Annotated in this window: 53 protein-coding genes (2 of these 53 running past the window's edge); 23 read left to right on the forward strand and 30 right to left on the reverse strand. The window is 67.8% G+C overall.

From position 1 onward, the window contains the following. On the reverse strand, window positions 1–328 hold the 5' portion of the coding sequence (locus M1K48_RS09475; RefSeq protein ID WP_249454738.1) for a CBS domain-containing protein. Its footprint begins 107 nt before the window's first position; only the first 328 of its 435 coding nucleotides appear in the window; its start codon is at window positions 326–328; its stop codon lies off the left edge, out of view. An 81-nt stretch (window positions 329–409) separates the two neighbouring features. On the opposite strand from M1K48_RS09475, the gene M1K48_RS09480 reads away from it, so the two are divergent. Both M1K48_RS09480 and M1K48_RS09485 read left to right on the forward strand, forming a co-directional pair. Further along, a complete protein-coding gene (locus M1K48_RS09480; protein ID WP_249454739.1) occupies window positions 410–709 on the forward strand; it encodes a hypothetical protein in 300 nt (99 codons plus the stop codon). Continuing rightward, window positions 706–1,092, forward strand: coding sequence for an acyl-CoA thioesterase (locus M1K48_RS09485; RefSeq protein ID WP_249454740.1), 387 nt, complete (start codon window positions 706–708; stop codon window positions 1,090–1,092). The genes M1K48_RS09480 and M1K48_RS09485 overlap by 4 nt, the downstream gene beginning before the upstream one ends. Here M1K48_RS09485 and M1K48_RS09490 read toward each other — a convergent pair. From M1K48_RS09490 to hisS, 6 genes are all read right to left on the reverse strand, one after another. Next, window positions 1,089–2,612 (reverse strand): DUF4139 domain-containing protein, encoded by a 1,524-nt coding sequence (locus tag M1K48_RS09490; protein ID WP_249454741.1) that lies wholly within the window; start codon window positions 2,610–2,612, stop codon window positions 1,089–1,091. The genes M1K48_RS09485 and M1K48_RS09490 overlap by 4 nt on opposite strands. A gap of 9 nt (window positions 2,613–2,621) precedes the next feature. Next, a complete protein-coding gene (locus M1K48_RS09495; RefSeq protein ID WP_249454743.1) occupies window positions 2,622–4,055 on the reverse strand; it encodes a DUF4139 domain-containing protein in 1,434 nt (477 codons plus the stop codon). Between the two features lie 100 nt (window positions 4,056–4,155). After that, window positions 4,156–4,938, reverse strand: a complete 783-nt coding sequence (locus M1K48_RS09500) for a DUF4167 domain-containing protein (RefSeq protein ID WP_249454745.1) — start codon at window positions 4,936–4,938, stop codon at window positions 4,156–4,158. Between the two features lie 228 nt (window positions 4,939–5,166). Next, complete coding sequence (gene prmC, locus M1K48_RS09505) at window positions 5,167–6,000, reverse strand: peptide chain release factor N(5)-glutamine methyltransferase (protein ID WP_249454746.1); 834 nt, start codon at window positions 5,998–6,000, stop codon at window positions 5,167–5,169. Between the two features lie 12 nt (window positions 6,001–6,012). Continuing rightward, window positions 6,013–7,092, reverse strand: coding sequence for a peptide chain release factor 1 (gene prfA / locus M1K48_RS09510; RefSeq protein WP_249454747.1), 1,080 nt, complete (start codon window positions 7,090–7,092; stop codon window positions 6,013–6,015). After that, the gene (hisS, locus tag M1K48_RS09515; RefSeq protein ID WP_249454749.1) at window positions 7,089–8,336 is read right to left on the reverse strand and encodes a histidine--tRNA ligase; all 1,248 of its coding nucleotides are present in this window, start codon (window positions 8,334–8,336) and stop codon (window positions 7,089–7,091) included. Before hisS ends, prfA begins: the two co-directional genes overlap by 4 nt. Window positions 8,337–8,390: 54 nt before the next feature. Here hisS and M1K48_RS09520 point away from each other — a divergent pair, with 54 nt between their 5' ends. After that, the gene (locus M1K48_RS09520) at window positions 8,391–10,307 is read left to right on the forward strand and encodes a M61 family metallopeptidase (protein ID WP_249454751.1); all 1,917 of its coding nucleotides are present in this window, start codon (window positions 8,391–8,393) and stop codon (window positions 10,305–10,307) included. Then, window positions 10,304–10,840, forward strand: a complete 537-nt coding sequence (ppa, locus tag M1K48_RS09525; RefSeq protein WP_249454752.1) for an inorganic diphosphatase — start codon at window positions 10,304–10,306, stop codon at window positions 10,838–10,840. The genes M1K48_RS09520 and ppa overlap by 4 nt, the downstream gene beginning before the upstream one ends. A gap of 16 nt (window positions 10,841–10,856) precedes the next feature. On the opposite strand, the gene M1K48_RS09530 is transcribed toward ppa, so the two are convergent. Continuing rightward, window positions 10,857–13,436 carry a TonB-dependent receptor gene (locus M1K48_RS09530; protein WP_249454754.1) on the reverse strand — a complete coding sequence of 860 codons (2,580 nt, stop codon included), beginning with the start codon at window positions 13,434–13,436 and terminating at the stop codon, window positions 10,857–10,859. Window positions 13,437–13,542: 106 nt separating this feature from the next. Here M1K48_RS09530 and M1K48_RS09535 point away from each other — a divergent pair, with 106 nt between their 5' ends. Next, window positions 13,543–15,099: an amidase gene (locus M1K48_RS09535; protein ID WP_249454756.1), complete on the forward strand. Its 1,557-nt coding sequence runs from the start codon at window positions 13,543–13,545 to the stop codon at window positions 15,097–15,099. Here M1K48_RS09535 and M1K48_RS09540 read toward each other — a convergent pair. From M1K48_RS09540 to ispG, 3 genes are read right to left on the reverse strand one after another with little or no spacing between them, the layout of a single operon-like run. Further along, window positions 15,096–15,410 carry a DMT family transporter gene (locus tag M1K48_RS09540; protein WP_249454758.1) on the reverse strand — a complete coding sequence of 105 codons (315 nt, stop codon included), beginning with the start codon at window positions 15,408–15,410 and terminating at the stop codon, window positions 15,096–15,098. The genes M1K48_RS09535 and M1K48_RS09540 overlap by 4 nt on opposite strands. 11 nt (window positions 15,411–15,421) lie before the next feature. Then, window positions 15,422–16,324 (reverse strand): DMT family transporter, encoded by a 903-nt coding sequence (locus M1K48_RS09545; protein ID WP_249454759.1) that lies wholly within the window; start codon window positions 16,322–16,324, stop codon window positions 15,422–15,424. Between the two features lie 54 nt (window positions 16,325–16,378). Further along, window positions 16,379–17,509, reverse strand: a complete 1,131-nt coding sequence (gene ispG / locus M1K48_RS09550; protein ID WP_249454760.1) for a flavodoxin-dependent (E)-4-hydroxy-3-methylbut-2-enyl-diphosphate synthase — start codon at window positions 17,507–17,509, stop codon at window positions 16,379–16,381. A 77-nt stretch (window positions 17,510–17,586) separates the two neighbouring features. Between ispG and M1K48_RS09555 the strand changes: the two genes are divergently transcribed. Next, on the forward strand, window positions 17,587–18,480 hold the full coding sequence (locus M1K48_RS09555) for a S1/P1 nuclease (protein ID WP_249454761.1): 894 nt from the start codon (window positions 17,587–17,589) through the stop codon (window positions 18,478–18,480). Between the two features lies 1 nt (window position 18,481). Here M1K48_RS09555 and M1K48_RS09560 read toward each other — a convergent pair whose 3' ends face one another. The 3 genes from M1K48_RS09560 to M1K48_RS09575 all read right to left on the reverse strand — a co-directional run bounded on the left by M1K48_RS09560 (window position 18,482) and on the right by M1K48_RS09575 (window position 20,825). Then, window positions 18,482–18,781, reverse strand: coding sequence for a hypothetical protein (locus tag M1K48_RS09560; RefSeq protein ID WP_249454762.1), 300 nt, complete (start codon window positions 18,779–18,781; stop codon window positions 18,482–18,484). Further along, window positions 18,781–19,716, reverse strand: a complete 936-nt coding sequence (locus M1K48_RS09565; RefSeq protein ID WP_249454763.1) for an alpha/beta hydrolase — start codon at window positions 19,714–19,716, stop codon at window positions 18,781–18,783. The genes M1K48_RS09560 and M1K48_RS09565 overlap by 1 nt, the downstream gene beginning before the upstream one ends. Before the next feature lie 200 nt (window positions 19,717–19,916). Next, the gene (locus tag M1K48_RS09575) at window positions 19,917–20,825 is read right to left on the reverse strand and encodes an SPFH domain-containing protein (RefSeq protein ID WP_406697350.1); all 909 of its coding nucleotides are present in this window, start codon (window positions 20,823–20,825) and stop codon (window positions 19,917–19,919) included. Between the two features lie 137 nt (window positions 20,826–20,962). Between M1K48_RS09575 and M1K48_RS09580 the strand changes: the two genes are divergently transcribed. Both M1K48_RS09580 and M1K48_RS09585 read left to right on the forward strand, forming a co-directional pair. Further along, complete coding sequence (locus M1K48_RS09580) at window positions 20,963–21,907, forward strand: isoaspartyl peptidase/L-asparaginase family protein (protein WP_249454764.1); 945 nt, start codon at window positions 20,963–20,965, stop codon at window positions 21,905–21,907. A gap of 3 nt (window positions 21,908–21,910) precedes the next feature. Further along, window positions 21,911–22,426, forward strand: coding sequence for a GNAT family N-acetyltransferase (locus tag M1K48_RS09585; protein ID WP_249454765.1), 516 nt, complete (start codon window positions 21,911–21,913; stop codon window positions 22,424–22,426). Here M1K48_RS09585 and M1K48_RS09590 read toward each other — a convergent pair. After that, entirely contained in the window at window positions 22,423–24,012 is a 1,590-nt protein-coding gene (locus M1K48_RS09590; protein ID WP_249454767.1) for a cisplatin damage response ATP-dependent DNA ligase, read from the reverse strand. The two genes, M1K48_RS09585 and M1K48_RS09590, sit on opposite strands and share 4 nt — an antisense overlap. Window positions 24,013–24,207: 195 nt before the next feature. Between M1K48_RS09590 and M1K48_RS09595 the strand changes: the two genes are divergently transcribed. After that, window positions 24,208–24,456, forward strand: a complete 249-nt coding sequence (locus M1K48_RS09595) for a DUF6894 family protein (protein ID WP_249454769.1) — start codon at window positions 24,208–24,210, stop codon at window positions 24,454–24,456. A 7-nt stretch (window positions 24,457–24,463) separates the two neighbouring features. On the opposite strand, the gene M1K48_RS09600 is transcribed toward M1K48_RS09595, so the two are convergent. Then, window positions 24,464–24,769, reverse strand: a complete 306-nt coding sequence (locus tag M1K48_RS09600) for a hypothetical protein (protein ID WP_249454771.1) — start codon at window positions 24,767–24,769, stop codon at window positions 24,464–24,466. Window positions 24,770–24,950: 181 nt separating this feature from the next. On the opposite strand from M1K48_RS09600, the gene rpmG reads away from it, so the two are divergent. After that, window positions 24,951–25,118, forward strand: coding sequence for a 50S ribosomal protein L33 (gene rpmG, locus M1K48_RS09605; protein WP_160736254.1), 168 nt, complete (start codon window positions 24,951–24,953; stop codon window positions 25,116–25,118). Between the two features lie 122 nt (window positions 25,119–25,240). Here the strand turns inward: rpmG and M1K48_RS09610 are convergent, their stop codons facing one another. After that, window positions 25,241–25,621 carry a response regulator gene (locus tag M1K48_RS09610; RefSeq protein WP_249454772.1) on the reverse strand — a complete coding sequence of 127 codons (381 nt, stop codon included), beginning with the start codon at window positions 25,619–25,621 and terminating at the stop codon, window positions 25,241–25,243. A 78-nt stretch (window positions 25,622–25,699) separates the two neighbouring features. Here M1K48_RS09610 and M1K48_RS09615 point away from each other — a divergent pair, with 78 nt between their 5' ends. From M1K48_RS09615 to M1K48_RS09640, 6 genes are read left to right on the forward strand one after another with little or no spacing between them, the layout of a single operon-like run. Beyond that, window positions 25,700–25,927 (forward strand): DUF3572 family protein, encoded by a 228-nt coding sequence (locus tag M1K48_RS09615; protein WP_319941169.1) that lies wholly within the window; start codon window positions 25,700–25,702, stop codon window positions 25,925–25,927. Continuing rightward, window positions 25,924–26,544, forward strand: coding sequence for an HAD family hydrolase (locus M1K48_RS09620; RefSeq protein WP_249454776.1), 621 nt, complete (start codon window positions 25,924–25,926; stop codon window positions 26,542–26,544). The genes M1K48_RS09615 and M1K48_RS09620 overlap by 4 nt, the downstream gene beginning before the upstream one ends. Further along, the gene (locus M1K48_RS09625) at window positions 26,541–27,284 is read left to right on the forward strand and encodes an SDR family NAD(P)-dependent oxidoreductase (RefSeq protein WP_249454778.1); all 744 of its coding nucleotides are present in this window, start codon (window positions 26,541–26,543) and stop codon (window positions 27,282–27,284) included. Before M1K48_RS09620 ends, M1K48_RS09625 begins: the two co-directional genes overlap by 4 nt. Before the next feature lie 31 nt (window positions 27,285–27,315). After that, complete coding sequence (locus M1K48_RS09630; protein ID WP_249454780.1) at window positions 27,316–27,780, forward strand: RidA family protein; 465 nt, start codon at window positions 27,316–27,318, stop codon at window positions 27,778–27,780. Next, entirely contained in the window at window positions 27,761–28,483 is a 723-nt protein-coding gene (locus M1K48_RS09635) for a glycerophosphodiester phosphodiesterase family protein (protein WP_249454782.1), read from the forward strand. The genes M1K48_RS09630 and M1K48_RS09635 overlap by 20 nt, the downstream gene beginning before the upstream one ends. Beyond that, a complete protein-coding gene (locus M1K48_RS09640; protein WP_249454784.1) occupies window positions 28,470–29,597 on the forward strand; it encodes a GNAT family N-acetyltransferase in 1,128 nt (375 codons plus the stop codon). Before M1K48_RS09635 ends, M1K48_RS09640 begins: the two co-directional genes overlap by 14 nt. A 77-nt stretch (window positions 29,598–29,674) precedes the next feature. Here the strand turns inward: M1K48_RS09640 and M1K48_RS14350 are convergent, their stop codons facing one another. Next, window positions 29,675–30,541, reverse strand: coding sequence for a cold-shock protein (locus tag M1K48_RS14350; protein ID WP_319941170.1), 867 nt, complete (start codon window positions 30,539–30,541; stop codon window positions 29,675–29,677). A gap of 199 nt (window positions 30,542–30,740) precedes the next feature. Here M1K48_RS14350 and M1K48_RS09655 point away from each other — a divergent pair, with 199 nt between their 5' ends. Genes M1K48_RS09655 through rpoN form a run of 5 tightly spaced genes read left to right on the forward strand, consistent with a single transcriptional unit; the run spans window position 30,741 to window position 34,856 of the window. Further along, window positions 30,741–31,361, forward strand: a complete 621-nt coding sequence (locus tag M1K48_RS09655) for a ribonuclease D (protein WP_249454785.1) — start codon at window positions 30,741–30,743, stop codon at window positions 31,359–31,361. Next, complete coding sequence (lptC, locus tag M1K48_RS09660) at window positions 31,361–32,086, forward strand: LPS export ABC transporter periplasmic protein LptC (protein WP_249454786.1); 726 nt, start codon at window positions 31,361–31,363, stop codon at window positions 32,084–32,086. The genes M1K48_RS09655 and lptC overlap by 1 nt, the downstream gene beginning before the upstream one ends. Window positions 32,087–32,091: 5 nt before the next feature. After that, window positions 32,092–32,634 carry an LptA/OstA family protein gene (locus tag M1K48_RS09665; RefSeq protein WP_319941171.1) on the forward strand — a complete coding sequence of 181 codons (543 nt, stop codon included), beginning with the start codon at window positions 32,092–32,094 and terminating at the stop codon, window positions 32,632–32,634. 6 nt (window positions 32,635–32,640) lie between these two features. Then, window positions 32,641–33,414 (forward strand): LPS export ABC transporter ATP-binding protein, encoded by a 774-nt coding sequence (gene lptB, locus M1K48_RS09670; protein WP_249454788.1) that lies wholly within the window; start codon window positions 32,641–32,643, stop codon window positions 33,412–33,414. Between the two features lie 17 nt (window positions 33,415–33,431). After that, on the forward strand, window positions 33,432–34,856 hold the full coding sequence (rpoN, locus tag M1K48_RS09675; protein WP_249454790.1) for an RNA polymerase factor sigma-54: 1,425 nt from the start codon (window positions 33,432–33,434) through the stop codon (window positions 34,854–34,856). Window positions 34,857–34,862: 6 nt separating this feature from the next. On the opposite strand, the gene M1K48_RS09680 is transcribed toward rpoN, so the two are convergent. Next, window positions 34,863–35,636 (reverse strand): endonuclease/exonuclease/phosphatase family protein, encoded by a 774-nt coding sequence (locus M1K48_RS09680; RefSeq protein WP_249454792.1) that lies wholly within the window; start codon window positions 35,634–35,636, stop codon window positions 34,863–34,865. A 97-nt stretch (window positions 35,637–35,733) separates the two neighbouring features. Between M1K48_RS09680 and M1K48_RS09685 the strand changes: the two genes are divergently transcribed. Next, window positions 35,734–36,708, forward strand: coding sequence for an MBL fold metallo-hydrolase (locus M1K48_RS09685; RefSeq protein WP_249454793.1), 975 nt, complete (start codon window positions 35,734–35,736; stop codon window positions 36,706–36,708). A gap of 36 nt (window positions 36,709–36,744) precedes the next feature. Here M1K48_RS09685 and M1K48_RS09690 read toward each other — a convergent pair whose 3' ends face one another. From M1K48_RS09690 to M1K48_RS09720, 7 genes are all read right to left on the reverse strand, one after another. Then, a complete protein-coding gene (locus M1K48_RS09690) occupies window positions 36,745–38,721 on the reverse strand; it encodes a hybrid sensor histidine kinase/response regulator (RefSeq protein ID WP_249454794.1) in 1,977 nt (658 codons plus the stop codon). A gap of 56 nt (window positions 38,722–38,777) precedes the next feature. Beyond that, entirely contained in the window at window positions 38,778–40,232 is a 1,455-nt protein-coding gene (locus M1K48_RS09695; RefSeq protein ID WP_406697352.1) for an ATPase domain-containing protein, read from the reverse strand. 183 nt (window positions 40,233–40,415) lie between these two features. Then, window positions 40,416–42,923, reverse strand: coding sequence for a DNA topoisomerase (ATP-hydrolyzing) subunit B (gene gyrB / locus M1K48_RS09700; RefSeq protein WP_249454795.1), 2,508 nt, complete (start codon window positions 42,921–42,923; stop codon window positions 40,416–40,418). A gap of 132 nt (window positions 42,924–43,055) precedes the next feature. Continuing rightward, entirely contained in the window at window positions 43,056–43,580 is a 525-nt protein-coding gene (locus M1K48_RS09705; RefSeq protein ID WP_249454796.1) for a DUF2141 domain-containing protein, read from the reverse strand. Between the two features lie 95 nt (window positions 43,581–43,675). Next, window positions 43,676–45,229 carry a DEAD/DEAH box helicase gene (locus tag M1K48_RS09710; RefSeq protein WP_249454798.1) on the reverse strand — a complete coding sequence of 518 codons (1,554 nt, stop codon included), beginning with the start codon at window positions 45,227–45,229 and terminating at the stop codon, window positions 43,676–43,678. Window positions 45,230–45,428: 199 nt separating this feature from the next. Next, window positions 45,429–46,472 carry a DNA replication/repair protein RecF gene (gene recF, locus M1K48_RS09715; protein ID WP_249454799.1) on the reverse strand — a complete coding sequence of 348 codons (1,044 nt, stop codon included), beginning with the start codon at window positions 46,470–46,472 and terminating at the stop codon, window positions 45,429–45,431. Further along, window positions 46,472–47,452, reverse strand: a complete 981-nt coding sequence (locus M1K48_RS09720) for a septation protein IspZ (RefSeq protein ID WP_249454800.1) — start codon at window positions 47,450–47,452, stop codon at window positions 46,472–46,474. Before M1K48_RS09720 ends, recF begins: the two co-directional genes overlap by 1 nt. Before the next feature lie 155 nt (window positions 47,453–47,607). Here M1K48_RS09720 and M1K48_RS09725 point away from each other — a divergent pair, with 155 nt between their 5' ends. Further along, entirely contained in the window at window positions 47,608–48,951 is a 1,344-nt protein-coding gene (locus M1K48_RS09725; protein ID WP_249454801.1) for an HD-GYP domain-containing protein, read from the forward strand. Window positions 48,952–48,960: 9 nt separating this feature from the next. Here M1K48_RS09725 and dnaN read toward each other — a convergent pair whose 3' ends face one another. The 4 genes from dnaN to M1K48_RS09745 all read right to left on the reverse strand — a co-directional run. Continuing rightward, the gene (dnaN, locus tag M1K48_RS09730) at window positions 48,961–50,064 is read right to left on the reverse strand and encodes a DNA polymerase III subunit beta (RefSeq protein WP_249454802.1); all 1,104 of its coding nucleotides are present in this window, start codon (window positions 50,062–50,064) and stop codon (window positions 48,961–48,963) included. A 235-nt stretch (window positions 50,065–50,299) separates the two neighbouring features. Beyond that, window positions 50,300–53,524, reverse strand: coding sequence for an ATP-binding protein (locus M1K48_RS09735; protein ID WP_249454803.1), 3,225 nt, complete (start codon window positions 53,522–53,524; stop codon window positions 50,300–50,302). A 218-nt stretch (window positions 53,525–53,742) separates the two neighbouring features. Continuing rightward, window positions 53,743–54,309: a fasciclin domain-containing protein gene (locus M1K48_RS09740; protein ID WP_249454805.1), complete on the reverse strand. Its 567-nt coding sequence runs from the start codon at window positions 54,307–54,309 to the stop codon at window positions 53,743–53,745. Then, window positions 54,309–55,410, reverse strand: partial view of a hypothetical protein gene (locus tag M1K48_RS09745; RefSeq protein WP_249454807.1) — the 3' portion only. Its footprint extends 104 nt past the window's final position; 1,102 of the gene's 1,206 nt are visible here — the last part of the coding sequence; its start codon lies off the right edge, out of view; the stop codon is at window positions 54,309–54,311. The genes M1K48_RS09740 and M1K48_RS09745 overlap by 1 nt, the downstream gene beginning before the upstream one ends.

The following is a 55,410-nucleotide window of genomic DNA, read 5'->3' on the forward strand; positions in this document are numbered from 1 at the left end:
TCGTCACCACGGGCAGGTGGCGAATCCGCCGTGCGGTCATCAGCGCCAGCGCCGTCAGTACCGGCGTCGCGGGGTCGACGGTGATCGCCGGCGCCGTCATCGCGTCCTCGACCCTGCGCCGGCCGAGCTCCTCGTCGCCGTGCGCCGATAGGCAGGCGACGATGTCCCGTTCCGACAGGACCCCAGCGACTGCGCCCGAGCCCTCGACCACCACCAGTGCGCCGATCTTGTTGCGGGTCAGCACGGTCGCAGCCTCTCCCAGCGTCGCGGCACTGGTGATGGTGGCAACCTCGGGTCCCTTGCTCGAGAGGACGGCGGCGATGGTCATGCATTAGGCTCCTTCGCAAGTCGCGTGGGTGTTAAGGCCGGGGTTGAAGGTCTCACCTTCGGCGCACAAAGGGAAGCTTGCATGCCCCAGCCCGATCCCATCCCCTCGCTCCGGCGTTCGCAATGGCAGCGCTTCCGCCGCATCATGCGGTGGATGAGCGTCGCCTCGATCCTGGCCGCCGCCACCGCGGTCTACTTCGTCACTCAGGGCGAATCGGAAACCAAGATCCACATGCTGATCGCGACCGCGCTCGGCGCCGGTTTCAGCGTCCTGCTCGGCGCCGCGCTGATGACGCTGACCTTTCTCAGTTCGGGCTCCGGCCACGACGAGGAAGCCCATCGCACCCCCGAGGACTCACTCAACGACAAGGACCTGCCTTGACCACCAACGACCCCCGCCAGCCGACCCTGCGCATCACGCCGGGCCCGAGCGACATCAACTCGAACGGCCACATCTTCGGCGGCTGGGTGCTGAGTCAGATGGACATCGCCGCCGGCATCGTCGCCTCGCGCCGGGCGAAAGGCGCCGTCGCCACCGTCGCGATCGAGCGCATGGAGTTCATCGCCCCGATCGAGCTGCGCGACCTGATCAGCGTCTACGCCGAGGTGGAGCGGGTCGGTAGGACGAGCATGGCGATCCGGATCGAGGTCGTCGCCGACCGCGATCGCGGCGATCGCCGGATCAAGGTCACCGAGGGCCTGTTCACCTTCGTCGCGCTGGACGAGCAGCATCGTCCCCGCGCGGTCGACCAGCCCTCCGCCTAGGAGCGGCGGATCCGGTAGGAGATCGTTGCGCTGCCATTGGCCGGGACGGTCGCCAGCCACAGCAACTTGCCGTCGCGGCGCATTAGCTTCGCCCCGTCGATCCGGTCGCCGTCGTCGTGCAGCAGTTCGACCTCGGCCTGGACCGCGACCGGGCGATCGTTGGTCACCACTAGAGTGCGACGATCCCCCTCGCCGCTCGACAGCCGCACCCGGACGCCGCTCGTCTCGGCAACCTTGATCTCGACCTTCTCGCCCACGGCCGTGTCGCGCATGTGCCCCTCACCGATCAGCAGCGGCCGACCCGCTCCTTCGCGAAACAGGACGAGGTTGCCGGACGGAAGCGGCAGGCCGAGGCCCTGTTCCTCCCGGTTACGACTTCGCAGCAGCAGTTCGCCCTGCTCTTCGGCCTCCTCGTCGGCGCTGACGACGGCCATCCGGTAAACGGCCTCGACCTTGACCGCCGGGCGGTCGAGCAGACCGACCTGCTTCTGGGCATTGGCGCCCACGGTCACCGGCTCCGGGATCCGGTAGAGCTGAAGATCGCCCAGTCGCTCCCGGACCGCGGTGATCCGGCTGCCGGTGACTACTATTTCTTCGCTCCGGAAAGCTACGACGGGTGGGGGTGGAGGTGGAGGAGCTGGCGGCGCTGGAGGGGTATCACCGTTCGCATAACTGCTCCCATCGGGCTGGCTCACTGTCGAGGTCGTCGCGGCGGGCCAGCATTGCAGCCGCAGCGGGGGCGATTCGACCGGCGCAACCTCGACGCCCTCGCGATTGACCTGCCCCGCCACCGCCTGCGTCGTCGCCCCGGGAAAACTGGTGTCGTCGGTGCTCGCCAGGGTCAGCCAGGCCCGCAACTGCAGCTTGCGCTCGTCGCGCGACAGGGTGGCGACATAATCGGCCTGCCAGTCGAAGCCGGTCGCCAGATAGGAAAGGGTCACGCTCGCCCGTAGCGCCTGCCGCGCGCGCACCCGGACCGATAGCGTCGGGCGCGCCGACAGGCCTGCCGGGACGCGGTCGTAGACCAGGGTCTCGGCGAGCCCCGTGCAACGCAGCGCCTCGACCCCCGCGGCGGTCTGCAACACCACCCCGCCGTCGCCGCCGCTGCGAACGATCGCCTCCCCTTCGACCACCGTGCCGGTCGCGCGGTCGGTGCGGCGCAGCGTCACGCGGTTGCCCAGCGCGCGGCCGACCAGGCTTCCGGCGGATAGGAGCAGCGCGTCGCGATTGCGCTCGAGCAGGCCTTCGGGCACCCCGCCGACGATAGCGCTTTGTGGAATGATCCCGCTCGCCACGCCTTCGAAGCGAAGCTCGGATTCGCCGGCCGGAATGTCGATCGAGCGGGTCTCGCTGATCAGCGCATAGCCGTTGAGCCAATTCAGGGCGGGCCGCCGACGGCCGCGATCCGGATCGCGATAGACCGTCACCCCGACCCGCTCCGGCCCTGCCGAGGTAACGACCTGCTGCGCGCCGGCGGGTGCGGCGACGACTGCCAGGATAAGCAGCGCGGTGAGGCGCATCGGCCGCGCCTAGAAGCGCGTGTCGAAGGTAGCGTTGACGCTGGCCTCGCCATTGGCCGGCACCGCCACCCGCCAGATCGCCGCGTCGGCCGAACTGCGCTCGCTCTTCAGCGTCTCGGCGGTGATCCGCGTATCGCCCCACAGCCCGTCCTGGAACAGCACCACGGTGACCGGCCGCGGCGAAGCGTTGGTCAGCTTGTAGCGCATGACGGTCCGCCACCGGCTGCCGTCCGAGGCCAGCCGTGTCCGCTGCTCGACTACCGGCTGGACCTTGATATCGAAGGCCTGGCCGGTGGTGAGGCCGATATCGCTGCCCATCGGCGTGTGCCCAATCCGCGATTCGCCGACGAACTGCGGCGTGCCGCGGCTGTCACGCTGATAGACCCGCACCGTCCCGGCGGGCAGAGCATCGCCAAGGCCTTGCGCCCGTCCGGTCGAGAAGCGCAGCACCGTGTTCACGCTGTTCGGCTGGTCGGCTGTCCCCAGCCAGGGATTGCGATATTCGTAGGCGCGCTCGGCGGGGGTGCCCGACACGTCGAGGAAGCTGACCTGCTTCTGCTGGGCCTGCGCGATCGTGGTCCGCTGCGACAGCGGATAGAGGTAGAAGTCGCCGACCCGCTCGCGCGCCGCGCTCTCGGTCCCGGCCCCGCGTAGGGGCGGCGGCGGAGACGGGTTGTAGCGGCCGACCGAACTTCGTGCCGACCCCGAGCCGACCGCGCCGGCGACCAGCACCACGTCGGCGTTGCGGTAGGCGGTACCGCTGCGATTGTTGAGCGTGATCCAGCCCTGCACGTCCATCCGCCCGGCGGGCTCGTCGAACAGTGCAACATAGTCGGCGTTCCAGCCCAGGCCCGGGGTCAGGTAGGTGAGGGTCACCGGCTGGCGCCCGGCGCGCGGCGCGGTCAGCGTTACCGACAGGGTCGGGCGCGGGCGCAGGCCGTCCGGCACCTTGTCGAAAATCACCCGCACCGGCAGGCCATCGTCGCGCAACACCTCGATCCGCTCCCCGATCTGCAGCACCACCCCGCCATTGGTCGCCAGGACGCGGGCCCGCTCGCGGGTCTCGGCGCCGGTCGCGGGATTGACCCGAACCAAGGTGATGGTCTCCCCCACCGCCTTGCGCATCAGCGCGGCCGGGCTGAGCAAATCGTAATCGAAATTCTGTTCGATGATGCCGATGCCGGCCCCGGTCAGGGTCACCGTTTCCGCGCGGATCTGCGCCGACACGTCGGGAAATTCCTGGCGCGAACGGCCGGCGGGAAGCGCCAGCTCGCGCCGGTCCTGAACCAGAGCTAGGTCGTTGTTGTAGATGGTGACGGCGACGTCGCCCTGTGCGCTCGCGTCAGGCGCGGGGATCGCCTGGGCGAAGGCCGGCGAAGGTGGGAGAAGCGGAGTGCCAAGGGGCGCCAACGCCGCCGCCAGAAGACCCACGACCAGACGCATGAACAGGCTCCTTCCCCGATGCAGGGAAGGAGCCTGTAACATTGTTACATTGTCGTCAATCGATTATCCGACCGCGCGGCCTCAACCGCGCGAGACAGGATCAGGCCGCCGGAGCCACGCCCTCGTCATTGTCCTCGACGCGGGGGCGACGAACGCGGCGGCGGGGACGGGGCGCTTCGGCCTCGACCTCTTCGTGGGTCACATCGGCGATCGGACCGATGGCGGGTGGAAGGAAGTCGGCGATCCCGCCGCCCACGGTCTCCGCGGCGACCGGCTCGGCCTGCTCTTCCTCACGCGGACGCCGCTCGGCGCGCTCACGGCGGGGACGCTCCTCGCGCGGACGCTCGTCACGCGGACGATCTTCGCGGGGCCGATCCTCACGGGGCCGATCCTCCCGGGGCCGATCCTCCCGGGGACGATCTTCCCGTGGACGGTCGTCACGGGGAGCCCGGTCGCGGCGCTCGAAGCGCTCGGCGCGCGGCTGACGGTCCTGGCGTTCGGGTCGCTCCTGCCGATCCTGCCGCTCGGGGCGATCCTGGCGGGCCTGCGGCTGGTCGTACGAATCCTCGTCGCCCTCGCCGTCGAAGCCCTCGTCGTCACCCTCGTCGTCATCGTCCTGGTTGGAACGCTGATCCTCGAAGCGCGAGCGGGTTTCGCTGAGCACTCGGAAATAGTGATCCGCGAACTGCAGGTAATATTCGGTCTGCACCCGGTCGCCCGCAAGCTGCGAATCGCGGGCCATGTTCTTGTACTTCTCGAGCAATTGCGCGGCATTGCCCCGGCTGCGCTGCTCGCGGCCACCACCGCTTCCGCCGCCTCCGCCGAGACCCTGCGGACGCTGTCCCCCACGACCGCGACGGCGGCCGTTCTGGCGATTGTTCATCAAGCGTGACGTTCCTTGAACACTGGCGCCGAACAAATCCTCAAAGCGCGTGAACTGCGGTGCCGGGACACGAACCGCTCGTTGCCCGGAGCCCCTTTTGCGTTCTGGTTGCCGCGCCTGTTGGCTGCGGAAACGAAAGCGTAAATCGGGGATAGCTTCAGTCGGCTCCACGAAGCGGACCTATGCTGGACATTAGATGTAGCAACCGAACCGGCCTTTTCCAAGCCTTTATTGCGGGCCCTGCTGGATCAGCAGCGCCCGCGGTCGTCCGCCAAGGTCGCGAGCGAGTGCAGGCTTGAGTCCTTGCGCGGTAAACAGGGCAGCTGCGCTGTCGGCCTGGTCATAACCGATCTCGATCGCCGCCAGGCCGCCGCGCGCAAGCAGGCGTCCGATCTCGGGCGCGAGCAGGCGGTAGTCGTCGAGCCCGTCGGCGCCGCCGAAGAGGGCTTCGGGAGGCTCATGCTCGGCAACGCCCGGCCCTAGGGCCGCGCCTTGGGCGACATAAGGCGGGTTGCACAGCAAGAGGTCGAAGCGCTCGGTCACCCTCTTCGCCCAGTCGCCGCGCCGGAAATGCGCGCGGGGTGCAAGCCCCAGCCGGTCGGCGTTGCGCCTGGCATAGGCCAGCGCCGCCTCGCTTGAATCGACGCCGAGGCCGGTCGCCCGCGGCCACTGATCGAGCGCGGCCAAGAGCAGCGTTCCCGGCCCGGTGCCCAGGTCAAGGATACGCTCGGGTCCGTCGCCGCCGGCGAAATGCTCAATCGCCGCCGAGATCAGGGTCTCGCTGTCGGGACGCGGGATGAGGGCCCCGGGACCGACCTCCAGCTCGATGTTCCAAAATGCCCGACGGCCGATGATATAGGCGACCGGTTCCCCCTCGCAGCGCCGCTGCAGCAGCCCGGCGAAAGTGTCGGGCACGTGACCGGTTGGCGGTCGCAGCAGCAATTGGTCGCGCTCGATCCCGAAGGCGTGGGCGAGCAGCAGCTCGGCATCGAGCCGCGGGGTGTCGGTGCAGTCGGGCAGGCGCCGCACAGCCTCGTGCAGCGCGCGGTCGACCGGGTTCATGCGGGCGTGCCCTCAGGCATCTTCGAGCCCGGCCAGCCGCTGCGCCTCGTCCTCAGCGATCAGCGCTTCGGTCAATTCCTTCAGCCCCGGCCCCTCGAGGATCTCGGGCAGCTTGTGCAGCGTCAGGTTGATGCGGTGGTCGGTCACCCGCCCCTGCGGGAAGTTGTAGGTGCGGATCCGCTCAGACCGGTCGCCCGACCCGACCATCGACTTGCGTGCGCCCGCTCGCTTGCTCGCCAGCCGCTCGCGCTCCAGTTCGAACAGGCGGGTGCGCAAGACCTTCAGCGCCTTGGCCTTGTTCTTGTGCTGGCTCTTCTCATCCTGCTGGATCACCACCACGCCCGACGGCAGGTGGGTGATCCGGACCGCGGAATCGGTGGTGTTGACCGATTGTCCCCCCGGTCCCGACGAGCGATAGACATCGATGCGGAGGTCCTTGTCGTCGATATGGACGTCGACATCCTCGGCCTCGGGCAGCACCGCCACCGTCGCGGCCGAGGTGTGGATCCGCCCGCCGCTTTCGGTCGCCGGCACGCGCTGGACGCGGTGGACGCCGCTTTCGAACTTCAGCCGGGCGAACACGCCGCTCCCGTTGATCGAGGCCACGGCTTCCTTGTAGCCGCCGACCTCGGACTGGGAGGCGCTGATCAGCTCGAACTTCCAGCCATATTCGTCGGCGAAGCGCTGGTACATGCGCAGCAGGTCGCCGGCGAACAGCGCGGCCTCGTCCCCGCCGGTACCGGCGCGCACTTCCAGCATCGCCGCGCGCTCGTCGGCGCTGTCCTTGGGCAGAAGCTGCAACGCCAGCGCGCGCTCGGCCTTGGGCAGCGCGGCCTCGATCGAGGCCAGTTCCTCGGCCGCCATCTCGCGCAATTCCTCGTCACCATCCCGGCTCATCGCGCCAAGGCTTTCGCGCTCGGCCCGAAGCCTCCGCACTTCGCGTGCGGCCGCCGCGACCGGCTCGATCTGCGCATATTCCTTGCTCAGGCGGACGAATTCTTCGGGGGCGAGCGTGCCGCTCGCCATCATCGCAGACAATTCCTGCCGCTTGGCCTCGATCTGCGCGATCCGCTCGGACGAGATGGATGTCATGCGCTCAGCGCTGCGTGCAGCACATCGAACGCGACTGCGCGCTGCTCTCCGGTCGAAAGGTTCTTGACCTGCGCGGTCCCGCTCTCGACTTCGCTGTCGCCAAGAATGATGGCGAAGCCCGCACCGGCCGAAGCGGCTCGAGCCATCCTCTTCTTCATGTTGCCGCGCCAAGCCATGTCAGCGGAGATGCCCTGCCGGCGAAGGTCGGCGAGGATGCGCGTCGCCGCCTGCTCCGCCGCCGACCCCTGCGGGACCAGCACGGCGATCGGCCGCTCGGGTGCCGGAGCGTCGATCAGCATCGAAAGCCGCTCGATCCCCGCGGCCCAGCCGATCGCCGGGGTGTGCGACCCGCCGAGCTGCTCGACCAATCCATCATAGCGCCCGCCGGCCAGCACGGTTCCCTGGGCGCCAAGCGCGTCGGTGACGAATTCGAACGCGGTGTGGCGATAATAATCGAGCCCGCGGACCAGCCGCGGGGCGCGCTCCCATACCACCCCGGCGGCGTCGAGCCCGGCGGTGACCGCGGCGAAAAAGTCGCTCGCTTCCGCAGTCAGGAAGTCGTCGATGACCGGCGCCGAATCGACGATCGGCCAGTCGGCATGCGCCTTGCTGTCGAGGATCCGCACCGGGTTGCGGTCGAGCCGGTCGCGGCTGTCTTCGCTAAGGTCGGCGCGGCGCGAGGCGAAATGCTCGTGCAGCGCATCGCGCCACGCGCTGCGGGTCGCCGGATCGCCCAGCGTGTTCAATTTGCACACCACCGTTCCGCCGACGCCAAGTTCGCGCAGCAGCTGGTCGGCGAAGCACAGCACCTCGACATCGGCTTGCGCTTCGCCTGCGCCGAGGATTTCGGCGTCGAGCTGGTGGAACTGGCGGAAGCGGCCCTTCTGCGGGCGCTCGTAGCGGAACGCCGGCCCATGGGTCGCGACCTTGAGCGGCGCATATTGCTGCCAGCCCTCGGTCAGGAAGGCGCGGGCGATCCCGGCGGTGAATTCCGGGCGCAAGGTAACGTTGTCGCCCGAGCGGTCCTCGAAGCTGTACATTTCCTTGGAAACGACATCGGTGGTCTCGCCGAGCGAGCGGGCGAACACCGCTGTGGACTCGAGCACCGGCACCTCGACGCGGCGGAAGCCGAACAGGCGGCGGACGCGGTCGAAGGTCGTGACCACGGCGTGGAAACGATCGGCCTCTTCACCGAGGAGCGACTGCATGCCGCGGACGGGCTGGGGAGTGTCGATCTTGGCCATGAACTTAGGCCTGCGCCACTAGCGGCTGAGCGCCGGGATGGCTAGGCGGGTGGAATGCGTAGCCTGTTCCTTGCCGCGGCGCTCGTCGCCGCTTCTCCCGCCCTCGCCCAGGTGGTGCCGCTCTCGGCACCGCAGCCGCTGCCGATCGTCCAGACGATCCCGGCCGCCCGAGACATCCCCTACCCGGGCACCATGCGGCTGGAAGTCGATGCCAGCGACCTGCGGCAAGGCATCTGGACCATCCGCCAGACGATTCCTGTCGCGCAGGCGGGCCGAATGACCCTGCTGTTCCCGCAATGGCTGCCTGGCAACCATGCCCCGCGCGGCGAGATCGACAAGCTGGCCGGACTGACCTTCACCGCCGGCGGACAGAAGCTGCGCTGGAAGCGCGATCCGGTCGACGTGTTCGCCTTTCACCTCGACGTGCCGGCCGGTGCGGGCGAGGTCGAGGCGCGGTTTCAGTTCCTGACCCCGACCGACGGCGCGCAGGGCCGGATCCTCGTCACCCCCGATATGCTGAACGTCCAGTGGGAAGACGTCTCGCTCTATCCCGCGGGCTATTTCACCCGCCGCATCCCGGTCAGCGCCACCGTCACCTATCCCGCCGGCTTCCAGGCCGCGACCGCGCTTCGCCCGACCGCGACGGCCGGCACGCGGGTGACCTACAATACGGTCAGCTACGAGACGCTGCAGGATTCGCCGGTGTTTGCCGGCCGCTATTTCCGCCGTGACGACCTTGGTCAGAACGTGTTCCTCAACACGATCGCCGACAGCCCAAAGGAGCTGGTGGTTCCGGCCGACGTTTTGCAGAAGCACCGTAACCTGGTGACCCAATCCCTGCGCCTGTTTGGGACCCGGCAGTTCGACCACTACGATTTCCTGCATGCGATCACCGACAAGCTCGGCGGCATCGGGCTCGAGCATCACCGCTCGAGCGAGAATCAGAACGATCCGGGCTATTTCACCGACTGGAAGGCGAGCCTGCCCGACCACAATCTCCTGCCGCACGAATTCACCCATAGCTGGAACGGCAAGCACCGCCGCCCCGCCGACCTATTCACCCCCGACTTCCGCACCCCGATGCGCGACAGCCTGCTGTGGGTGTACGAGGGCCAGACGCAATTCTGGGGCCATGTCCTGGAAGCGCGTTCGGGGCTGTCGACCAAGGCCGAGGTGATCGACAAGCTCGCCAACATCGCCGCCGGCCTGAACCTCACCCGCGGGCGCGAATGGCGCCCATTGGTCGACACCACCAACGACCCGATCATCTCGGCCCGCCGGCCCAAGGCCTGGCCCAGCTGGCAGCGCAGCGAGGATTATTACAACGAGGGCATGCTGGTCTGGCTCGAAGCCGATGCGATCATCCGCGGGGGCACGGCCAACCGCCGCGGCATGGACGATTTCGCCCGCGCTTTCTTCGGTACGCGCGAGGGCGACTGGGGCGTACGCACCTACACGCTCGACGAGGTCGTCGCGACCCTGAACTCGGTCTATCGCCACGATTGGCGGAGCTTCCTGCAGGCACGGGTGTATGAGCCCTCGGCCGAAGGCGCGCCGCTCGCCGGCTTCACCCGCTCGGGCTACCGGCTCGATTATGCCGAGACGCCCAATGCCGCGCTGGCGGCGTCGATGAAGAGTGCCAAGAACCATAATTACAGCTGGTCGCTCGGGCTGACCCTCGACAAGGACGGCAAGATCACCGCGGTGATTTGGGACGGTCCGGCGTTCAAAGCCGGGCTGACCGTCGGTCAGACGATCGTGGCGGTCGGCGAGAAGGCCTATAGCGAAGATGCGCTCATGGCCGCGATCACCGCCGCCAAGGGTGGCAGCGCGCCGATCCCCCTGACCGTCAAGCGCGGTGAGAGCATCCGGGCGGTGCCCCTTTCCTGGAACGGCGGTCTTCGCTATCCGCGCCTCACCAAAACAGGCGGTGGGCGGGGCGCCCTCGACATCCTTCTGGAGCCAAAGTGAACCTAGACCTCGTGCCGGCGGGCGCCAATCCGCCCGAATCCATCAATGTCGTCATCGAAGTGCCGATCGGCGGCGAGCCGGTGAAGTATGAACTCGACAAGAAGTCGGGCGCCATCTTCGTCGACCGCATCCTGCACACCGCGATGCGCTATCCGGCCAATTACGGCTTCATCCCGCACACGCTGGGCGAGGACGGCGACCCGCTCGACTGCCTGGTAATGAACCGTTGGCCGTTCATGCCCGGCTGCGTCGTTCGCGCGCGTCCCGTCGCCGTGCTGTTCCTCGAGGACGAGGCCGGCGGCGACGAGAAGCTGCTCGCCGTCCCCGACGTCAAGACGACCCCTTATTACGAGGGGATTGGCGAGGGCGAGAACCTGCCCAAGATCGTTTTCGACCAGATCGCCCACTTCTTCACCCACTATAAGGACCTCGAACCCGAAAAGTGGACCCGCGTCGGTCACTGGGGTGACCGCGAGGACGCCAAGAAGGTGATCGTCGACGGGCTCGAGCGGGCCAAGCGCGAGGGGTTCTAAGCCCCTCGCTCCATTCTCACTCGTCCGGCCGCCCGCCGCCGCCCTGTTGCACCGCACGGCGAATGAAGCGGTTTGGAATGAACAATTTGCGGAAGGTCAGCCCCACCGTGCGCCCGATCGGCTCCAGCCGGTCGGGCTGGTAGGCGAAGGGGATGGTGCTGGTCGCACCGTTCACCTCGGGCCGCGCATTGAAGATATTGTTGACCTCGAACCGCACCGAGCTTCCGCGCAGAAACGGGACCTTGGTGACGAGGTCCAGCCGCTCGCCGAGATTGGCGAAGGCGCGCAGGTTGAAGGTCGCATAGGGCGAGAAGCGAAGGTCGTCGCCGACCGAGGCAAGCCGGGTCGCGCTGCGCCAATTGCCCGACAGCCGGACCCCAAGACCATTGTTGTAATAGCCGCTCTCGACCTCGACCTGGTGCCGCGGACGGCCGCCGCTGGCGCTTAGCGCTTCACCGTTCAGATAGTCGAGTATGGGGAGGCCCGGCCCGATCACCAGTTCGTCGGTGAGCGTCAGCGTATGGGTAGCCGACAGGGTCAAGCGCCCGCCGCGTCCACCGCCCGGCCCGCCGCCGAAGCGGCCGCCACCGCCACCCGGCCCGCTAGCACCGAAGCGAGGACCACCGCCCTCGCCGCCGGGACCACGAGTGCCCGGCGGCGGCGCTTCACCCTCGCTGCGCACCACCACCGTCGGTGCCGGGGTGGTGCCGTCGGCATTGGGGCGGGGAGCATTGGGGATCAGCCCCGACTGGCGGGCGCGGTCGACCAGACGGTTGATCGTCTCCCGCGATGGCCGCTGGGTGCGCAGCGACTTGGTGAAGTCGAAGCCCCAGCGCACCGTCTCGCGGGTCGATCGCTCGGCATTGACCGGGCGCAGATCGACGCTGATCAGCCGCTCGGAAAGGTCTCGCTGGAAGCGACGGGGGAAGGCCTGCTCCAGCGCGGCGGTGGCGGCCGGAAAGCTGATCTGCGGATTGTCGGTGGTCTGCCGGACGAATTCGGCGCGCAGCCGCAGGTCGGGATCCTCCAGCGGCTGCCAGTTGCCGCCGATCTTGAACACGTTGCGGCGGTCGGCGAGCAGATCGCGATTGCCGCCGGTGATGGTGGTGACCGGAACCGTCACGCCGTTGCGCGCGTCGAAGAACGGCACACCCTCAGTGTCGAGCCGCGGATCGCCGAGCTGCTGGAGAGAAGGGGCGCCTTCCTCCCGGGTCCAGCTGAGCAGGACGCTTGCGCGCGGCGCCGGCGACCAATTCAGCCCCGCTCCGAACGTCGTCAGCGTTCCGAAGTCGTCGAGATAGCGCAGCCCGCCATTCACATTGGCAGTAAGCCGCCCGATCGCCGACGCCCGCTCGGTTATCGGCAGGTCGACGTTGGCCGAGCCCTCCCCGATGAAGCGGTTGAAATCGGACGGGGTGACGACATTCGACCGGCGGCTCCTGCCTTCGATTGCCAGCCTGCTGACCCCTCCCTTCAAGGTGACGTTGGCCATGCCCGCCGGCAACTGCAGCAGCGGTCCGTTGGCGGTCGCATCAAGGCTCAGCGAACTACGCGTCGATTCGCTGAGGTCACCGCGCAGCGCGGTTTCCGATTCGCTCTTCACCAGCTCGCCGTTGGCGGTCGATGACAGTCGCCAGCGCCCGACTTGGCCGTTCAGCGATCCGCCAAGCGCATAGGTCGACCCGCTGGTTTCACGCCGCAGATAATTGCCGTCGAGCAGGCCCAGCCCGCTGCTTCCGCCCCGCCGTTCGGCTTCGGCGGTCAGCGTTCCGTTGAAGATCGACGAGACCGGCCGGCTCAATGTTCCCGATACCCGGGCAGACTGCCCGGCGCCGACGAGAGTACGGAACGGCCGGCTATCGATCGTGTCCTCGCTGCGGACCCCGATCCCGCGCTCGTTCTCGAACAGCGGGTTATTGCCCTCGACCCGGACGTTGCCCGAGGTGCGCGTATTGTCGCGGATCAGCAGCTTGCCGACGTCGGCGCGGCTTGTTGCATAGCCGCCGTCGGTGGCGACCCGGCCGCCGACTTCCGCAGTGGTTGAATTGAAGCGCCGGCGAAGGACGATGTTCACCACCCGCTGGTCGGCGGAATAGCCGTACTTCAGCGCCACTTCCTCAGGCAGGATCTCGGTCCGCTGGATCGCTTCGGGCGGAAGGTCGCGAAGTTCGCGAAAGCCGGAGATCCGCTGGCCGTTGAGCAGCACGACCGGCGCTCCCGCGCCGCGCCCGCGCGCGCTTCCGGCCTGGGTGGCGATCGAATCGAGCAGTTCGGCGATGCTGGTCGCCCCGGTCGCGCGGATGTCGCGTGAATCGAGCACGTTTTCGGGCGGGATGTTGCCGACGACCGACCCGCGCGGACGGGCACCGGTGACGGTGATCTCCTGATCGACATCCTCGCCTTCCTCGTCGGCGGCGGCATCGGGATCCGGCGCGGCGGGCTGCGCGGCGGCAGACTGCGCGACGGCGACCTGCTCGGCCGGGGCCGGGGTCGCGGCCGGGGCTGGGGCCGGGGCGGGCTCTGGGGCCGGCGCGACCTGGGCGGACAGGGGCGCGGCGAGAAACGCCGTGGACGCGAGGAGAATGTTTCTGGTCATATCTGCCTTGAAGAACTGGAAAGCGGGATCGTTCCGGCGGCTTGTGCCCCCGCGATGAACCTGAAATGTCTGTCCGCCCCGTCTTTCGACCAACCGGAGTCATGCCTTGACCAGCAGCCGATCGCTTTCGCTTCTCGCTGCCCTGGCGCTCGGGGGCTGTGCGGTCGCCTCGCCCGAGATGGTGGCCCGGGCCAGCCAGGGGCCGATGCCCCTTCCCCTCCCCACCAGCCCTGCGGCCGAGGCGATCGCCCGGATCAACGCGAGGGACGCGCAGTTGCACGCCGTGATCGCGGTCAATCCCAGGGCGGAAGCCGAGGGCCTGGCAAGGATCGGTGCCGCGGCGCGGGATGGGGAGTGGCTGCACGGCGTACCGATCCTCATCAAAGATAATGTCGAGGTCGCAGGGCTTCCGACCACCGCCGGAAGCCTGGCGCTAGCCGGCAACGACACCGGCCGCGACGCGCCGATCGTCACCCGCCTGCGCCGCGCGGGGGCGATCATCGTCGGCAAGACCAATCTCAGCGAATGGGCCAACATTCGCTCGAACAGCAGCATCTCGGGATGGAGCGCGGTCGGCGGCCAGACCCGCAACCCCTATGCGCTCGACCGCAACACCTGCGGCAGCTCGAGCGGCAGCGGAGCGGCCGTGGCGGCGGGCTATACCGACTATGCGATCGGCAGCGAGACCGACGGGTCGATCACCTGTCCCGCGAGCATGACCGGGGTGGTCGGACTGAAACCGACCATGGGCCTGGTCAGCCGCACCCACATCGTGCCGATCAGCGAGAGCCAGGACATCGCCGGCCCGATGACCCGCACCGTCGCGCAGGCGGCGACGCTGCTGCAGGTGATCGCTGGCAGCGACCCGGCCGACCCGGCCACCGCCGAGGCCGACCGGCACAAGCCCGCGCGGCCCGAGCCCCTTTCGGTAGATGGGTTGAAAGGCAAGCGCATCGCCGTGCTGCGCTTTGCCGCCGGCTTCGGCACCGATGCGGTGTTCGACCAGGTGCTGGCGCAACTACGTCAGGCCGGGGCCGAGCTGGTCGAGATCAAGTCGTTCAAGCCGACGGGCAACTACGGCAACGCGGAATATCAGGTCCTGCTGACCGAACTGAAGGCCGGCATGGCCAGCTATCTCGGGAGTAGTCCGGCTGCCGGGCCCAAGTCGCTGGCCGATCTCATCGCCTTCAACAAGGCCAATGCCGTGACCGAGATGGCGCTGTTCGGGCAGGACACTTTCGAGGAAGCGGAGAAGACCAAGGGCCTTGCCGACCCGGCATACCGCAAGGCCCGCGCCGACAGCCAGCGGATCGCCAGCGCCGATCTCGACCGGCTGCTCAAGGGCGTGGACGCGGTGGTTTTCCCGACCCGCCCGGCCGCGTGGAAGATCGACGCGGTGCACGGCGACGTCTCGCCCGGCGGCAACGGGGTCGGGTCGATGGCGGCGGTGGCTGGCTATCCGCACCTGACGGTGCCGATGGGGCTCGTTCGCGGGCTTCCGGTGGGCCTGAGCTTCATCGGGCCCAAATGGTCCGACTGGCGGCTGCTCGGCTACGGCCACGCATTCGAGCAGGTCCGCGGCGCCTTCCCGCGGCCGACCTTCCTGCCGAGCATCGAGGCATCGCCGCAGGTTGCCCCGGCGCTGGAGCCGCAGCGGCGCTAGGCGGTCAGCTTCAGGCCGGCGATGGCAGCGACGATTCCCAGGATTAGTAGCAGGCGGATAGTGGTCGAAGGTTCGTCGAAGAACAGCATCCCCACGATCACCGTCCCGATGGCCCCGATCCCGCCCCATACGGCATAGGCCGTGCCCATCGGAATCTCGCGCGCGGCGCGTTCGAGCAGGAGCATCGACAGCGTCACGCTGCCGAGGAAGGCCGCAGTCCACGGCAGGTTGCGGAAGCCGTCGACGAACCGAAGCGAGGTGGTGAACCCGACCTCGAACAGACCGCCAAGGATGAGCAGGAACCAAGCCATCGTGTCTCTCCTCAGGGCGCGGCTTCGAGGTGGGGATTGGCGGCCTGCGGGCTGCGCGCGGCCAGCAGGCAGCCAGTGACGATCAGCCCGGCACCCGCCAGCGTGAAGCCCGACAGATGCTCACCGAACACCAGCCAGCCGAACAGCGCCGCCCACAGGAAGGCGGTATATTCGGTGGCCGCCAGATAGCTCGCTTCGGCGCGGGCATAGGCCCACGACAGGAGCAATAGCGACAGGGTGGAGAGGACGGCGGCGCCCAGCAAGGCAGGCCAGTGCTGCAACGAGGGCAGCGTGGTTCCGACGACCGGCAAAGCCAGTAGCAGGACCAGGCTGACGGTCAGGTTCTGGAAGAAGGCGATCTCGAGCGGACCGGCGGCCTGGCTCTGCCGGCGCATCATGATGATGTTCATCGCATAGAGCACCGCCGAGGCGAGGATGGCGAGGCTTCCGAGCAGCGCCTCGCGCCCGAGGTCGGCGCGGGCCTGGCCGACGAAGATCACGATCACTCCGGCGAAGGCGAGCACCGAAGCGCCGACCGTACGCTTGCCGACCACTTCACCGAGCAGCACGGCGGCGAGGTAGAGGGCGATCAGCGGGGCGATGAAGGCCAGCGCGATCGCCTGGGCCAGGGGGACATGGCCGATGCCCCAGAAGAACAGCAGGCCCATGACGCTGGTCAGGACCCCGCGTTCGACGTGCATCCGCAGAACCTTGCGCTCCGGCCAGGCCTTCCAGCTCAGCCCATAGCCGAGCCCGGACATGCCGACCCCGGCGAAGCTGCGCCACAACATGGTGGAATAGACGCCGATCGCGAGCACCAGCCCCTTCATGATCGCGTCCATGCCGGAGAAGAGCGCGATGCCGAGCGTGCCGACCGCGAAGGCGATGGCTGGGGTGGCGAGGCGCGAACTCATGAAGCGCGGCCTAGAGGATGGGGTCTGCGGCGCAACCCCGTGACGGTCGCGGGCTTACTCGGCCGCGACCGGTTCGGCCGCCGCTCCTGCCGCTTCGATTTCCGCGGCCTTGGCTTCGACCAGGCGGACGATGTGGTCGACCATGCCCTCGTCGGCGACATGGTGGTCGGTGACGCCCGACAGATAGACCATATGCTTGCCGTTGCCGCCGCCAGTGACGCCGATGTCGGTCTCGCGCGCTTCGCCCGGGCCGTTGACGACGCAGCCGAGCACGCTGAGGCTCATCGGGGTGCGGATGTGCTGCAGCCGCTCCTCGAGCTTTTCGACGGTGCGGATGACGTCGAAGCCCTGCCGTGCGCAGGACGGGCAGGAGATGACCCGCACGCCGCGGTTGCGGATGCCGAGCGCCTTGAGCAGGTGATAACCGACCCGCACTTCCTCTTCCGGTTCGGCCGAGAGTGAGACGCGGATAGTGTCGCCGATCCCGCTCCACAGCAGCATGCCGAGCCCGATCGAGCTCTTCACCGTGCCGCCGATCAGCCCGCCGGCCTCGGTGATTCCGAGGTGCAACGGGCAATCGACCTGCGAGGCGAGCTCCTGATAGGCGGCGACCGCGAGGAATACGTCGCTGGCCTTCACCGCGACCTTATACTCGTGGAAGTCGTGGTCCTCGAGCAGGCGGATGTGATCGAGCGCGCTTTCGACCAGCGCCTCGGGGCACGGCTCGCCATATTTCTCGAGCAGGTCCTTCTCGAGGCTTCCGGCATTGACCCCGATGCGGATCGCGCAGCCATTGGCCTTGGCCGCGCGGACCACTTCGGCGACCCGCTCCGACGAACCGATATTGCCGGGATTGATCCGCAGGCAGGCGGCGCCGGCGTCGGCTGCCTCGAGGGCGCGGCGGTAATGGAAGTGGATGTCGGCGACGATCGGCACATTTGCCGCGCGAACGATTTCGCGCAGGGCGGTCGTGCTTTCGACGTCCGGGCAGGAAACCCGGATGATGTCCACCCCGGCCTCTTCGCAGCGGCGGATCTGGTCGATAGTCGCCCGCGCGTCGGAGGTCAGCGTGTTGGTCATGGTCTGGACGGTGATCGGCGCATCGCCGCCGACCGGCACGTTGCCGACCATGATCTGGCGGCTCTTGCGGCGTTCGATGTGGCGCCAGGGGCGAAGTGAAGACATGTCAGTCATATAGAGCCGGTCGATGACGGAACCAAGGCGGGCTTTCGCCGCCCCGGGGGCGAGGCTAAGGGACGGGCGTGCCGATCATCAGACTCCTCGCAGCGCTTCTCGCGCTGACCGCCGCCGCGCCTGCCGCTGCCTATTGGGAATATACCCACCGCCTGGTCGCCAGCATCGCCTGGGCCGAGGTCCAGCCCGAGACCCGGGTCAGGCTCAAGGCCCTGATGCGCGAAGGTGGACGGCTGGAAACGCCGGAATGCCCGGTCGGAACGCTGGAGGATGCAAGCGTCTGGGCCGACTGCATCAAGCCGCTGGGCGACCGCTTCAGCTATCAGTCGAGCTGGCACTATCAGAACGTCAACGTCTGCAAGCCGTTCAGTCTTCGCGACGCCTGCAAGGACGGCAATTGCGTGTCGGCGCAGATCGAGCGCAACGCGCGGCTGCTGGCGGACAGGAAGCTGCCGGTGCGCGAGCGGGTAATGGCGCTGGCCTATCTCACCCACTTCGTCGGCGACCTCGCGCAGCCGATGCACGGCGGCGACCGCGGCGACCTTGGCGGCAACCAGGTGCCGGTGACCTATGGCATCGTCGGCGGACGGACCAACCTCCACGGCATCTGGGACGGCTGGATCCCGGAGCGCGCAGTCACCTCGCCGCCGGGCGGCGTGAAGGGCCTGCTGGGCGGGGTCACGCCTGCGCAAAAGGTCGAACTCGCGGGCGGCACGGTCGAGGACTGGAGCCGCAAGGCGTGGGAAAATGCGAAGACCTATGCCTACACCACCGCGCTTGGTGATCCCTGCCGCGAGCGGGCCAAGGACGAGCGGGGCGAGGTCACCGAGGCCGAAGTCCAGGCGCTGATCCCCGCGGTCCGCCAGCAGGTCCTCGCCGGCGGGCTGCGGCTGGCGCGGATGCTCGACGATGCGGTGCTTCGCGGCGTTGCGCCGCAGCCACCCCGGCGCGGCGGCGATTGAGCTAGCGCTTGCCGCGCCGTTTCCAGGCGCGGAATTCCTCGAGATCCTTGGCGCTCATGTCGAGATCGACCCGCTCCGACTTCGCAATGGCGAGGCGGATGAAGACGAATGTCAGCAAGGCGACCCCGGAGAAGAAGGGCACGAACAGCCACGGATTTCGGTCGAGATGCGGACTGACGAGCAGCGCCGGCCCGGTCACCACCCCGACGAACGCGACCAATGCCGCCCAGCCCTTGGCATTGCGCGGGGTGATCTGCATGCGACCGCGACCGCGGTAGTAGGTGAACCAGGGATCGTCCATCACTTGGCACCCGTGACGAAGGCGGCGACGCGGTCGGCGAGGCCAGCGGTGAGCGGACGGTCGGCCTCGGCATAGGTGGCGAGGTTGGCGGCGCGCTCGGCCGGGGCGTCGGAGAGGACGTGGTTCATCGCAGGAAACAGCGCGTAGGACGCCCTCGGCGCCGCCTTCTTCAGCACGTCGCCATTGGCGAGTCCGACCTGCACGTCGTGCCCGCCCTGGACGATCAGCAGCGGCCGCTTGATCGCCGCCGCCAGCTTGGACGGATCCTGCGCGAGCAATTCGATCATGAAGCCCTGCACGGCCGGGTTGAACAGGCTCTGGCCCAGTGCCGGGAGGATTCCGTCTATGGACACCTTGCGGCCGGCCTCGAGCTCGCCAAGCGCGCGCTCGGCCGGGGGGAGATAGGGCGCTAGGGCGGGGTTGGCGCGAAGCTGCTTGCGAATGGTGTCGCCGAGCTTCTCGCCCGGCGTCGTCAGCAGCACGGCGCCGCAGACATCAGGCGCGTTGGCCGCGCGCATCGCGACCAGCCCGCCCTCGCTATGCCCTGCGACCCAGACGCACCTTTGCCCGGTGGCTTTGCGCGCCGACTCGACCCAGGCGCGGGTGTCGGCGTCATAGGCGGAGAAGGTGGCCTCGTTCGGATTGCCGGCCGCCGCGCTTCCGAACATCCCGCGCTTGTCGATCCGGACGGTGGCGACCCCGCGCTCGGCCAGCGCTTCGGCCAGCTTGCGATAGGGAGCAGCCTTGATCCCCGCAGGGCTGTTGCCGTCGCGGTCGGTCGGGCCGGATCCGGGAATGATGATCATCGCCGCCCGCGACTTGCCCACAGGCTTGAGCAGGGTGCCGGCAAGCGCGTCGGCGGGCCCGGCCTTGAGCTCGGTGGCAGCGGGCGGGGCGGCCGCGAGGGTGGCGGCAAGCAACAGGCTCAGCATCATTCACTCTCCTTGGGTGGGCGTCCGCGTTTTACAGGCTGCGGGGGCGTGAGCTTCACCCCCCGCGCCTTCAGCGCTTCGCGCAGCAGGCATTCGACCTCGGCATTAGCGGAGCGGATGTTGGCTGTGGCGCAGCGTTCCACCGCGGACCACAGGTCCGGGTCGATACGCAGTGGAAAGGCCTTCCGCTCCGGCATGACGACTTACTGGTAGAGGGTGCCGGTGTTGACGACAGGCTGGGTGTCGCGCTCACCGCACAGCACCACCATCAGGTTCGAAACCATGGCCGCGCGACGCTCGTCGTCAAGCTCGACGACGTTCTTCTCGCTCAGCATGGCAAGTGCCATCTCGACCATTCCGACCGCGCCTTCGACCAGGGTCTTGCGGGCGGCGACCACCGCTTGGGCCTGCTGGCGACGGAGCATCGCACCGGCGATCTCCTGCGCATAGGCGAGGTGGGTGAAGCCGCACTCGTCGACGCTGATCCCGGCGACCACCAGGCGAGCGTTCAGTTCCTGGCGAAGCTCGACCCCGACCTGGTCGTGGTTGCCGCGAAGGGTGACCTCGAGATGTTCGAAATCGTCATAGGGATAGCGCGAGCCGATGGCGCGAATGCCGGCTTCGACCTGCACCGCGACGAATGCCTTATAGTCGTCGACATCGAACAGCGCCTGGGCGGTATCCACGACCCGCCAGACGACCTGCGCCGCCATCTCGATCGGATTGCCGCGCAGGTCGTTGACCTTGATCCGCTCGGAGATGAAGTTGTTCGAGCGCACCGACACCTTGGCCCGCATCTCCCACGGCCAGACCCAGCGCAGCCCGGTGTTGCGGTCGGTCCCGCGATAGGAGCCGAACAGGGTGATCGAGGCGGCCTGGTTGGGCTGCAGCATGTAGAAGCCGCACAGGATGAACAGCAGCGCGATCGGGGCGGTGATCACCCCGGCGATGGCGAGCGGCGGACCAGCGCCCTCCCGGCCGATCAGGCCACCGATGGATACGATCTGGACCACGATCGCGACAAGCAACAGAAGCAGCATCGCATAGCCGCTGAACGTCCGCGCCGGCCGTTCGGCACTCGCAGACAGATTCGTGATTCCCCCATTCAACATCATCGCCTCCATATCTGATATCATATTTATATAGTTTCAATACACAGTGCAAGAGCCGTCGGGTTACGCTAATTGGCGCCGACGTCCTCTTTTCGGGAGACACCATGCGCCTAGCCCTATTGATCGGAGCCTTGTTGATGACCGCCCCCGCCCAAGCCACGGATTGGAAGCTGGTCATCCATGGCGGCGCCGGCGTGATTGAGCGGTCGGCGCTGACGCCTGACAAGGAAAAGGAAATCCGCGCCGGCCTCGACCGGGCGCTGGCGGCCGGAGCGGCGGTGCTCGAGCGCGGCGGCGCGGCGGTGGACGCGGTCGATGCGGCGGTCCGGGTGCTGGAGGACGATCCCAACTTCAACGCCGGGCGCGGCGCGGTCTTCACTTTTGACGGCAAAAACGAGCTCGACGCCTCGATCATGGATGGCCGCACGCGGGCGGCCGGCGCAGTGGCCGGGGTCACCCGGACGAAGAATCCGATCGGCCTCGCCCGCAAGGTGATGGAGGCGAGCAATCATGTGATGCTGAGCGGCGGCGGCGCCGACGCTTTCTCGCGCGAGCAGGGACTGGAACAGGTCGACCCGAGCTACTTCGCGACCGATTATCGCCGCACGCAGCTGGAGACGTTCAAGTCTGGCAAGGTCAGCGCGCTCAACATCGAATATCGCTACGGCACGGTGGGCGCGGTGGCGCTCGACAAGAGCGGCCATGTCGCCGCCGCCACCTCGACCGGGGGCATGACCGGCAAGCGCTGGAACCGGGTCGGCGATGCTCCGATCATCGGCGCCGGCACCTATGCCGACGACCGGGCCTGCGCGGTCTCCGCGACGGGATCGGGCGAGATGTTCATCCGGGTCGGGGTCGCGCACGAAATCTGCGCCAGGGTTCGGTTGCTCAAGGAAGATGCGGGCACGGCGGCCGACACGGTGATGAAGGAAGTCGCGGCGATCGACGGCAGCGGCGGGGTGATCGTGGTCACCCCGAAGGGCGAGATGGCCTACAGCTTCAATTCGGCCGGCATGTACCGCGGTAAGGCCGACGCCAGCGGCCGCAAGGTCGCGATCTTCGGCGACGAGGAGCGGCGCTGAACGATGCAGCTCGAACGTGCGACCTCTGCCGACTTGCCCGCGCTCCACGCGCTGGTGGAGCGCGCCTATCGCGGTGAGACGGCGCGGGCCGGGTGGAGCCACGAGGCGGACCTGCTGACCGGCGACCGCACCAGCGTCGCCGAGCTGCAATCCTGTCTGGATGCGGGCGAGTATCTGCTGGTGTGGCGCGACGGCGGAGCGATCCGGGCCTGCGTCAGGCTGGTTCGGCTGAACGCAGAGCTGGCCTATCTTGGCATGCTGACGGTCGATCCGGGTTCACAGGGCGAAGGGTTGGGGAAGCGGCTGCTGGCAGCGGCCGAGGCCTATGCCCGCGACGAGATCGGCGCGACGCGGATGGAGATGCAGGTGTTCAGCCGCCGCCGCGAACTGCTCTCCTTCTATGAGCGGCGGGGCTACCACCCGACCGGCGAGCGGCGGCCCTTCCCTTATGACGAGGCACCGAACGCGGGCGCGCAGTTCGACGACCTCGAATTCACGGTGCTGGAGAAGAAGCTCTAGGTCGCCATCGCCAGCAGGGTCGCGACCTTGTCGGCTTCGTGCGCGGGCTTGTCCTGGCGTATCCGGGCGATGCGGGGAAAGCGCATGGCCAGGCCCGAGCGGTGACGTTTGCTCTGGTGGATCGAATCGAAGGCGACTTCGAACACCAGGGTCTTCTCGACCTCGCGCACCGGGCCGAAGCGGTTGACGGTGTGACGTCGGACGAAGCGGTCGAGCCATTTCAGCTCTTCGTCGGTGAATCCCATATAGGCCTTGCCGACCGGCAGCAGCTCCCCATCCTCGGCCCAGCAGCCGAAGGTGAAGTCGGAATAGAAACTCGAGCGCTTGCCCGAGCCGCGCTGGGCATACATGACCACGCAATCGGCGGTCAGCGGGTCGCGCTTCCACTTGTACCACAGGCCGACCCGGCGCCCGGCGACATAGGGCGCGTCGCGGCGCTTCAACATCATGCCCTCGATCGAGGCATCGCGGGCGCCGGCGCGAATGTCGGCCAGGTCGGCGAAGCTGTCGGCCTCGATCAGCGAGCTCAAGTCGAAGCGGTCGGCGGGCAGACGCTCCATGAAGGCTTCTAGTCGGGTGCGGCGCTCGGACCAGGGCAGGCCGCGAAGATCCTCCTCGCCGTCGAACAGCAGGTCGTAGAGGCGGACAAAGGCGGGATATTCCTCGCGGGTCTTGGCGCTGACGACCTTGCGGCCGAGGCGCTGCTGGAGCGCGTTGAAGCTGGCCGCGGCGCCGCCATGCTCGTCCGCTCCCTGCCCCGCGCCGCGCACCAGCAATTCGCCGTCGAGCACCGCGGGCAGGCGGAAGGCCTCAGCGACCTCGGGAAAGCTGCGGGTGACGTCGTCGCCGGTGCGGCTGTAGAGCCGCGCCTCGCCTCCCGCATGGACCAGTTGCAAGCGGATGCCGTCCCACTTCCATTCGGCGGCATAGGCGTCGAGGTCGAGCTCGGCGTCCTCCAGCGGATGGGCGAGCATGAAGGGCCGGAACACGGGAATGTCGAGGGCGGTCGGCTGCTCCCCGCGGCCCTCGCCCCAGGCGAACAGTTCGAGATAGGGCGGCTTCAGCCCGTGCCACACCTCCTCCACCGCCTCGACGTCGAGCTCGAAGGCGTCGGCAAAGGCCTGCTTGGCATTGCGGGCATTGATCCCAACCCGCAGTTCGCCGGTCGCGAGCTTGAGCAGGGCGTAGCGGCCGGGGGCGTCGAGGTGGTCGAGCATCGCCACCAGCACCGCCGGCGCGTCCGAGCGGCTGGCATTGCGGAGCCGGCCGACCGCTTCGCTGATAGTGATGGTGCCGTCATCCCATTCGCCCTCGGCGCTCGGCCAGAGCAGCGAGACGGTCTCGGCCAAGTCGCCGACGTAATTGTGGCTCATCCGCAGCAGCAGGGGGTCGACCCGTTCGGAGGCGAGGGCGCGGATCACGGCGCCCTTCACGTGCGGGATGTCGAGCGTGCCGGTGAGCGCGGCCAGCGCATAGCCGCGATCGGGATCGGGGGTGCGGCGAAGATAGTCACCGATCAGCTTGAGCTTGGCCAACCGCGAGCGGGTGTAGACGAGCGAATCGAGCAGTTGCGAGAAATCACGCATGCAGGCGTAACGACCCTAGAGCCGGCGGAGTTGCGGCGGAACCCGGAAGCGGGACGGGAGAAAGGCCGTCTCTCAACGCGCTACTTTATTCGGCAAACGCCCGGAACGTCGATTACTCGACATTCGTTCAACCCCCATCGTCGGACATGCTGACGACAGAGAGACTTAGTGGCGCTCTCTTATTCAAGGCCGTTTATGTCACGCTACCATTTTCACCTTTCCAGCGGCCACGAAACCCGGGACGAGGAAGGGACCGATCTCGACTCCCTGCAGGAGGCTCGCTGCTATGCCGTGCGGATGATCGCCGAAGTGCTGTGCACCTCTCCCGAACGCTATTGGGACAGCGATTGCTACCGGATCACGGTGGCCGACGACACGGGGCTGACCCTGTTCATGGTTGAAATGAATTCGATCGACGCGGCGGCGCTCGGCCCCAAGGGCTAGCGGGCGTTCAGTGCAACCGGGCCGCCACCGCGGCAAGCACGGCTTCGCGCTCGGAAGCTGAACGGGCGGCGAGCGCTTCGGCGGCATGGTCGAGGCAGGCGTGGGTGGCGACCCGGCAGCCGGGGAGCAGCGCCAGTTGCGACGAAAGGTGGGCGAGCCCTTCCATCGCGTGCAGCCCGGCGCGGTCGGCGGTGCCGCGGATGGCGTCCATCCGGGCGTGGATGTCGAGCGGGCTCAGCGCCTCGGCGCGGGCGCGGATGTCGTGCAGCCGGCGCTGCAGCTCGTAGTGGAGATCGGCGACCGAATCACTCATGCTTCACCTCGTTGCTGCCCGTGGAGAGTGCGCGTCGAGGGTAAACAGAGCGATAAGACCGGGGCATGACCGATCGATGCCGGCCATGTGAACTTGACAAGATCGGCCGCCGCCGCCATTGGGACGCCGATGCGGGCGGCTTCGGGCCGCTCTTTCTTTTTCAAGCTTTGGGTGCACCACGATGGCCAAGCCGGCAACCGTCAAGATCAAGCTCGTCAGCACGGCCGATACCGGCTTCTTCTACGTGACCAAGAAGAACCCGCGCAACACGACCGAGAAGATGACCTTCCGCAAGTATGATCCCGTCGTGCGCAAGCATGTCGAGTTCAAGGAAGCCAAGATCAAGTAACCCCGCGGGGTTGGCGATCCCGGCCGTCGGCCGGGTGTGCCGCAGGGACGAGCCGCCTGGTGCGGTTGAGGGCGCTTCGGCGCCCTTTTCTGCGTGTGCTGCGTCTGGCGGCAGCCAGCCGGTCAGGCGACCGATGCTTCCTTGGGCAGCAGCGCGCTGACCTCCTGCACGAATCGGGCGACCGAGATCGGCTTGGAGACATAGGCCTGAGCCCCGGCGGCGCGGATCCGGTCGTCGTCGCCCTGGCCCGCATAGGCGGTCACCGCCATGATCGGCACGTCGGCCAGGCCCGGCTCCTGCCGGATGGCGCGAATGAGCTCGAGGCCGCTGACATAAGGCAGTTGGATGTCTGTGATGACCAGGTCGGGCCGGAAGTCCTTGACGGCGTCGAGCGCCAGGCGGCTGTCGGTCACCGGACGCGCGTCATGGCCGTGGGCCGCAAGCAGGTCGCAGAACAGCTTGATGTTGAGGGCATTGTCCTCGACAACCAGGATCCTGGCCATGTTCAGGCACTCCTCATAATTTCAGTATAGGCTATGATCCGGCCAAGCCCAAACGACAGTGACTCCATAACGGTTGCCTTGCAGGCGCTTGCCGTTTCACTTGGAGACGAATCGAGAGCATCGCGGCTGCTGTCGCTGACCGGGCTGACGCCCGACGACCTGCGCCACCGGGCGTCCGAACCGGCCGTGCTGGTTGCCGTCCTGCGGTTCCTCGAAGACCATGAGCCCGACCTGCTGACGGTTGCCGACACGCTGGGGATCAAGCCGCAGGAACTGGTTGCCGCGAGGATCGCTCTCGAGCCATGAACCGACCGATCCTGATTACCGATTGCGATGAAGTCCTTCTCCACATGGTCCGTCACTTCTCTTCCTGGCTGGAGGAGGACGAGGACGTGCTGTTCCGGCCCGAGGACGGCGACATGGGCACCGCGCTGAAATATCGCGGCAGCGGCGAGGTGGTGCCCAAGCAGGAGGTCTGGTCCTACCTCGGCCGATTCTTCGAGGGGGAGATGAGCCGGCAGACTTTGGTGCCCGGCGCCGTCGAGGCGCTCGGCCGGATCGGCGAAACGGCGGACATCGTGATCCTGACCAACCTGCCGCACAAGGCACATCCGTGGCGGGTCGAGCAGCTCGCGGCGCACAACATCCATCACGAGGTGGTCTGCAACAGCGGCGGCAAGGGCGAGCCGCTGAAGTCGATCATCGAGCGCCACGGGGCGACGCATAGTGTGTTCGTCGACGACCTAGCGGTCCATCATGCCTCGGTGGCGACCCACTCGCCTGACACTTACCGCCTGCATATGATCGCCGAGCCGAGCCTTGCCGCGGTCACCGCGCCGGCAGAGGCGGCCCATGCCCGGATCGACGACTGGGCCACCGCTACCCCCTGGATCCTGGAACGACTGGAAGGTCGCGCGCCATGAAGACCTGCCTCATCACCGGTGCCACTGCGGGGATCGGCGCCGCCTCCGCCCGCGCCTTCGTCGGGGCCGGCTGGCGGGTGATCGGGACCGGTCGGCGCGAAGAGCGGCTGAAGGCGCTGCAGGAGGAATTGGGCGCGGCATTCCTTCCGCTGGCGATCGACATGCAGGATTTGGAGCAGGTCGGGACACTGGCCAGCTTGGAAGGCGAGTGGTCGGCGATCGACTGCCTCGTCAACAATGCCGGGCTGGCACCGCCGATGGCCGACCTGCAGGACAGCAAGTGGGACGATCTCAAGACCGTGCTCGACACCAACGTCACCGGGCTGGTGGCGTTGACCCGGACCTGCCTGCCCAAGCTGATCGAGGCCAAGGGGCTGATCGTGAACCTGTCGTCGGTGGCAGGCAATTACCCCTATCGCGGCGGCGCGGTGTACGGCGGGACCAAGGCCTTCGTGCGCCAGTTCAGCCTGGCGCTGCGCAACGACGTCGCGGGCACCGGGGTCCGGGTGACCTCAATCGAGCCGGGGATGGCCGAGACCGAGTTCACCGTGGTCCGCAACGGCGGCGACCAGGCCGCGTCGGACGCGCTCTATGCCGGGGTCGAGCCGATGACCGCGGAGGATCTTGCGAACACCATCCTGTGGGTCGCGAGTCAGCCGCCGCACCTCAATTTTAACTCGATCGAGCTGATGCCGACCCGGCAGAGCTGGGCCGGGTTCGCGATGACCCGCCAATCTTGACCTTGGGCGCGCAAGAAGCCACTCGCGCGCCATGAGCATCGATCAGCGCCTCGCCGAACTCGGCATCACCCTTCCCGCCGCCGCCGCCCCGGTCGCGGCCTATGTCCCCGTGGTCCAGAGCGGCAATTTGCTGTTCGTGTCGGGCCAGGTCAGCTTCGCCGAGGACGGTAGCCGGATCACCGGCCGCCTGGGTGAGGACATGGAGCTGGAAGCTGGCCAGGAAGCCGCAAGGCGCTGCGGACTGATGGTGCTGGCGCAGGTCGCCCAGGCGCTTGGCGGGTCGCTCGACCGGGTCAGCCGGATCGTGAAGCTAGGCGTTTTCGTCAATTCGACGGGCGATTTCACCGATCAGCCCAAGGTGGCCAATGGCGCTTCAGAGCTGATGCAGGACGTGTTTGGCGAAGCCGGGCGCCATGCCCGTGCCGCGGTAGGCGTTCCGGCGCTGCCGCTGGGCGTCGCGGTCGAGGTGGATGCGATTGTCGAGGTCCGCGACTGAGCGGCTGTTCGCTGGGACGGCCGGCTTCGCGCATCGCGGCCGGCATGGTCCCGGCGTTCCCGAGAACAGCATGGCGGCGTTCCGTGCCGCGATCGACGCGGGCGCGGGGATCGAGTGCGACCTGCGGCTCAGCCGCGATGGCTTCGCGATAATTTTCCACGATTCGAGCCTGGAGCGGCTGTGCGGCGTTGCGGCCGAGACCGAATCGGTGCCAGCCGCGGGCTTGCTGGCGTTGACGCTGGCGGGCAGCCGCGAGTGCATTCCCTGGCTTGGTGCACTGCTGGAGCTGGCAGGTGAGCACACGCCTTTGCTGCTGGAGCTGAAGACGCGCGCCGGCAGTCCGCCGCCGCCGATCGACCTGCTGTGCCGGACCGTGGCCCCCGACCTTACGCGGCATCCCGGGCCGGTCGGCGTGATGAGCTTCGATCCGCGCATCGGGGATTGGTTTGCGCGGCATGCCCCGGACATCCCGCGCGGGCTGGTGATTGGCGACGCCCTGCCGGCGTGGCGGAGGTTTGCGATGCTTGGCGTCGCGCGTCCCACTTTCCTGGCGGTCGAAACGACGGCTGCTGCGCGGCCGTGGGTCGCAAAGGCGCGCAGGCGCTGGCCGGTCGCCAGCTGGACCGTTCGCACGGCGGAGGAGCGCGCGGCCCTTTCGGATCGGGTCGATGCGCTTATCTGGGAGGGGGATGGCCGACCATGATCCTGTCGAGGCGCGAATCGCCGAGTCCTTTGCCTCGGTCGACGCGGCGGAGTGGGACGCGCTGGCCGGGCCGGACGACCCCTTCCTTAGCCACGCCTTCCTGTCGGCGCTGGAAGATTCGGGCAGCGTCGGCCAAGGTAGCGGCTGGAGCCCCCTGCCGCTGCTGGTGACGCAGGGTGGCACGACCGTCGGCGCCGCGGCCGCCTACCTCAAGTCGCACAGCCAGGGCGAATATGTGTTCGACCATGGCTGGGCCGATGCCTGGCAGCGGGCCGGCGGAGACTATTATCCCAAGCTGCAGGTCGCGGTGCCGTTCACCCCGGTTGTAGGGCGGCGCCTGCTGGGCGAGCAGCCGGAGCTGGTGCTGGCTGCGGCCGAGACGGTGGTCCAACAGAATGACCTGTCGTCGGCACACGTGACCTTCCTGACCGAGGCCGAGGCGGACGCGGCGGAGAAGCGGGGCTGGTTGGTACGGCATGGGGTTCAGTTTCACTGGCACAGTGCCGGGGAGACCGATTTCGACGGCTTCCTGGCCCGGTGCAGCAGCCGCAAGCGCAAGGTCATCCGCAAGGAGCGCGCGGCCGCGCGCGAAGGGCTGACATTCCGGCACCTGCAAGGAGCCGAGATCGGCGCGGCCGAGATGGACGCGATGTGGCGCTTCTACCAGGACACGGGCAGCCGCAAATGGGGCCAGCCCTATCTTACCCGCGCCTTCTTCCGGACCGCGGTCGAGCGGCTGGGCGACCAGTTGCTACTTTTTCTGGCCGAGCGCGACGGGCAGCCGATCGCCGGCGCGCTCAACTGGGTCGGCGCGGATACGCTCTACGGCCGTTATTGGGGCTGCAGCGAGGAAGTGCCGTTCCTGCACTTCGAGCTGTGCTATTACCAGGCGATCGACTGGGCGATCGCGCATGGCCTCGGCACGGTCCAGGCCGGGGCGCAGGGCGAGCACAAACTCGCTCGCGGCTATGAGCCGGTGCTGACCCGCAGCGTGCATTTCATCCCGCATCCGCAGTTCCGCGCGGCGGTGGCGGACTTCCTGGTCCGCGAGCGCGAGGCAATGCGATTCGAGCTCGAGGCGCTACGAACCGAGGTGCCGTTCCGCAAGGAATGAGCGCAAACAAAAAGGCCCGCCAGGTTTCCCCGGCGAGCCCTCCTTGCCCCTCGCGCGAACGCGAGTGAGGCCGTTCCTCAGCCCTGGAGCGGGCTGAGGTTCACGGCAGCATGCTTGCCGCGGCGGTCGACTTCGAGTTCGAACTCGAGGCGGTCGCCTTCGTTGAGGCTGGTCATGCCGGCGCGCTCGACGGCCGACACGTGGACGAATGCGTCCGGCTGTCCGTCATCGCGCTGGATGAAGCCGAAGCCCTTCATCGCGTTGAAGAACTTGACGGTGCCCGAAGCCTTTTCGCCGGTCAGCTGCCGCTGCGGAGCGGCCGCGGCGCGCTCAACCGCGAGCGGTTCGCCGTCGATGCGCAGGTTGGTCGCCGAAATGCGTCCGCCGCGATCGACCAGGGTGAACTCGAGCGGCTGACCGTCGGCGAGGTCGGTGAGACCCGCCTGCTCGACCGCCGAGATGTGCACGAACACGTCTTCGCCGCCGTCATCACGGACAACGAAGCCGAAGCCCTTCTGCGGATTGAAGAACTTGACGACGCCCTTGCCTTCGCCAACGACCTGCGGGGGCATGCCGCCACCGGCACCGCCGCCACCGCCGCCACCGCGGAAGCCACCGCCGCCGCCGCCGCCGCCGAAGCGACCACCGCCGCCACCGCCGAAGCGATCGCCGCCACCGCCGCCGCCGTAGCTGCTGCCGCCGCCGCCACCGCGATAGCCACCGCCGCCACCGCTGCCGCCGCCGAAGCCGCCACCGCCGCCGCCGCGATATCCACCGCCGCCGCCGCCGCCGCCGAAGCGGTCGCCACCGCCGAAGCCGCCGCCACCGAAGTCACCGCCGCCAAAGCCGCCGCCACCGAAGTCGCCGCCACCGCCGCCGAAATCACCCTTGCTGTCGCGTCCGCGACCACCGCGGTCGCCCTTACGCCCTCGATCGTAACCCATGCCCGTGCAAACTTCCTCGAACCCGATTCTATTCAAACCAACGCGCTGGGCTCAACGGCGCAACCGGTCACGGCATGCCTCAAGAGACATGATTCCGTTGTCGACCCTACAGGAAAAAAGGGCATTGCTCTAGCCGTTTGTCTATGCCGTCAGGTCATGACCCGTTAAGCGGGCCTGAAGCACAGGGTAGCGCATCACCATGGCCATTCATTTCCACGAAGAAGATCTGCCCTCGCAGGCGCTGTTCGGCCCCGGACCGATTGCGGTCGATACCGAGGCGATGGGTCTTCACCCCGGCCGCGACCGTCTGTGCCTGGTGCAGCTGAGCGACGGCAGCGGCGACGAGCATCTGGTGCGATTCTCGCCCGGCAGCGACTATGCCGCGCCCAATCTCAAGGCGCTTCTGGGCGACCCGAACCGGTTGAAGCTGTATCATTTCGCGCGCTTCGACATCGCGATCATGCGTCATTACCTGGGGATCATGGCCGCGCCGCTCTATTGCACGCGGACCGCATCGCGGCTGATCCGGACCTACACCGACCGGCACGGCCTGAAGGAGCTGGTCAAGGAATTTCTCGGAACCGACATTAACAAGCAGCAGCAGACCAGCGACTGGGGCGGGGCCGAGCTCAACGACGCGCAGCGGGACTATGCCGCCAGCGACGTGCGCTACCTCCATGCGCTGAAGGAAAAGCTCGACGTGCGGCTGCAGCGCGAAGGCCGCGTCGCGCTCGCCCAGTCCTGCTTCGACTTCCTGCCCGCGCGCGCCGAGCTCGACCTTGCCGGCTGGCCCGAGACGGACATCTTCGCGCACAGCTGATGAGCGAAGCCGCCAACCTCCAGCGCGAAAAGGCGCAACATTGGGCGGAGCCGGGAAGCCGGCACGACAAGCTGGTCGGCACGCTCAAGATCGCCCTGCCCTCGGCGGTCGGGGTAGTAGCAGCCATCTTTCTGATGCTGCCGCTGACCGAGGACCAGGAGGTCAGCTTCATCCTCGACAAGAAGGATGTCGGGCGGGCCGAGGAGCGGATGAAGATCGAGGCGGCGCGCTACAGTGGGACCGACGACAAGGGCCAGCCGTTCGTCCTCAACGCCGACCGCGCAGTGCAGCAGACCAGCAACGTGCCGATCGTCGACATCAGCGGGGTGCGCGCGCGGCTCGGGCTGGCCCAGGGCCCGGCGACGATTCAGGCACTGCAAGGCCGCTACAATCTCGACCAGCAGCAGGTGGCGGTCAGCGGCCCGGTCCGGGTCAGCGGGCCAGAAGGCGAGCAATTGCTGACCCGCGACGTGCTGATCGACCTCAAGAGCCGGCAGGTCCGCAGCACCGGGCAGATTGGCGGGCGGATGCCGGTCGGGACCTTCAACGCCAATAGCCTGTCGGCCGATCTCGGCACCCGCCAGGTCGCCCTGAACGGGGCGGTGACCGGACGACTGGCGCTCGGCACCTTCAGCGCGGCGCGGATGCGGGCCGATCTCAATAGCCGCGTGGTGGTGCTGGATGGCGGCGCGCGGTTGAAAATCACGCCCGGGACGGTCAGATGAGCCGCATGGGCAAGATTTCCAACCTCGTAGCCGCCTTCGCGTTGGCCGCCACCACGGCGGGGGGCGTCGCGCTTGCCCAGACTCAGGGCGGCCCGGTGTCGGCACTGAAGGGGCATAACAGTAACGCCCCGATCGACGTCGCCAGCGACCGGATCGAGGTGCAGGACCGCGCCGACCGCGCGATCTTCGCCGGCAACGTCAAGGTACGCCAGGCCGAACTGGCGCTCGACACCGAGCGGCTGACCGTTGCCTACACCAGCACTGGCGGACTCCAGATCGACCGGCTCGACGCCAGCGGCGGGGTGACGGTGCGCAGTCCGTCGGAAACCGCGCGCGGCGATTTCGGCATCTACGATCTCAACCGCCGCCTGATCACCCTGATCGGCGCGGTCCAGCTTCAGCGCGGCGATTCGCGGATCAGCGGCGGGCGGATGACCATCGACCTCGACAGCGGCCGCGCGGTGGTCGACGGCGGCCCGGCCGGGGTTGGCGAAAGCGGCGGACGGGTCACCGGGCGCTTCACCGTTCCCCAGCGCCGCGGCGGCTGAGGCTCGATGAACGAGGCCAGCGCCATTCCCCTGCCGGCCGACGCCGTGCCCCAGGCCATGCGCGGGCTGGAAGTGCGCAGCATCGCCAAGAGCTACGACAAGCGCCAGGTGCTGCGCGACGTCAGCCTGGAAGTGCATCGCGGCGAGGTGGTCGGGCTCCTGGGGCCCAACGGCGCGGGCAAGACGACCTGCTTCTATTCGGTGATGGGGCTGGTGAAGCCCGACCACGGCCGGATCATGATGGACGGGCGCGACATCACCCCGCTGCCGATGTACCGCCGAGCGATCCTCGGCCTTGGCTACCTGCCGCAGGAGACCAGCATCTTCCGCGGGCTGACGGTCGAACAGAATATCATGGCGGTGCTGGAAGTCGCCGAGCCCGACCGCGCCGCGCGCGAAGCGAGGCTCGAGCGGTTGCTCGGCGAATTCGGGCTGACGGGCCTCCGCGCATCGCCGGCGATGGCGCTGTCGGGCGGCGAGCGGCGGCGGTGCGAGATCGCCCGGGCGCTGGCGGCCGATCCTAAGATCATGCTGCTCGACGAGCCGTTCGCCGGCATCGACCCGATCAGCATCAGCGACATCCGCGACCTCGTCCGCGATCTTAAGGGGCGCGACATTGGGGTGCTGATCACCGACCATAATGTTCGCGAAACGCTGGACATCGTCGACCGCGCCTGCATCATCTACGACGGACAGGTGCTGTTCGCCGGGACTCCGGAAGCACTGGTCGCGGACCAGGACGTGCGCCGGCTGTACCTCGGCGAATCGTTCGAATTGTAAGGGCTTAGGCGGGACCGATGGGACTGGGTCCGGGACTTCACCTCCGCGCTTCCCAGTCGCTGGTGATGAGCCAGCAGCTGAGCCAGGCGATCAAGCTCCTGCAGCTTACCAACCTCGAAGTCGAAGCCGCGATCGCCGAGGAGATGGCGCGCAACCCGCTGCTGGAAATGGGCAGCGAAGGCGACGTTGTGGTGCGCGAGGACGTCGAATATGGCGACGCCCCGGCCGACCCCAAGGGCGCCGACGAGCTTGGCGGGCGGGGCGACGAGGCGCTCGACAGCGACTGGCGCGAGGCGGCGGGGGAGACCGACGCCTCCTACGAGATCGGCGCGCCGGGCGAGGACGGGTTCGACTTCGACCGGCTGGCGAGCTGCGAGACCGGCCTTTGCGAGCATCTGATGGGGCAGCTGCATGGCGCCGGGCGGGTGGCGGAGGCGATCGTCCATGAGCTGGAGGAGACCGGCTGGCTGACGACCCCGCTGAAGGACATCGCCGCCGCGCTGGAGGTGCCGCTGAAGGAGATCGAGGCGGGACTGAAGCTCGTGCAGGGGCTCGATCCAGCCGGCGTCGGGGCGCGCAACCTGGCCGAGTGCCTGGCGCTGCAGGCCAAGGCGGCGGACCGCTATGATCCGGCGATGGCGCGGCTGATCGCCAACCTCGACCTGCTGTCGCGGGGGCAGACTGCGGCGCTGAAGCGGATCTGCGGGGTCGATGATGAGGATCTGGCGGACATGATCCGCGAGCTTCGCGCCTATGATCCCAAGCCCGGCTGTCGCTTCGCTTCCGAGCCCCAGACCGCTGCCGAGCCCGACGTGCTGGTGCGGCGGACCCAGACCGGCTTCGTGGTCGAACTCAACCCCGCGACCCTGCCCCGGGTGCTGGTCAACCGCCGCTACCACCAGGAACTGAAGACCGCGTCCAAGGGCGACCGAAAGAGCCGAGCCTGGCTATCGGAGCAATATCAGAGCGCCTCCTGGCTGGTCCGGGCGCTCGACCAGCGCGCACGGACCATCGTCAAAGTCGCCAGCGCCATCGTCACCGCGCAGGAGGGTTTCTTCCGCGACGGCGTCCGAGCGCTGCGGCCGCTGACCATGGGCAAGGTCGCCGAGGCGGTCGAAATGCACGAAAGCACGGTCAGCCGGGTCGCGGCGGCTAAGAGCCTGCTGTGCGACCACGGCCTGTTCGAATTGCGCAGCTTCTTTTCGAGCGGGGTGGCGGCCGACGATGGCGAGGGCGCCAGCGCCGACGCGGTCAAGGCGGCGATCCAGCGGCTGGTGGCGGCGGAGACCGAGGTGCTGAGCGACGATCAGCTGGTCGAGTTGCTCAAGGAGCAGGGCATGGTGCTGGCCCGGCGTACGGTGGCCAAATATCGCGAGGCAGTGGGGATCGGGTCGAGCGTCCAGCGGCGGCGGCAACGTGCGATCCAGGGCAAGGCGGCGTAGGGCCGACTACCAGCCGATACGCGCCCACACCGGGAGGTGGTCGCTGGCAATCTGGGCCAGCTCACTGACGTGGACCCCGGACGCCTCGACGGTGAGGGCATGGTCGACGAACAGCCGGTCGAGCACTGCCATCGGGCGGCGGGCATGAAAGCTCGGGCCCGGGGCGACGATCCGGTAGTCGGGTTCGAGATCGCGCAGGCAGGCGGCGGTGGCGCGCCACTCGTTGGTGTCACCCATCAGGACCGTCGGCATCTTGTGCTGGCGGGCAGCGACCGCCTCGTGGATCGCCTTTAGCTGGCGGCGGCGCCAGAGGCCGCTGAGGTCGAGATGGAGTCCGACGACCCGGATCGGTCGGTCGCGGACCAGCAGCTCCACCAGCACTGCGCCGCGCGGTTCAAGCGTCGGCAGGTCGAGCGCGGCGACGTCGAGCACGCCGACGTCGGGCCGGACCAGGATCGCATTGCCGTGCCAGCCGATGTTGCGGGTATCGACCTTGAGCCATTCGTCGACCCGCGCCCCGACGGTCGGCAGGCGGTCGAGCGCGCGGCGGTTCCTGACCCCGAGCGGGACCGGCAGCCAGTGACCATGGCCTTCCCACAATTCGTGCGGCACTGCGCTGGCCCGGCCGCCGGTCCGCTTATCGGCTTCCTGCAGCGCGATGATATCGGCTCCGACTTCCTCCAGCACGGCGAGGATCCGCTCAGGATCGCGGCGCCGGTCGAGCCCGACCGCCTTGCGCATGTTGTAGGTGGCGAGGGTGAGCGAAGCTCTGTCCGTCATTGCCGTTGCCGCTCTTCCATCTGGCCGTGAACGCCTCCACTGGTGAACCGGCTCCGGCCAGCCCCCGGAATCGTCAGCGTTGAAGGGAGCGGCAGGCGTGCGCAATCCATATTATGACGGCCCGCCGAGCGATCATTTCGACGGAACGCGCTTCTTCAACCCGCCCGGCCCGGCCAGCGACAAGGGCTTGGGAGACGTTCTGCGCTGGCAGCTGCGCGAAACCAGGGCGCGCTGGCCGAGGCAGGTGCCGGTCACGGCCGTCCGGCCCGAGGAGCGGGTCACCGGGCTACGGGTGACCATGGTCGGTCATTCCACCCTGCTGATCCAGGGCTCGGGAGTGAGTTTGCTGACCGACCCGGTATGGGCGCCGCGTGCCAGCCCCCTTTCGTTCGCGGGTCCCAGGCGAGTGACCGAGCCGGGCATCCGGTTCGAAGACCTGCCGCCGATCGACGCAGTGTTGCTGTCGCACAATCATTACGATCATTGCGACCTCGCCACGTTAAAGCGGCTGGGCGCGGCGCACGATCCCTTGTTCATCACCCCCCTCGGCAACGATACCCTGATCCGCCAGGCCGCGCCGGAGGCGCGGTGCTTTGCCGGTGACTGGGGCGACGGCACAGGGCTGGGCGGCGACGTCCGGGTCGAGATCGTTCCCGCCAACCACTGGTCGTCGCGAACGACCCGCGATCGGCGGATGGCCTTGTGGAGCGGGTTCGTGCTGCGGCTGGGCGGCAGGACGCTCTATTTCGCCGGGGACACTGGCTATTGCGGTGGCGGGATCTTCGCCGACATCCGCGCGCGGTACGGCCCCATGGATGTCGCACTGATCCCGATCGGAGCCTATGCGCCCGAATGGTTCATGGCCGAGCAGCATTGCAACCCGGAGGATGCGGTGCGGATCATGGCGGCCCTCGACGCGCAGCGCGCGATCGGCATCCACTGGGGCACCTTTCAACTGACCAACGAAGCCCGCGAGGAGCCGCCCGAGCGCCTGGCGGCAGAGCTCGACCGCCGCGGCATTCCCGGTGAACGCTTCGTCGCCGGAGTGCCGGGGGTCAGTTACGACTTCTGACGTCGTTCCAGACTTGTCCTCGTCGGCTCCGAATCGTCACTTGTGTCGCTTGAAGGGAAGGACCTTGCGATCGTCGGGCCCGGTCAGGCGATTGAGCGCCGCGGCGAGATCGGCCTGGCGGAACGGCTTGGCGAGTTGCGGGATCTGGAGTTCGAGATCGCCGCCCGAATAGCCGGTCACGATCATCACCGGCATGCCGGGAAAGCGCTTTTCGAGGTGCGCGGCGAATTCGGCGCCGTTCATCCGCGGCATCATGTAGTCGGTGACCACCGCATTGGCCTCGAGGCCATCGGCTAGCATGGCGAGCGCCTGCGCGCCGCCCGACGCTTCATGGACCTCGTGGCCGATGTCGCGGAGCATCTCGGCGGTGCCGGAGCGGACCAGATCCTCGTCGTCGACCAGCAGCACGCTGAGCTTGCGCACCGGCGTCACCGCCTCGTTGCGGGTGACGGCCAGCGGGTCCGCCGCGGCCTGCGCGACCGGGAGATAAAGGTCGGCGCGGGTGCCCTGCCCGACCACGCTGCTCATCTCGAACGCGCCGCCAAGCTGGGCAGCGAGGCCGTGGACCATCGACAGGCCCAGCCCGGTGCCCTTGCCGACGCCCTTGGTCGAGAAGAAGGGCTCCACCGCCCGGGCCAGGGTCGCGGCGTCCATGCCCGATCCGCAGTCGATCACGGAAATGCGGATATAGGCGCCGGGCTTGAGCTTGCCGCCCTGATTGGGGCCGATCATCGCCTGTTCGGCGGCCACGGTTAGCAAGCCGGCGCCGTCCATCGCGTCGCGGGCGTTGACGCACAGGTTGAGCAGCGCCAGCTCGAGCTGGTTGGGATCGGCCATCGCCGCCGGCAGCCCGTGCCCGGGATGGAGCCGCAGCTCGACCCTCGGCCCGATCGAGCTCGCTACCAGGTCGCGCATTCCCTCGAGCAAGGTGGCGATGTCGATCGCCCGGGTTTCCAGGGCTTGGCGGCGGGCGAAGCCGAGCAGGCGGCTGACCAAAATCTTGGCCCGCTCGGCCGATTGCAGCGCACCATCGAGCAGCCGGGCCGAGCGCGGATCGTCGGCCCCGTAGCGGCGATTGAGCATGTCGAGCGCGCCGGTGATCGGAGTCAGCAGGTTGTTGATGTCGTGCGCGACGCCGCCGGTCAGCTGGCCAATCGTCTCCAGCTTCTGCGCCTCGTGCAGCTGCGAGGTAGCGATCTCGCGCTGGGCGACCTCTTCCTCGACCCGCCGCTCGAGCGTCTGGTTGAGCTCGAGCAATTCGGTCTCGGCCCGCTTCCTGGCGGTGACGTCCTGGAAGATGACGGCGACTTCGTTGCGGCTCCTTGGCTCGACCCGGAAGGCGGCCAGTTCGAGGTGCCGACCCGTCGCGACCAGCTCGCGCTCGAAGCGGATCGGCTCGCCGGTCAGGAGCACCCGGCGGTACAGTTCGACCCACGCCCCGGCCTCGTCGGGGACCATCTCGCGCACCTTCTGGCCGACGACCTGGGGAATGCCGGCATGGCGTTCGTAGGCCGGATTGGCCTGGATATGGACATAGTCACTGAGCGGGCCGTCGGGTCCGTCGATGAATTCGATGACCGCGAACCCCTCGTCCATCGTCTCGAACAGGGTGCGGAAGCGCTCCTCACTGTCCTTGAGCTCGACCAGACGGGTACGCGCTTCATACTGGCGCTTGCGACCGCGCAGCGCCGAGCTGGCGAGGCTGAGCAAAGTGGTCGGGTGAAACGGGCGCTCGAGGAAGGTCACGTTGCCGAGCACTTCGAGATAGCGCCGCGCCGCGGGATTGCGCTCAAGCCCGCCGCCGCGGCTGGTAAGCAGGACGAACGGCAGGTCGGACCATTCCTCCTGATCCTCGATCCAGGCAGCCAGGCCGTGGAGGTCGGTCGAGGCGATCGCTTCCTCCGTCACGATGACGAAGGCGGCCCCCTTGTCGAGCTCGGCGATGAGGGCCGGCACGCTGTCGCAGGCGGTGGCTTCGAGCCCCCCCTCGCGCAGCATCTCGCTGGCGATCACCGCATCGCGTCCTCGCGGAGCGAGAACGAGCGCTCGTTCAGAGAGGGTTGTACGCTTCAAACCTTGTCGACAGTCGGCATGAGCTTGGCGGAATCGACCAGAGTGGGCACGCCCCGCAGCACCCCCTGGAAGCCGTCGAGCGGATCGCCCAGCGTGACGCCTTCGCTGCTGATGCGATATTCGCGGATCGTGTCCTCATGCGCACCGGTCCGCTTCTTGACCACCGAGATGGCTCGGCGAACCCGGCCGAGCGCCTCGAAATAACGGAGCAGGATCACGGTGTCGGCAAGGTAGGTGACGTCCACCGGCGTGCGCATGTCGCCGACCAGGCCGTGCTGGGCCACGGTCAAGAAGGTCGTGGCCCCCTGGCGATTGAGGTACTGGAGCAGCTCGTGGATGTGCAGCACCAGCGCATGCTCGCCCGGCATCGAGGCCTGGTAGCCATTGAGGCTGTCGATGACGACGGTCTGTGCACCATAGTCCTCGACACAGCTACGGACTCGGGAAGAGAATTGTCCCGGCGTCATCTCGGCCGCGTCCACCTGCTCGATGACGAGCGAACCCGAATCGACAAAGGATTGGAGATCGATGCCGAGGGAGCGCGCGCGCTCGATCAGCAGTCCGAGTTCCTCGTCGAACACGAACATGGCGGCCTTTTCGCCGCGTCCGACCGCGCTCTTGATGAAGGTCAGGGCCGCGATCGATTTGCCGGTGCCGGCCGGTCCCAGGATCAGCACGCTCGAACTGCGCTCGATCCCGCCGCCGAGGAGGGAGTCGAAGCGCTCCTGCCCGGTGCTGATGACGGTCCGGTCGAAGGTGTTGCGGTGCTCGGCCGAGACCAGGCGCGGGAAGACCTGCACGCCCCCGGTCTCGATCGCCAGGTCGTGATAGCCGCCCCGGAAGCGACGGCCGCGATATTTGATGACCCTCAGTCGCCGCCGCTCCGCCCCGTATTCGGGCGCGAGTTCCTCGAGGCGGATGACGCCGTGCGCGACCGAGTGGACCGTCTTGTCGTTGACGTCGGTGGAGAGGTCGTCGAGCATCAGGACAGTCGAATTGCGCTTGGCGAAATAGTGCTTCAGCGCAAGAATCTGCCGTCGGTAACGCAGCGAGCTCTGCGCCAGCAGGCGGATCTCGGACAGGCTGTCGACGACCACGCGGTCGGGATTGGTCGCCTCGAATGCCTCGAAGATACGCTTGGTGGTCTCGCCCAGTTCGAGATCGGAAGAGTAGAGCAGGCTCTGCTGCTGCTCGTCGTCGAGCAGGCTTTCCGGCGGCACCAGTTCGTAGATCGAAATTCCGGCAAGGTCCCAGTCGTGCGACGTCGCGGACGAGCGCAGCTCATCCTCGGTCTCCGACAGGGTGATGTACAGACACTTCTCCCCCAGCTTCGCGCCGGACTGGAGAAACTGCATGGCGATCGTGGTCTTGCCGGTGCCAGGGCTCCCCTCGAGAAGATAGACCCTGCCACGCTCGAAGCCGCCATTGAGGACGTCGTCGAGCCCGCCGATGCCCGAAATTGCCTGTGTCGTTCCGACCTCCCTCAACAACGAGGCCGGGACATCACGCGACCTTCACGATATTTCAATAGCGGTACCACGGAATGGTTCCGGCGGGATATCCCTGGCCGCGAGCCGCAGGGCGACTTGGCCCTATGAAAGGCAGCGTCCTGCAGCCGAAAGGCAATATGACGCCTACACGTCGAGGTTGGCGACGCTCAGCGCATTGTCCTGGATGAATTCGCGGCGGGGTTCGACGATCTCGCCCATCAGGCGTGAGAAGATCTCGTCGGCGACGTCGGCCTGGCCGATCTCGACCCGCAGCAGCGAGCGGTTGGCCGGGTCGAGGGTGGTTTCCCACAATTGCTCGGCGTTCATTTCGCCCAGACCCTTGTAGCGCTGGATGCTGAGGCCCTTGCGGCCCGCGGCAAGCACCGCGTTGAGCAGCTCGGAGGGGCGGGTGACCGCGATCGGCTTGCCCTTGGTGTCGGCGGCGGCCTGCTCGAGCGCTTCCTCGCCTTCGCCGGCGCCGACGGTCGGCTCGGCCTGGACGTCGGCGCCCTTCTTGAGCGTGCGGAGGGTTGAGGGAGTCTGGTAGACCTCGGCCTGTTCGGCGGCAAGGGTGTGGAGCTTGCGGGCTTCGGCCGAGGCGATGAAGGCGGGTTCTATGATGGTGACGTCGGTCACCCCGCGCCACAGCCGGCGGAGGAGGTAGCCGCCTTCGGCCGCCAGTTCGCCCGTCCAGCGCGCTTCGGGATCGCCGAGGCCCTGCCACGAAGCGACCTTCTCGATCGCGGCGCGGCGTCCGGCGGTCGCCAGCTCAGGATCGAGCGCGCCGGCCAGCGCCAGCGCTTCGAGCAAGGCCGGGTCATACTTCTTGGGCGCATAGCGCATCAGCGTGCGGACCCGCCGGGCATGCTCGACCAGGCCGCGCAGGTCGGGCCCCTGGCGCATGTCGGTGGCGGTTTCGAGCTGCATGCCTTCGAGCCCGGCGTCGACCAGATAATCGTCGAGCTGAGCATCGTCCTTGAGATAGACTTCCGAGCGGCCACGGGCGACCTTGTACAGCGGCGGCTGGGCGATGAGGAGGTGGCCGGCTTCGATCAGTTCGGGCATCTGGCGGTAAAAGAAGGTCAGCAAAAGCGTGCGGATGTGGGCGCCGTCGACGTCGGCGTCGGTCATGATCACGATCTTGTGATAGCGCAGCTTGGAGAGATTGAACTCCTCGCGGCCGATGCCGGTGCCGAGCGCCTGGATGATGGTCCCGATCTCGCGGCTCGACAGCATCCGGTCGAAGCGCGCGCGTTCGACGTTGAGCAATTTACCGCGCAGGGGCAGGATCGCCTGGTTCTGGCGGTTGCGGCCCTGCTTGGCCGAGCCACCGGCGGAATCGCCCTCGACCAGGAACAGTTCGCTGAGCGCGGGGTCGCGTTCCTGGCAGTCGGCGAGCTTGCCGGGCAAGGAAGCGATGTCCATCACGCCCTTGCGGCGGGTCAGTTCGCGGGCGCGCTTGGCGGCTTCGCGGGCGGCGGCGGCATCGATGATCTTCTGGATGATGGCGCGGGCGTTGACCGGATTTTCCTCCAGCCATTCGGTCATCTTGTCGCTCATCAGCGCTTCAAGGGGCTGGCGCACCTCGGAGCTGACCAATTTGTCCTTGGTCTGCGAACTGAACTTGGGATCGGGCAGCTTGACCGAGACGATGGCGGTCAGGCCCTCGCGCATGTCATCGCCGGTGAGCGTGACCTTTTCCTTCTTCAGCATGCCGGACTTTTCGGCATAGCCGTTGACGGTGCGGGTCAGCGCGGCGCGGAAGGCGGCGAGGTGGGTGCCGCCGTCGCGCTGGGGGATGTTGTTGGTGAACGGCAGGACGTTCTCGTAATAGCTGTCGTTCCACTCCAGCGCGACGTCGATGCCGATGCCGTCGCGCACCGCCGAGATGGCAATGGGATCGGGAAACAGCGGGGTCTTGGCGCGGTCGAGATATTTCACAAAGGCGGCGATCCCGCCTTCGTAGAACAGCTCCACTTCCTTGCGCTCCTCGTGCCGGGCGTCGGCGAGGACCAGGCGCACGCCGGAGTTGAGGAAGGCGAGTTCACGGAAGCGATGCTCGAGCTTGTCAAAGTCGAATTCGGTGATCTTGAAGGTATCGGGAGAGGGCAGGAAGGTGACCTTGGTCCCCTTCTTACCCTCGGGTGCGGGGCCGACGACCTTCAATGGCGCGACTGCATCGCCGAGGCGGAAGCGCATGTAATGCTCCTCGCCGTCACGCCAGATGGTGAGATCGAGGAATTCGCTGAGCGCGTTGACCACCGAAACGCCGACGCCGTGAAGGCCGCCGGACACCTTGTAGGCGTTGTCGTCGCTGGTGTTTTCGAACTTACCGCCGGCGTGGAGCTGGGTCATGATGACCTCAGCGGCCGACACGCCTTCCTCGGCGTGGATGCCGGTCGGGATGCCGCGGCCATTGTCCTCGACCGTGACCGAGCCGTCGGGATTGAGCTGGATCAGGATGCGGTCGCAGTGACCGGCGAGCGCTTCGTCGATGGCATTGTCGGACACCTCGAACACCATGTGGTGGAGGCCCGATCCGTCGTCGGTATCGCCGATGTACATGCCCGGCCGCTTGCGCACCGCGTCGAGGCCTTTCAAGACCTTGATGCTGTCGGCGCCGTAGGAGTTCTGGTTCGCTTCTTCTGCCATGCAGAAGCTATAGCGCATGCCCCCCGGAAGTCACGTGCGCGGGCGTGCGCGCGAGGGCCGGAGCCCGTGTTATCAGAGGAAGGGGGTGACGGACGGTGCGCAAGGGGGGAAACGCACCGCCCGCCAAACTGGTTACTTGCCCTTGAGCGTCACGCTGGCCGTGCCGCCGGTGGCCGCGACGTCGAACGCCGCGGGGGCGAAGGCCGGGGCGCCCGTCTGGGCGGTACCGCTGAAGCCATAGGGCTCGGTCGGGCCGGTCGCGCCGATGGTGAAGCTGCCGTTGCGGTCGGTGTCCTGGACCACGGCGGCGGCATAGCGGCCGGCCGGGACGCCCGACAGAGTGGCGGTAACCGAAGTGCCGGTCGGCTCGACCTTGGTGGTGTAGGTGCCGGCGCTCTTGCCGAATTCGCTCTCGCTCTGCAGCGCGACGAGGACCGGGCCACCGTCGGCGGCGACGCCGTCGATGTTGACGGTGACCACTGCGGCGCCGTTGGCCATGTTGCCCGCGACGCCGGCGTTCATGCCGTCATCGGTGATCAGATTGTCGACCGCAGCCATGTCGTTGGTGACGACAGAATCGCTGTTGGCTGTGTCGGTGGTGCCGCTGCAGGCCGCGAGGGCAAGCACGCTGGCGGCAATGAAAAGGCTGCGCATCATTTTCTTCCTTCGACGGGATAATGTCGGGAAGAGAACAATGCGCAGCCACCTTCGGTTGCGATGGTGGACCTAAGTCCACCTGAGTCTGGAGCTACTTAGCCGGCGCGGCGCTGACCGCCGCCGTTCCCGGAGAAGCCGCCGCCGCCGCGACGGCGCTGGCCGCCACCGCTCGGACGACCACCGCCGTGGCCACCGCCCTGGCCGGCCGGACGCGGTCCGCCGCCGTGGCGCTGGGCCTGGGGCTGGCCACCCGAAGCCGACGTTGCGGCACGGGCGGGGTTGCCGACCGGACCACGAACGGCACCGGGGACACCGCGCATGGAACGGCCGCCTTCGCGCGGACCGCTGCGGTCCTCGGGCATGTCGCGGCGCGGATCCTGCCGCGGCAGGCCGAAGCGCTGCGGATCGCGGTTGTGGCCGCGTGCACCGCTTTCGTTGCGCTTGTTGCGCTGCTGCGGCTGCGGCTCGCGCTTGGGTTCCGGCTTGAGGCGCTTGAGCGCTTCCACCGCCTGGTTAAAACCGGCCGGAAGCGATTCTTCCGCCAGCTTCTGGCGGGTCAGCTTCTCGATGTCCTTGAGGAAGGCGCGCTCCTCACGGTCGCAATAAGCGATCGCAATGCCGTCAGCGCCGGCACGCGCGGTGCGGCCGATGCGGTGGACATACTGCTCGGGCACGTTCGGCAGGTCGTAGTTCACGACGTGGCTGACGCCCGGAATGTCGATCCCGCGCGCGGCGATGTCGGTCGCGACGAGGATCGGCACGCTGCCGTCGCGGAAGGCTTCGAGGGCCTTTTCGCGCTGCGGCTGGCTCTTGTTGCCGTGGATCGCATTGGCCGCGACGCCGGCGGCGCCGAGCATGCGGACGATCTTGTCGGCGCCATGCTTGGTGCGGCTGAACACCAGGGTCCGCTCGATGTCCTTGCCGTTCTGGAAGAACAGGGTGAGCAGCGCGGTCTTCTCCGCCTGGTTGACGAAGGTGACGCGCTGTTCGACCCGCTCGGCAGTGGTGGCGACCGGGGTGACCGCGACTTCGGCCGGGTTCTTGAGATATTCGTCGGCGAGGCTCTTGATCATCTTCGGCATGGTGGCCGAGAAGAACAGGGTCTGGCGCTTGGCCGGGATGATCTTCACGATCCGCTTCAGCGCGTGGATGAAGCCGAGGTCGAGCATCTGGTCGGCCTCGTCGAGGACCAGGATTTCGAGCATCGAAAGGTTGACCGCGCGCTGGTCGACCAGGTCGAGCAGGCGGCCGGGAGTGGCGACCAGAACGTCGAGGCCGCGCGACACGGTGCGCAGCGACTTGGCGTTGGCGACGCCGCCGAAGATCACGCCGACGGTGGTCTTGAGGCCGGCGCCATAGGCTTCGGCGCTCGCAGCGATCTGCGAGGCGAGTTCACGGGTCGGCGCGAGCACCAGCATGCGGATCTGGCCGGGCTTCAGCATCGACGGGCGGTTGGCCGCGAGGCGCTGCAGCGACGGTGCCATAAACGCGGCCGTCTTGCCGGTGCCGGTCTGGGCGATGCCGAGCAGGTCGCGGCCTTCGAGGACGTACGGAATGGCCTGCGCCTGGATCGGCGACGGCTGGGTGTAATTCTTGGCGGCAAGCGCGTTGAGAAGGGGCGTCGAAAGCCCGAGTTGTTCGAACGACATTCGTATAGATTCCAAACATGACGCGCCGGCGAGCGGAGGCCGCTGCCGGAGCTGGGTTTTTGCAAGAACCCCGCGTGATGTGGAGAACTTCGTAAGGTGAACCGAGACGCGGGCCGGAGCCTGACAGGCTGCCGATCACGCCGCTTTGTGGCGTCTCGCTAACAGCCATGTAGGCGGGAGTTGCCGATTTGTCCAGTTTCTAGCCGATATGCACCATCGTCGCGTCGCCTGTGCCGTCGAAGAGGGCGGCTTCGGTGGCGGTCATCCACACCTGGCCGCGGCCTGCAAGGCGCTCGAACAGGGCAACACGGCGGCCGGGATCGAGGTGGGCGGCGACCTCGTCGAGCAGCAGCAGCGGCGGTGCGCCGCGGCGGCTGGTGACCAGGGCGGCATGGGCGAGGACCAGCCCGAGCAGCAGCGCCTTCTGCTCGCCGGTCGAGCAGCGCGCGGCGGGCTGCCGCTTGTCGGCGTGGGTGACGAGCAGATCCTGGCGGTGCGGCCCTTCGGTCGCGCGCCCGGCGGCGGCGTCGCGCCCGCGACTGGCACGCAGGCGGGAGGCGAGGTCGTCCTGGTCGGCGAGGTCGAGGGCGATGGCCGGGCGGGCGAACAGATCCTCGGGCGTGGCGGCGAGCTGTTCGGCCAGCGCCGCGACGGTGCGGGCGCGGGCGCCGCCGAGCGCCTCGCCATGTTCGGCCATTCCCGCTTCCAGCGCCGACAACCATTCGGGGTCGGCGCCATCGGGCTCGGCCAGAAGCTTGTTGCGGGCGCGCATGGCCGCTTCGAAGCGCGAGGCGTGGTGGGCGTGGCCCGGCTCCAGCGCCAGCACCAGCCGGTCGAGGAAGCGGCGGCGGTCACCGGCCGGGCCGATGAACAGGCGGTCCATCGCGGGGGTCAGCCACAGGACGGCAAGCCATTCGGCCAGGCTGTTGACCGAAGCAGCAGCGCTGTTGATGCGGACTATCCGGCGCTCGGGCGCGGTAGGAAGGGTGCCGGTGCCGAGGGTCGTTCCATCCGGCTCAGCCAGCGAAGCACTGACGCTCCATCCCCCCGGCCCGTCGCTGCGGGCCATCTCGCCAAGCGCGCTGCCGCGCAGGCCGCGCCCTGGCGCGAGCATCGACACGGCCTCGAGGATGTTGGTCTTGCCCGCGCCATTCTGCCCGTAAAGGCAGACGAAACCGGGCCCGGGCTGGAGGTCGAGGCCCGCGTGGTTGCGAAAGTCGGTAAGGGTCAGCCGGCCAAGCATCAGGCGCCGGCGAGCGCTTGCCCGGGCCCGGCCTTGCCGCCCTTGCGCGCCCAGCTGACGGTCCACAGGACCAGCGCCATGCTGACCGGGATATCGAGAAAGGTGGTGTAGATCAGCCAGGCGTCGGTGGAGAAAGCCCAGGCGACGAAGCTGTTGCCGCCGGCCATGACCAGGCCGGTCAGCCCCATGCCGATGCTCAGCCGGCGCTGGTCGATGTCGTTATAGGCCATGTAGCGATCGATGCCGGCGCCCAGCTTGCGGCCTTTGAGGACCAGCCCGTCGAACAGGAAGCAGGTAGCGCCGACCAGCCCGACGATGGTGGAGCGGTGCTTGATGATCTCCTCGTCCTCGAACAGGATGGCGAAGCCGGCGCTGACTAGCAGCATGAACACGCCGAACAGCATCATGCCGCCAACCAGGTCGACCTTCACGAACCGCTGGAGGATCACGATGCCGAGCCCGACCGCGGCACCGACCAGCGCGGCGGTCTTGAGGTCGGTCAGCTTGGCGACGAGGAAGAACAGCAGGCCGGTGGCGATGTCGACCGCGATCGGGATCTTGTTGCGCTTGAGCTTGCCGGGGTCATAGGCCGGCTCACCGCCCTGCTTGGGGTCCGAAACCATCCTGGCGAAGCGTTCGGGATAGGCGATCTGCCGGCCCTTGTGGCTTTCGTGGATCAGCGTGCCGTCGAGCCGGACGGCAATGCCGACCGTCCACCAGTTGACGTAGCCTGCCTCGATTTCGATCCGGCGCCCGTCGGGAAGCGTGTGTGCAAGCCGGTGATTGCGGACCGCCTCGGCCCCGGTGACGGGAGTGACGTCGGAGGCCACTTCCTCCCCATCGACCACCAACGTGCTGGTGAGGCCGGACATGCGGCTGTCGATCAGCACCCAGCATTCATGCGCGACGCCGATCGAGAAAGGGCGCTTGTAGAGCCACAGGCGGCGGCCGGGTGCGGCGGGCATGGCGGCGTCGGTCATGGGCACGGGCTTAAGCAGAGCGGCAGCGCGAAGGCCATACGCCTCGCAGGCCAGCGGTCGCTTCGGGATCGGGTCCGGTTTGCATGCCGGCGGGCCAGGATTCTTAACCATCTCGATGAGGACCGCGCTAAGCCGCACGCCCTAACAGCCGGTGCATGCTGCATCAGGTCATCCCGCTTCCCACCGCCAATCGGGCCGAGGTCATCGCGGCCTTCAGCTACGCCCTCGACCTGACCGAAGGGCAGCCGGCCGGCCATTGCATCCGGACCTGCTGGATCGGAATGCAGATCGGGCGGGAGATCGGCCTGTCGCCTCCCGACCTTGGCGATCTCTATTATACTTTGCTGCTCAAGGACCTCGGCTGCAGCAGCAACGCGGCCCGGATCTGCGAACTGTACGAGGTCGACGACCGGGCCTTCAAGCAGGGTTACAAGACGGTCGGCACCAGCCTTGCCGCCACGCTGCACTTCGTCCTGAAGAAGACCGCGCAGGGCGCGACCTTCCGGCAACGCGCGTCGGCGATCGGCAACATCCTGCGCAACGGCGATGCGATCGCACAGGAGATGATCGTGTCGCGCTGCACCCGCGGTGCCGACATCGCGCGGACCCTGCGCTTCTCCGATGCGGTGTGCGACGGCATCTATCACCTCGACGAGCATTGGAACGGGTCGGGCCGGCCGGGCCGGCTTCAGGGCGAGGCCATTCCGCTGCTTTCGCGGATCGCGTTGCTGGCGCAGGTTGCCGACGTCTTCCACGACCATGCCGGCCCCGGCGCCGCGCTCGACGAGGTCCGGCGCAGGCACCGCCTGTGGTTCGACCCGGCACTGGTGCAGGCGTTCGAGGCAGTGGCGGCACGCCCTGCCTTCTGGGAGAAACTGGCGTCCCCGACCATCGAAGGCCGGGTGATCCGCCTGGCGCCGATCAGCTCGAACTTGGCGCTCGACGACGATTACCTCGACGCCATCACCGATGCTTTCGGGCAGGTGATCGACGCCAAGAGCCCGTTCACCGCCGGCCATTCGCAGCGGGTCGGCGATCTGGCCGAGCAGATGGCAAGAGGGTTCGGGATGAGCCCCGAGCGGACCCGCTGGCTGCGCCGGGCGGCGGTGCTGCACGACGTCGGCAAGCTTGGCGTATCGAGCGCGATCCTCGAGAAGCCCGCCAGCCTCGACGAGCGCGAATGGACCGAGATGCGCAATCATGCCGTGCATACCCGCGCGATCCTCGGCCGGATCGGCGCCCTGTCCGACATGGCCGACGTGACCGCGGCGCATCATGAGCGGCTGGACGGGAGCGGCTACCCGCTAAGGCTGTCGGGCACCGCAATCAGTCGCGACACCCGCATCATCACCGCCTGCGACTTCTACGACGCTCTGGTGTCCGACCGCCCCTACCGCGCGGCACTGCCCGTCGGCGAAGCGATCGGCATCATGACCCAAGAGGTCGGCTCGGCAATCGACCGGGACTGCCTCGACATGCTCAAGGCGACCCTCGACTGATCCTGCGGGTCAGACCCGCATCGGCATCAGGACGTAAAGCGCAGCCGACTTGTCGTTTTCGCGCAGCAGCGTCGGGGCGGCGGCATCGGCGAGGTGGACCTCGACCGTGTCACCGTCGATCTCGCCCAAGATGTCGAGCAGGTAGCGGGCGTTGAACCCGATCTCGAGCCCGTCGGAGCTATAGTCGGCGGCCAGTTCCTCGGTCGCGAGACCGTTTTCGGGCGAGGTGACCGAGAGGGTCACGCGGTCGCGGTCGAGGCTGATCTTGACCGCGCGGGTCTTTTCGCTGGCGATGGTAGCGACACGGTCGACGCCGGCCTTGAAGCTGGCGGGATCGAGCTTGAGCAGCTTGTCATTGGCAGTCGGGATGACCCGGTTGTAGTCCGGGAAGCTGCCGTCGATCAGCTTGCTGGTCAGCACCGCATGGCCGAGCACGAAGCGGATCTTGGTCGCCGACAGGGTGACCTCGACCGTGCCTTCGACCTCGTCGAGAAGCTTCCTGAGTTCGAGCACGCACTTCTTGGGCACGATCACGTCGGGCATGCCATCGGCGCCGTCGGGCTTGGCGACCGTCACGCGAGCGAGGCGGTGGCCGTCGGTGGCGGCGGCCTTCAGCATGTCGTCGGCGACGTGAAGGAAGATGCCCATCAGGTAATAACGGGTTTCTTCGGACGAGATCGCGAACTTGGTCTTGTCGATGATCTGGCGAAGCGTCGCGGCGGGCAGCTCGAAGCGGGTCGGAAGCTCGCCCTCGGCGATCACCGGGAAGTCGTCGCGCGGCAGGGTCGACAGGTTGAAGCGGGCACGCCCGGCAACGACCTGCATCTTGCCGTCGGAGGCGCTGAGTTCGACCTGGCTTCCCTCGGGCAGCTTGCGGACGATGTCGAAGAAGGTGTGCGCCGAGACGGTGGTGGCGCCGGCGGTGGCGACATTGGCCGGGACGGTTTCATCGACCTGCAGGTCAAGGTCGGTCGCCATCAGCCTGAGCGTGCCGTCCTCGCGCGCGTCCATCAGGACGTTGGACAGGATCGGGATGGTGTTGCGGCGCTCCACCACCGACTGGACGTGGCTGAGGCTCTTGAGGAGGGTGGCCCGTTCGATCGTCGCCTTCATCGCTGCTGCTCAGTCCTTTTGCCCCTGAACCGCCCGCGCCAGCACCCTCGGGAGGGGCTGACTGCGCCGGACGGCTTCGTCATGTCGGATCGTTATAGCGGGCGGGCGGTCGGGTGGAAGGGGCTATGGCCGAGGTTTCGCGATCGATCCGCCATCACGGTCACGCATCGAACCCACGCTGGCGGGAAAGCGCCAGCCCCCGCCCTTTGAAGGGGCTTGGTGGCTCCCAACTCGCTCAGGCGTGCAGCAGCTCGGCGACATGCCTGAGGTGAAGGGCCGCCAGGGCGTGCCGGGCAAGGCCGATCTGCGTGGCGAGGTGGCGAAGGGCGGCGGCGAGCAGCCGCGGGTCGCCCCCGGCGGCCGCGACGATGGATTTCTCCAGCTCGGCGGCGGCCTGGCTGACCATCAGGGCGCCGATATTGCCGGCGGCACCCTTGAGACTGTGGGCCTCAGCAGCGGCCCCGGCAAAATCGCGGTCGGCCAGCGCCCTCTGGATCGCGGCCGGCCGCTCGTCGAGTTCGGTTCCCAGCAGGCACAGCAGCTGGTCGAGGCGAGCGGCGCCGAGCACGTCGCGCAACCCATCGAGGACAGTGGCTTCGAGAGGACTGGCGGGCTGATCGGGCGCCGGCGTGGACTGCGACTGGCGAAGCTGGCTGCCCTCGGCCACGTCGTTCAGGGCACGGGCAAAGGCGGTGCTGTCGATCGGCTTGGTCAGCAACCCGTCGAGCCCGGCCCTTTCGTAAAGGCCGCGACGATCGGATGACGCATCGGCAGTGAGTGCGACAATCGGGATGCGCGCGCAGGGCCCTGCGCCGTCACGGATGCGGCGAGCCGCCGTCAATCCGTCGCACCGTGGCATCTGCATGTCCATCAGGATCAGGTCGAACGCGCGGTCCGAGGCCGTGGAGACCGCTTCCTCACCATCCGGGGCGCAGGTGACCCGGTGGCCGAGGCGCTTGCACAAGGCGGTCACCAGCAGCTGGTTCACGGGATTGTCCTCGGCCAGCAGGATTTCGAGCGGCTTGGCGGTCGACGCGCTGACCGTGCGATCGACCGCGGCCGCGGCCTTGGCTTCGGGAAGGGTCAGGACGATGGTGAAGACCGAGCCCTGGCGAGGGCGCGACTGGACCGACAGCTTGCCACCCATCGCTTCGATCAGCCGGCGGCTGATCGCGAGCCCGAGGCCGGTTCCCCCGCCCTCGCTGCTTTCGCTTCCCTGCACGAACGGCTCGAACAGGTGCGGGCGGAGGTCGGGCGCGATGCCGATACCGTGATCGGTCACCGACAGGCGCAGCCGGTGACGGCCGCCGGCAAGCGGCTGGACCGCGCAGCGCACCACCACCTCGCCGCGTTCGCTGAACTTGATCGCATTGCTGAGGAGGTTGCTGAGCACCTGGCGGAGCCGAACCGCGTCGCCGCGCAACCACAGGGAGCCTGGTTCCGGACCCTCCAGCTTCAGCCGCAGGCCACGCGCGGAGGCGATCCGGTCGAAGAGGCGGATCTTGGTGAGCAGGGTCGCACCAATGTCGAACGGCTCGTCGACGATGGTGATCCGCCCGGCATCGACCTTGCTGAAGTCGAGGATGTCGTTGAGCACCGTCATCAGCAGGTCGCCCGACTGGCGCAGGGTGTGGAGGTAAAGCTTCCGGTCCGCGGCATCCGGTTCGGCTTCAAGCAGTTCGATCATCCCGATGACGCCGGTCATCGGGGTGCGGATCTCATGGCTCATGGTGGCGAGAAACTGGCTGCGGAAGCTGGCCGCGGCGCGGGCTTCCTCGAGCGCCGAGACCAGGCGCTGCTGGTCCTCGAGCTTGGCGGTAATGTCGCTGACCACTCCGAACAGGCTGGCGGCGCGCCCGCCCCCAGGAAGGTGCATCCGCAGCTGTAGGGTGCGACCGACTTCCTCGGGAAGGCGGACGGTGCATTCGACTGGCGATTCGACCCGGTACGCTTCCGCCAAGGTGCGCAGCAGGCGCAGGCGGTCCTGCGGATGGAGCCGGGCGAGAGCGTCCCGCGCGCTGACATTGCGGCGGGCAAGCCCAAGCATAGCCGCCGCTTCAGCCGAGAGGATGAGTTGCTTGCGCGCCGGATCGAACACCCAGTGGCCAAGTGAGGCGAGCCCCTCGGCCATGTTGAGCAGCCGGTTGCTTTCGCGCAGCCGCGCGGCGCTCTCGTCGGCAAGCAGTTCGGCAGTGCGACGGTCGTGGATGTCGCGCAGATTGGCGACGACCGGGCGATCGACCGGAGCGTAGGCGCCCGGCGAGGAGAGCGCCACCGACGGTCCGGCAAGCCGCATGTGCGCTTCGATCCAGCGATCCTGGCCGCAGGCATGACCCATCCGGAAGCAGGTCATGGCGTCACCATGGTGCCGAGCGTGATCGACTGCAGCGATGAAGCGAGTGCGATCGTCAGGATGGACCCGCAAGGCGAGTGCTCGCCCCTGGAGCTTGTTGGCGGGCAAGCCCAGCATTCGCTCCGACGCACTGGAAACATAATCGGCCACGCCGTTGGCGGTGAGGCGCAGGACCAGGTCGCTGCTGTGGTCGGCCAACAATCGGTAATGCTCCTCGCTCAGGCGGAGGGACCGGGCGGTGCGCGCGCGATCATGGCGCAGCGCCGACACCGGCAAGGTCAGCGCCACCGCCGTCGCGAGAAACGCCTGGATCAGGAAGATCCGGGAGCCGTCCGCAATCACGGGGTTATTGAGCGGCCCGTACCCTTCGAAGGTCAGTGCCACCGCGATGCAGTCGACCACCAGCACCAGCGTTGCACAGCGTTGCAGGGACAGCCGCAATCCGGCGAGCATCAGGACCGGGGTGATGAGGAAAATGAAAGGCGTTTCGCGCAGGAAAACGGTCGCGGTGACTACCACCGCCAGCGTCAGAAGGCCGACATACTCCAGCCACGCCCCGCGTTCCCGCTCGGACCGCGAATGCGCGAGAGTCACCAGCAAGGGGGTGAGGATCAGGATTCCGAGGATGTCGGCAAGCAGCCAGTGGGCGAGCGATCCCGAGGCGGCAGGGTCGTCGAGCACGGCGAGGCTCACCCCGGCAAGCACTGTCGAAGCGACCGGCCCGATCACTGCAAGCATTGCCAGCCAGATCAGGCGAGCCGGCGAATCGAGGGTGGCGGGAAGCGGGTAGCGTCGGGCGAACAGGGTGATGACGATCGCGATCTCGACGACGTTGCAGGCGGCAAGGGCCACCGCCAGGGCGGAGTTGTCGCCAGCGATCAGCGCGGCGGCAATATTGCCCGCGAGCGCCGCTGCGATCATTCCCGGCCAGCGCTTCTGGTCGCAGCGGAACAGCAAGGCGATCACTACCGCATTGGCCATCCACACCGAAGCCAGGCGGCCATCCTCCCGGGTCAGTTCGATCCCGGCCAGGGCGAACCCGAACATCAGTACCAGGGAGAGTGCTGGAAGCCCGATCCGATGTGCGATGCGCGATGCCGAGCCCATGGCGATGTCCCTCCAGCAATCCGGCCAGTGGACGGTGTGTTCGGGCGCTTTCTGAAGCCAGCGAGGACTGATCCGCTGTGGAGATAGCGGGCGACGACAGAGAGAAGGCTCGGTCCGTTACCGTGCTTTTTGCCGGGAACCTTGCGATCTGGATCCAATCGCGCGGGAACCGGTGCACCCGTAAGCACCCCGATTCCCGGTTTTGCAGCGATCTGGGACTAGCTCTTGGCGGCGAGGACCGTATCGATCTCGTGCACCACGCCGTTGCGGGCGGGCTGTTCGGTTCCGGTGATCAAGGCGGACTGGCCGCCCGTACCGGCGATCCGAAGGTTGTTGCCGTCGCGGGTGACCGTCAACGGCTCACCCGCCATGGTGGCGATCGTGGTCTTGCCGCCGCCATTCTCGACCGCGCGGGCAAGGTCCGCCGACATGATGGTGCCGGGGAGGATATGGCCGCGCAGCAGGGCGGTAATCCGGGCCTTCTGCGCCGGCTGGTCGAGACCTTCCCAGGTCGCCTTGTCGAGCTTGTCGAGCGCGACGTTGCTCGGCAGCAGCAGCGTGTAGGGCGCCTTGCCTGCCAAAACCGGCTCCATGCCCGCGGCCTTGACCAACTGGGCGAGCCTGGGATTGGCGCCGACCAGAGCCGCAAGATCCTGCGAGGGCGCGCCGGGGGTGACCGCGGCGTTGGTCGCTGCGCCGGCGTTTCCGGCCTGGTTGCCCCCGTCCCCCTGCCCGCACGAGGCGAGCAGGAGGGCGAAGAGGCTTGTTGTCACGAGGCGGCGCATCAGACCAGGGTCTCCACGATCGCCTGGACGATCTGCGTCGTCGGATCGACGTCGTAGATGTAGCCGTCATTGTAACGGTACATATGCTCGTCATTGTCGACGTAGCGATCACGATAGTCGTACGGCACGTTGTAGGCGTCATAGCCGGCGGGGATCTGCTGGCCGACCCCGAAGCCGCCCGCCAGCAGCGAGACGATGCTTTCGATCACGCCGCCCTGGCGGTCGACCTGGTAGATGGCACCGTCGGCATAGCGATAATAATCATCGCCATTGTCGGCGTACCAAGGCTGATACTGGACCGGGACGTTGTAATAGCCGAGGTAATCCTGCGGATAGGCCGAGCCGACGTAATAGGCACCGTTCCAGTCGTCCGCGAGCGGCCAGTAGGCGTCGACATAGTTACGATCGCGGTCGATCCGATAGACGTAATCGTCGCTGGTCCGGTAATAATAGTCGTCATTGTCCGGATACCAGTTGCGATAATAGGTCGGCAGCAGGGCCGAACCGAGCGCGACCGGGATCGCGCCGCCGACCAGCTTCTTGGCCTGGCCCGGGGGGAGACAGCCATTGCCCTTGGCGGCCAGCCCCGGAGGGCAGCCGTCAACCAGGCCGGTGGTACGGAAGGCCGGGCTGGCGACGTAGTTGTAGCCCTGGTCGGAACGGAAGAATTTGCCGTCGACCCGGTCCGTGCGCTGGACATAGCGCGCATCATATTGCGCCGGCCCACGATCCTGCGCGATGCGGACGTCGCCCTTTCCATTGCCCTTGAACTGCTTGCCGCCGCCGCGCTCCGCGCGTGCCTCACGGACCGGACCGCGCTGCTGCTGCTGGCGCTGAGCCTGGCGTTCAACCCGCATTTCGCGCTTGCCGGGGCCGCGCATCTCCTGCGGACCGCCGCCACCGCGCGCTTCACGCTGAGGGGCACCGCCGCCGCGCATCTGCTGCTTGCCGCCACCGCCGCCATTGCCGCGGGCCTGCTGCTGGCCACCGCCGCCGCGCATTTCCTTGGGACCACCGCCGCCGCCGTTGCCACGCATCTGCGGGCCGCCGCCACCGCCGCCGCCCTTCTGGACTTGCGCGGCCGGGCCACCGCCCTTGCCG

It is taken from the genome of Sphingomonas glaciei (assembly GCF_023380025.1).
GTDB lineage: Bacteria > Pseudomonadota > Alphaproteobacteria > Sphingomonadales > Sphingomonadaceae > Sphingomicrobium > Sphingomicrobium glaciei.

Excerpts from the sequence above, each read along its gene's own strand:
- M1K48_RS09480 (WP_249454739.1), top strand. The coding sequence starts at position 410 with ATGCCCCAGCCCGATCCCATCCCCTCGCTCCGGCGTTCGCAATGGCAG.
- M1K48_RS09490 (WP_249454741.1), bottom strand. The coding sequence starts at position 2,612 with ATGCGCCTCACCGCGCTGCTTATCCTGGCAGTCGTCGCCGCACCCGCC.
- M1K48_RS09495 (WP_249454743.1), bottom strand. The coding sequence starts at position 4,055 with ATGCGTCTGGTCGTGGGTCTTCTGGCGGCGGCGTTGGCGCCCCTTGGC.
- M1K48_RS09500 (WP_249454745.1), bottom strand. The coding sequence starts at position 4,938 with ATGAACAATCGCCAGAACGGCCGCCGTCGCGGTCGTGGGGGACAGCGT.
- prmC (WP_249454746.1), bottom strand. The coding sequence starts at position 6,000 with ATGAACCCGGTCGACCGCGCGCTGCACGAGGCTGTGCGGCGCCTGCCC.
- prfA (WP_249454747.1), bottom strand. The coding sequence starts at position 7,092 with ATGACATCCATCTCGTCCGAGCGGATCGCGCAGATCGAGGCCAAGCGG.
- hisS (WP_249454749.1), bottom strand. The coding sequence starts at position 8,336 with ATGGCCAAGATCGACACTCCCCAGCCCGTCCGCGGCATGCAGTCGCTC.
- M1K48_RS09520 (WP_249454751.1), top strand. The coding sequence starts at position 8,391 with ATGCGTAGCCTGTTCCTTGCCGCGGCGCTCGTCGCCGCTTCTCCCGCC.
- M1K48_RS09530 (WP_249454754.1), bottom strand. The coding sequence starts at position 13,436 with ATGACCAGAAACATTCTCCTCGCGTCCACGGCGTTTCTCGCCGCGCCC.
- M1K48_RS09540 (WP_249454758.1), bottom strand. The coding sequence starts at position 15,410 with ATGGCTTGGTTCCTGCTCATCCTTGGCGGTCTGTTCGAGGTCGGGTTC.
- M1K48_RS09545 (WP_249454759.1), bottom strand. The coding sequence starts at position 16,324 with ATGAGTTCGCGCCTCGCCACCCCAGCCATCGCCTTCGCGGTCGGCACG.
- ispG (WP_249454760.1), bottom strand. The coding sequence starts at position 17,509 with ATGTCTTCACTTCGCCCCTGGCGCCACATCGAACGCCGCAAGAGCCGC.
- M1K48_RS09560 (WP_249454762.1), bottom strand. The coding sequence starts at position 18,781 with ATGGACGATCCCTGGTTCACCTACTACCGCGGTCGCGGTCGCATGCAG.
- M1K48_RS09565 (WP_249454763.1), bottom strand. The coding sequence starts at position 19,716 with ATGATGCTGAGCCTGTTGCTTGCCGCCACCCTCGCGGCCGCCCCGCCC.
- M1K48_RS09575 (WP_406697350.1), bottom strand. The coding sequence starts at position 20,825 with ATGTTGAATGGGGGAATCACGAATCTGTCTGCGAGTGCCGAACGGCCG.
- M1K48_RS09580 (WP_249454764.1), top strand. The coding sequence starts at position 20,963 with ATGACCGCCCCCGCCCAAGCCACGGATTGGAAGCTGGTCATCCATGGC.
- M1K48_RS09585 (WP_249454765.1), top strand. The coding sequence starts at position 21,911 with ATGCAGCTCGAACGTGCGACCTCTGCCGACTTGCCCGCGCTCCACGCG.
- M1K48_RS09590 (WP_249454767.1), bottom strand. The coding sequence starts at position 24,012 with ATGCGTGATTTCTCGCAACTGCTCGATTCGCTCGTCTACACCCGCTCG.
- M1K48_RS09595 (WP_249454769.1), top strand. The coding sequence starts at position 24,208 with ATGTCACGCTACCATTTTCACCTTTCCAGCGGCCACGAAACCCGGGAC.
- M1K48_RS09600 (WP_249454771.1), bottom strand. The coding sequence starts at position 24,769 with ATGAGTGATTCGGTCGCCGATCTCCACTACGAGCTGCAGCGCCGGCTG.
- rpmG (WP_160736254.1), top strand. The coding sequence starts at position 24,951 with ATGGCCAAGCCGGCAACCGTCAAGATCAAGCTCGTCAGCACGGCCGAT.
- M1K48_RS09610 (WP_249454772.1), bottom strand. The coding sequence starts at position 25,621 with ATGGCCAGGATCCTGGTTGTCGAGGACAATGCCCTCAACATCAAGCTG.
- M1K48_RS09620 (WP_249454776.1), top strand. The coding sequence starts at position 25,924 with ATGAACCGACCGATCCTGATTACCGATTGCGATGAAGTCCTTCTCCAC.
- M1K48_RS09625 (WP_249454778.1), top strand. The coding sequence starts at position 26,541 with ATGAAGACCTGCCTCATCACCGGTGCCACTGCGGGGATCGGCGCCGCC.
- M1K48_RS09630 (WP_249454780.1), top strand. The coding sequence starts at position 27,316 with ATGAGCATCGATCAGCGCCTCGCCGAACTCGGCATCACCCTTCCCGCC.
- M1K48_RS09640 (WP_249454784.1), top strand. The coding sequence starts at position 28,470 with ATGGCCGACCATGATCCTGTCGAGGCGCGAATCGCCGAGTCCTTTGCC.
- M1K48_RS14350 (WP_319941170.1), bottom strand. The coding sequence starts at position 30,541 with ATGGGTTACGATCGAGGGCGTAAGGGCGACCGCGGTGGTCGCGGACGC.
- M1K48_RS09655 (WP_249454785.1), top strand. The coding sequence starts at position 30,741 with ATGGCCATTCATTTCCACGAAGAAGATCTGCCCTCGCAGGCGCTGTTC.
- lptC (WP_249454786.1), top strand. The coding sequence starts at position 31,361 with ATGAGCGAAGCCGCCAACCTCCAGCGCGAAAAGGCGCAACATTGGGCG.
- M1K48_RS09665 (WP_319941171.1), top strand. The coding sequence starts at position 32,092 with ATGGGCAAGATTTCCAACCTCGTAGCCGCCTTCGCGTTGGCCGCCACC.
- lptB (WP_249454788.1), top strand. The coding sequence starts at position 32,641 with ATGAACGAGGCCAGCGCCATTCCCCTGCCGGCCGACGCCGTGCCCCAG.
- rpoN (WP_249454790.1), top strand. The coding sequence starts at position 33,432 with ATGGGACTGGGTCCGGGACTTCACCTCCGCGCTTCCCAGTCGCTGGTG.
- M1K48_RS09680 (WP_249454792.1), bottom strand. The coding sequence starts at position 35,636 with ATGACGGACAGAGCTTCGCTCACCCTCGCCACCTACAACATGCGCAAG.
- gyrB (WP_249454795.1), bottom strand. The coding sequence starts at position 42,923 with ATGGCAGAAGAAGCGAACCAGAACTCCTACGGCGCCGACAGCATCAAG.
- M1K48_RS09705 (WP_249454796.1), bottom strand. The coding sequence starts at position 43,580 with ATGATGCGCAGCCTTTTCATTGCCGCCAGCGTGCTTGCCCTCGCGGCC.
- M1K48_RS09710 (WP_249454798.1), bottom strand. The coding sequence starts at position 45,229 with ATGTCGTTCGAACAACTCGGGCTTTCGACGCCCCTTCTCAACGCGCTT.
- recF (WP_249454799.1), bottom strand. The coding sequence starts at position 46,472 with ATGCTTGGCCGGCTGACCCTTACCGACTTTCGCAACCACGCGGGCCTC.
- M1K48_RS09720 (WP_249454800.1), bottom strand. The coding sequence starts at position 47,452 with ATGACCGACGCCGCCATGCCCGCCGCACCCGGCCGCCGCCTGTGGCTC.
- M1K48_RS09725 (WP_249454801.1), top strand. The coding sequence starts at position 47,608 with ATGCTGCATCAGGTCATCCCGCTTCCCACCGCCAATCGGGCCGAGGTC.
- dnaN (WP_249454802.1), bottom strand. The coding sequence starts at position 50,064 with ATGAAGGCGACGATCGAACGGGCCACCCTCCTCAAGAGCCTCAGCCAC.
- M1K48_RS09735 (WP_249454803.1), bottom strand. The coding sequence starts at position 53,524 with ATGGGCTCGGCATCGCGCATCGCACATCGGATCGGGCTTCCAGCACTC.
- M1K48_RS09740 (WP_249454805.1), bottom strand. The coding sequence starts at position 54,309 with ATGCGCCGCCTCGTGACAACAAGCCTCTTCGCCCTCCTGCTCGCCTCG.